This is a genomic window from Bacillus sp. AY18-3 (genome assembly GCF_008042305.1).
Classification (GTDB): Bacteria; Bacillota; Bacilli; order Bacillales; family Bacillaceae_G; genus Bacillus_A; species Bacillus_A wiedmannii.
Genome location: NZ_QKQR01000015.1, coordinates 287696 through 337265 on the forward strand (window position 1 = coordinate 287696; position 49570 = coordinate 337265).

The 49570-nt window shown below is 34.1% G+C and carries 51 protein-coding genes and 2 pseudogenes (1 of these 53 only partly in view); 41 read left to right on the top strand and 12 right to left on the bottom strand.

The window, feature by feature from the left end; genetic code table 11:
• The 10 genes from DM800_RS15860 to DM800_RS15905 form a co-directional block, all read left to right on the top strand.
• Positions 1-1429: the 3' portion of a methyl-accepting chemotaxis protein gene (locus DM800_RS15860; protein WP_088064264.1), read on the top strand. The gene continues 287 nt to the left of window position 1, outside the view; the window shows 1429 of its 1716 coding nt (coding positions 288-1716); its start codon lies off the left edge, out of view; its stop codon occupies positions 1427-1429.
• Positions 1430-1660: 231 nt separating this feature from the next.
• Entirely contained in the window at positions 1661-3070 is a 1410-nt protein-coding gene (locus DM800_RS15865) for a GH1 family beta-glucosidase (RefSeq protein WP_088064263.1), read from the top strand.
• Positions 3071-3100: 30 nt separating this feature from the next.
• Positions 3101-3808 carry a GntR family transcriptional regulator gene (locus DM800_RS15870; protein ID WP_088122945.1) on the top strand — a complete coding sequence of 236 codons (708 nt, stop codon included), beginning with the start codon at positions 3101-3103 and terminating at the stop codon, positions 3806-3808.
• A gap of 215 nt (positions 3809-4023) precedes the next feature.
• On the top strand, positions 4024-4215 hold the full coding sequence (locus tag DM800_RS15875; protein WP_000575326.1) for a hypothetical protein: 192 nt from the start codon (positions 4024-4026) through the stop codon (positions 4213-4215).
• A gap of 53 nt (positions 4216-4268) precedes the next feature.
• Positions 4269-4949, top strand: a complete 681-nt coding sequence (bshB2, locus tag DM800_RS15880) for a bacillithiol biosynthesis deacetylase BshB2 (RefSeq protein WP_088609511.1) — start codon at positions 4269-4271, stop codon at positions 4947-4949.
• Positions 4950-4972: 23 nt separating this feature from the next.
• On the top strand, positions 4973-5746 hold the full coding sequence (locus DM800_RS15885; RefSeq protein ID WP_088122944.1) for an alpha/beta fold hydrolase: 774 nt from the start codon (positions 4973-4975) through the stop codon (positions 5744-5746).
• Positions 5747-5814: 68 nt separating this feature from the next.
• Positions 5815-7248, top strand: coding sequence for a MocR-like pyridoxine biosynthesis transcription factor PdxR (gene pdxR / locus DM800_RS15890; RefSeq protein WP_048545917.1), 1434 nt, complete (start codon positions 5815-5817; stop codon positions 7246-7248).
• A gap of 33 nt (positions 7249-7281) precedes the next feature.
• Positions 7282-7638, top strand: a complete 357-nt coding sequence (locus tag DM800_RS15895; protein ID WP_060487518.1) for a CidA/LrgA family holin-like protein — start codon at positions 7282-7284, stop codon at positions 7636-7638.
• Between the two features lie 23 nt (positions 7639-7661).
• On the top strand, positions 7662-8333 hold the full coding sequence (locus DM800_RS15900; protein WP_060487517.1) for an LrgB family protein: 672 nt from the start codon (positions 7662-7664) through the stop codon (positions 8331-8333).
• A 20-nt stretch (positions 8334-8353) separates the two neighbouring features.
• A complete protein-coding gene (locus DM800_RS15905) occupies positions 8354-8779 on the top strand; it encodes a YfmQ family protein (protein WP_097908320.1) in 426 nt (141 codons plus the stop codon).
• A gap of 22 nt (positions 8780-8801) precedes the next feature.
• On the opposite strand, the gene DM800_RS15910 is transcribed toward DM800_RS15905, so the two are convergent.
• Positions 8802-9215 carry a CBO0543 family protein gene (locus DM800_RS15910; protein ID WP_137035405.1) on the bottom strand — a complete coding sequence of 138 codons (414 nt, stop codon included), beginning with the start codon at positions 9213-9215 and terminating at the stop codon, positions 8802-8804.
• On the bottom strand, positions 9178-10356 hold the full coding sequence (locus DM800_RS15915; protein ID WP_087985011.1) for a DUF2515 domain-containing protein: 1179 nt from the start codon (positions 10354-10356) through the stop codon (positions 9178-9180). The genes DM800_RS15910 and DM800_RS15915 overlap by 38 nt, the downstream gene beginning before the upstream one ends.
• Positions 10357-10665: 309 nt before the next feature.
• Here DM800_RS15915 and DM800_RS15920 point away from each other — a divergent pair, with 309 nt between their 5' ends.
• The 4 genes from DM800_RS15920 to DM800_RS15935 are packed head-to-tail and all read left to right on the top strand — an operon-like array spanning position 10666 to position 14022.
• Positions 10666-11652 (top strand): UDP-N-acetylglucosamine 4,6-dehydratase family protein, encoded by a 987-nt coding sequence (locus DM800_RS15920; RefSeq protein ID WP_060487514.1) that lies wholly within the window; start codon positions 10666-10668, stop codon positions 11650-11652.
• On the top strand, positions 11649-12560 hold the full coding sequence (locus DM800_RS15925; RefSeq protein ID WP_147787180.1) for an SDR family oxidoreductase: 912 nt from the start codon (positions 11649-11651) through the stop codon (positions 12558-12560). The genes DM800_RS15920 and DM800_RS15925 overlap by 4 nt, the downstream gene beginning before the upstream one ends.
• A gap of 25 nt (positions 12561-12585) precedes the next feature.
• Positions 12586-12906 (top strand): DUF6572 domain-containing protein, encoded by a 321-nt coding sequence (locus DM800_RS15930; protein WP_060487512.1) that lies wholly within the window; start codon positions 12586-12588, stop codon positions 12904-12906.
• A 48-nt stretch (positions 12907-12954) separates the two neighbouring features.
• Positions 12955-14022 carry an undecaprenyldiphospho-muramoylpentapeptide beta-N-acetylglucosaminyltransferase gene (locus tag DM800_RS15935; protein WP_087985008.1) on the top strand — a complete coding sequence of 356 codons (1068 nt, stop codon included), beginning with the start codon at positions 12955-12957 and terminating at the stop codon, positions 14020-14022.
• A 96-nt stretch (positions 14023-14118) separates the two neighbouring features.
• On the opposite strand, the gene DM800_RS15940 is transcribed toward DM800_RS15935, so the two are convergent.
• Positions 14119-16839, bottom strand: a complete 2721-nt coding sequence (locus DM800_RS15940; RefSeq protein WP_137014260.1) for a sensor domain-containing phosphodiesterase — start codon at positions 16837-16839, stop codon at positions 14119-14121.
• A gap of 438 nt (positions 16840-17277) precedes the next feature.
• On the opposite strand from DM800_RS15940, the pseudogene DM800_RS15945 reads away from it, so the two are divergent.
• The 3 genes and pseudogenes from DM800_RS15945 to DM800_RS15955 all read left to right on the top strand — a co-directional run bounded on the left by DM800_RS15945 (position 17278) and on the right by DM800_RS15955 (position 19333).
• Positions 17278-18092, top strand: a pseudogene (locus DM800_RS15945) (alpha/beta fold hydrolase).
• A gap of 30 nt (positions 18093-18122) precedes the next feature.
• On the top strand, positions 18123-18698 hold the full coding sequence (locus DM800_RS15950; RefSeq protein WP_147787181.1) for a histidine phosphatase family protein: 576 nt from the start codon (positions 18123-18125) through the stop codon (positions 18696-18698).
• Between the two features lie 317 nt (positions 18699-19015).
• A complete protein-coding gene (locus DM800_RS15955) occupies positions 19016-19333 on the top strand; it encodes a hypothetical protein (RefSeq protein ID WP_060487508.1) in 318 nt (105 codons plus the stop codon).
• A gap of 91 nt (positions 19334-19424) precedes the next feature.
• On the opposite strand, the gene DM800_RS15960 is transcribed toward DM800_RS15955, so the two are convergent.
• Positions 19425-20063: a YczE/YyaS/YitT family protein gene (locus DM800_RS15960; RefSeq protein ID WP_097889693.1), complete on the bottom strand. Its 639-nt coding sequence runs from the start codon at positions 20061-20063 to the stop codon at positions 19425-19427.
• Between the two features lie 193 nt (positions 20064-20256).
• Here DM800_RS15960 and pepT point away from each other — a divergent pair, with 193 nt between their 5' ends.
• Positions 20257-21489, top strand: a complete 1233-nt coding sequence (gene pepT, locus DM800_RS15965) for a peptidase T (protein ID WP_147787182.1) — start codon at positions 20257-20259, stop codon at positions 21487-21489.
• A gap of 36 nt (positions 21490-21525) precedes the next feature.
• On the opposite strand, the gene DM800_RS15970 is transcribed toward pepT, so the two are convergent.
• The 3 genes from DM800_RS15970 to DM800_RS15980 are packed head-to-tail and all read right to left on the bottom strand — an operon-like array spanning position 21526 to position 23541.
• Positions 21526-22437 carry a DNA-3-methyladenine glycosylase family protein gene (locus tag DM800_RS15970; protein WP_087985002.1) on the bottom strand — a complete coding sequence of 304 codons (912 nt, stop codon included), beginning with the start codon at positions 22435-22437 and terminating at the stop codon, positions 21526-21528.
• Positions 22434-22964, bottom strand: a complete 531-nt coding sequence (locus DM800_RS15975; RefSeq protein ID WP_147787183.1) for a methylated-DNA--[protein]-cysteine S-methyltransferase — start codon at positions 22962-22964, stop codon at positions 22434-22436. The genes DM800_RS15970 and DM800_RS15975 overlap by 4 nt, the downstream gene beginning before the upstream one ends.
• A 4-nt stretch (positions 22965-22968) precedes the next feature.
• Positions 22969-23541 (bottom strand): bifunctional transcriptional activator/DNA repair enzyme AdaA, encoded by a 573-nt coding sequence (locus tag DM800_RS15980; protein ID WP_060487504.1) that lies wholly within the window; start codon positions 23539-23541, stop codon positions 22969-22971.
• A gap of 154 nt (positions 23542-23695) precedes the next feature.
• On the opposite strand from DM800_RS15980, the gene DM800_RS15985 reads away from it, so the two are divergent.
• From DM800_RS15985 to DM800_RS16035, 11 genes are all read left to right on the top strand, one after another.
• Positions 23696-24454, top strand: coding sequence for an exodeoxyribonuclease III (locus DM800_RS15985; RefSeq protein WP_048545879.1), 759 nt, complete (start codon positions 23696-23698; stop codon positions 24452-24454).
• A 298-nt stretch (positions 24455-24752) separates the two neighbouring features.
• Positions 24753-25718, top strand: a complete 966-nt coding sequence (locus DM800_RS15990; RefSeq protein WP_060487502.1) for an iron-hydroxamate ABC transporter substrate-binding protein — start codon at positions 24753-24755, stop codon at positions 25716-25718.
• A 27-nt stretch (positions 25719-25745) separates the two neighbouring features.
• Positions 25746-26753 carry a FecCD family ABC transporter permease gene (locus DM800_RS15995; protein ID WP_088122939.1) on the top strand — a complete coding sequence of 336 codons (1008 nt, stop codon included), beginning with the start codon at positions 25746-25748 and terminating at the stop codon, positions 26751-26753.
• A complete protein-coding gene (locus DM800_RS16000) occupies positions 26746-27768 on the top strand; it encodes a FecCD family ABC transporter permease (RefSeq protein WP_087984997.1) in 1023 nt (340 codons plus the stop codon). Before DM800_RS15995 ends, DM800_RS16000 begins: the two co-directional genes overlap by 8 nt.
• Positions 27769-27782: 14 nt before the next feature.
• Positions 27783-28604: an ABC transporter ATP-binding protein gene (locus DM800_RS16005; RefSeq protein ID WP_046956533.1), complete on the top strand. Its 822-nt coding sequence runs from the start codon at positions 27783-27785 to the stop codon at positions 28602-28604.
• A gap of 17 nt (positions 28605-28621) precedes the next feature.
• Entirely contained in the window at positions 28622-29440 is an 819-nt protein-coding gene (locus DM800_RS16010; protein WP_147787184.1) for an alpha/beta hydrolase, read from the top strand.
• Between the two features lie 276 nt (positions 29441-29716).
• Positions 29717-29944 carry a hypothetical protein gene (locus tag DM800_RS16015; RefSeq protein WP_000849106.1) on the top strand — a complete coding sequence of 76 codons (228 nt, stop codon included), beginning with the start codon at positions 29717-29719 and terminating at the stop codon, positions 29942-29944.
• A gap of 293 nt (positions 29945-30237) precedes the next feature.
• Positions 30238-30540 (top strand): metal-sensing transcriptional repressor, encoded by a 303-nt coding sequence (locus tag DM800_RS16020; RefSeq protein ID WP_000349636.1) that lies wholly within the window; start codon positions 30238-30240, stop codon positions 30538-30540.
• Positions 30541-30742: 202 nt separating this feature from the next.
• Positions 30743-30949 (top strand): copper chaperone CopZ, encoded by a 207-nt coding sequence (copZ, locus tag DM800_RS16025; protein ID WP_002014669.1) that lies wholly within the window; start codon positions 30743-30745, stop codon positions 30947-30949.
• Between the two features lie 95 nt (positions 30950-31044).
• Positions 31045-33465 (top strand): heavy metal translocating P-type ATPase, encoded by a 2421-nt coding sequence (locus tag DM800_RS16030; RefSeq protein ID WP_097889696.1) that lies wholly within the window; start codon positions 31045-31047, stop codon positions 33463-33465.
• A gap of 161 nt (positions 33466-33626) precedes the next feature.
• Positions 33627-34106, top strand: coding sequence for a GNAT family N-acetyltransferase (locus DM800_RS16035; RefSeq protein WP_147787185.1), 480 nt, complete (start codon positions 33627-33629; stop codon positions 34104-34106).
• A 20-nt stretch (positions 34107-34126) separates the two neighbouring features.
• Here DM800_RS16035 and DM800_RS16040 read toward each other — a convergent pair whose 3' ends face one another.
• Both DM800_RS16040 and DM800_RS16045 read right to left on the bottom strand, forming a co-directional pair.
• Positions 34127-34399 (bottom strand): HU family DNA-binding protein, encoded by a 273-nt coding sequence (locus DM800_RS16040; RefSeq protein ID WP_001043904.1) that lies wholly within the window; start codon positions 34397-34399, stop codon positions 34127-34129.
• Between the two features lie 141 nt (positions 34400-34540).
• Positions 34541-35356 carry a formate/nitrite transporter family protein gene (locus tag DM800_RS16045; protein WP_088122935.1) on the bottom strand — a complete coding sequence of 272 codons (816 nt, stop codon included), beginning with the start codon at positions 35354-35356 and terminating at the stop codon, positions 34541-34543.
• 196 nt (positions 35357-35552) lie between these two features.
• On the opposite strand from DM800_RS16045, the gene DM800_RS16050 reads away from it, so the two are divergent.
• Complete coding sequence (locus DM800_RS16050) at positions 35553-36446, top strand: metallophosphoesterase (RefSeq protein WP_088064245.1); 894 nt, start codon at positions 35553-35555, stop codon at positions 36444-36446.
• 168 nt (positions 36447-36614) lie between these two features.
• Positions 36615-36694, top strand: a pseudogene (locus DM800_RS29930) (N-acyl-L-amino acid amidohydrolase); the annotation flags it as partial.
• 96 nt (positions 36695-36790) lie between these two features.
• Here the strand turns inward: DM800_RS29930 and DM800_RS16055 are convergent.
• A complete protein-coding gene (locus tag DM800_RS16055) occupies positions 36791-37873 on the bottom strand; it encodes a chitinase (RefSeq protein WP_060487497.1) in 1083 nt (360 codons plus the stop codon).
• A 421-nt stretch (positions 37874-38294) separates the two neighbouring features.
• On the opposite strand from DM800_RS16055, the gene gabP reads away from it, so the two are divergent.
• From gabP to entD, 8 genes are all read left to right on the top strand, one after another.
• Positions 38295-39689 carry a GABA permease gene (gene gabP / locus DM800_RS16060; RefSeq protein WP_000360103.1) on the top strand — a complete coding sequence of 465 codons (1395 nt, stop codon included), beginning with the start codon at positions 38295-38297 and terminating at the stop codon, positions 39687-39689.
• Positions 39690-39822: 133 nt separating this feature from the next.
• Positions 39823-40161, top strand: coding sequence for a hypothetical protein (locus tag DM800_RS16065; protein ID WP_113732328.1), 339 nt, complete (start codon positions 39823-39825; stop codon positions 40159-40161).
• A gap of 317 nt (positions 40162-40478) precedes the next feature.
• Complete coding sequence (locus tag DM800_RS16070; RefSeq protein WP_000228316.1) at positions 40479-41021, top strand: DUF420 domain-containing protein; 543 nt, start codon at positions 40479-40481, stop codon at positions 41019-41021.
• 116 nt (positions 41022-41137) lie between these two features.
• A complete protein-coding gene (locus DM800_RS16075; RefSeq protein WP_046956536.1) occupies positions 41138-42301 on the top strand; it encodes an iron-containing alcohol dehydrogenase in 1164 nt (387 codons plus the stop codon).
• A 158-nt stretch (positions 42302-42459) separates the two neighbouring features.
• On the top strand, positions 42460-43212 hold the full coding sequence (locus DM800_RS16080) for a DeoR/GlpR family DNA-binding transcription regulator (RefSeq protein ID WP_000957278.1): 753 nt from the start codon (positions 42460-42462) through the stop codon (positions 43210-43212).
• Complete coding sequence (pfkB, locus tag DM800_RS16085; protein WP_060487493.1) at positions 43209-44120, top strand: 1-phosphofructokinase; 912 nt, start codon at positions 43209-43211, stop codon at positions 44118-44120. The genes DM800_RS16080 and pfkB overlap by 4 nt, the downstream gene beginning before the upstream one ends.
• Positions 44121-44133: 13 nt before the next feature.
• Complete coding sequence (locus DM800_RS16090; RefSeq protein WP_087984988.1) at positions 44134-45993, top strand: PTS fructose transporter subunit IIABC; 1860 nt, start codon at positions 44134-44136, stop codon at positions 45991-45993.
• 347 nt (positions 45994-46340) lie between these two features.
• The gene (entD, locus tag DM800_RS16095) at positions 46341-47273 is read left to right on the top strand and encodes a cell wall-binding protein EntD (protein WP_147787186.1); all 933 of its coding nucleotides are present in this window, start codon (positions 46341-46343) and stop codon (positions 47271-47273) included.
• 62 nt (positions 47274-47335) lie between these two features.
• On the opposite strand, the gene DM800_RS16100 is transcribed toward entD, so the two are convergent.
• Entirely contained in the window at positions 47336-47581 is a 246-nt protein-coding gene (locus DM800_RS16100; RefSeq protein ID WP_000814419.1) for a hypothetical protein, read from the bottom strand.
• A gap of 181 nt (positions 47582-47762) precedes the next feature.
• On the opposite strand from DM800_RS16100, the gene miaA reads away from it, so the two are divergent.
• Entirely contained in the window at positions 47763-48716 is a 954-nt protein-coding gene (gene miaA / locus DM800_RS16105; protein WP_000504945.1) for a tRNA (adenosine(37)-N6)-dimethylallyltransferase MiaA, read from the top strand.
• A gap of 21 nt (positions 48717-48737) precedes the next feature.
• The gene (hfq, locus tag DM800_RS16110) at positions 48738-48962 is read left to right on the top strand and encodes an RNA chaperone Hfq (RefSeq protein WP_000813896.1); all 225 of its coding nucleotides are present in this window, start codon (positions 48738-48740) and stop codon (positions 48960-48962) included.
• An 80-nt stretch (positions 48963-49042) separates the two neighbouring features.
• Here the strand turns inward: hfq and DM800_RS16115 are convergent.
• A partial coding sequence (locus DM800_RS16115; protein ID WP_147787187.1) for a Gly-Xaa-Xaa repeat protein occupies positions 49043-49570 on the bottom strand: 528 nt, incomplete at its 5' end.

Genomic DNA, 49570 nt, shown 5'->3' on the forward strand with positions numbered 1-49570 from the left:
TGATGAGTTATTAAAACAATTTGAAACTAGAATTAGTTCTCATAAAGAAAAGGGCTTGTATAATGCATTTCAAAGTCAATTCAAAGATTTAAGAATACAAATGAAGAAAGCACAGGATTTGGGACTGACTAATAATGAAGAAGCTTATAGCTATTATTTAAAAGAAATTGAGCCTAATATGGGAAAAACAATCCAGTCTATCCGTGAACTTATTTTATATAATAATACCGCGGCTGAACAACTACAAAAAGAGAATATCAATAGTGTGAAAAATACAATAATAACATTTGTAATTATTTCATGTGTTGGAATCATAATAATTATTTTTATTGGTTTTATAATAAAAAATACTATAAAAAAACCAATTGTATTATTACAAAAAGATATGGAACGAGTATCTGCTGGAGATTTAACAATTCGAACTTCTTATAAATCCGAGAACGAATTAGGCCATATTGTACAATCCTTTAATAGTATGTTAGATAACTTGCAACAATTAGTCGGTCAGGTGAAGGTTACAGCAAAAGAAGTGATTATTTCAACTGAAAATATGTTACAAGAGACAAAAACGGCAGCACATATATCAAACGAGGTTGTTCGAACTACTTCTGAAATAAATAAAGAAATAGAGGGACAGGTGACTAGTATTCAAGAAAGTTCAACTGCGATGGAAGAAATTGCAACTGGAGTTCAAACAGTAGCTGAATCTTCAGCGATGGTTGCTGAAGTTGCTGTTGCAACAATAGACCAAGCAAATTCTGGTAGTGAAGTTATAAAACAATCTATTCGTCAAATGAATAGTGTGAATGAAGTTGTCGAAGAAACTTCTAAGGTCATTGATAGACTTGTTACACGTACACAACAAATTGAAGAAGCGCTAGATATTATTACTAATATTGCAGAACAAACGAATTTACTGGCCTTAAATGCTGCAATTGAGGCGGCACGCGCCGGAGAAAATGGAAAAGGATTTGCAGTAGTTGCAGCTGAAGTAAGAGGTCTGGCTGAGAAATCTAAAACGTCTGTAAATGATATAAATAATTTATTACATTTTATACATCAAGATACACAGGATACAGTTCATGTAATGAAAAAAGGTCAACAACAGGCTAGTGGTGGTAAAGAAGCAGCATATAAGGCAGAACTCGCATTTTCATCTATTATGCAAGATATTAATAGAATAACGTCCCAAATTCAAGAAGTGTCTGCTGCCACAGAAGAAATGTCTGCTGGGACAGAAGAAGTGAATGCCTCTTTATCAATAGTCTCTGAAACTGCAACACAAGTCTCGCAAGAAACGAATCGAACGGTACAATCAATTCAAGCACAAGCCACATTGATTCAAGAAATAACGACGAAATCTAATGAAATGAAAAAGAAAGTCGAAAATTTAGAAATGCTAATTTCACAATTCATTATTGAAGAATAAGTTTGTTAACATTTATCAGTAGTATAAACTTTAAGATACTCAATATAGTGCTGCGTTGCACAATTTGAAAAAGGACCTTTATAGGTTCTTTTTTTGTAAATGGTGTGAATGCTATGTTTAATTATAGTGAAAAATAGAAATTTATTATATAATAATCATTTAAATTTGTACCTACAAATTTTATATGTAATAATGAATTTAATTTATTCTAATGAAATGGAGGTATATACTATGAAGTTTCCACATGATTTTTTATTCGGAGCTGCTTCAGCTTCTTATCAAGTAGAAGGTGCATGGAATGAGGATGGAAAAGGTGTTACGAATTGGGATGAGTTTTCAAAAATTCCTGGCAAAACATACAATGGAACAAATGGTGATGTAGCGGTTGATCATTATCATCGATATAAGGAAGATGTTCGTTTAATGGCTGAGATGGGATTGGAATCGTATCGTTTTTCGATTTCTTGGGCGAGAATATTGCCGAATGGAGATGGAGAGGTAAATGAAAAAGGCATTAAATTTTATAACAATTTAATTGATGAATGTTTAAAGTACGGGATTGTACCGTTTGTCACTTTATATCATTGGGATCTACCATTACCGTTAGAAAAGGATGGTGGGTGGACGAATAAACGAACAGCAGATGCTTTTGTAAAGTATGCCGAAATTTGCTTTAAAGCATTTGGTGATAGAGTGAAACATTGGATTACTTTTAATGAAACAGTAATGTTTTGTGGATTAGGCTATTTAAAAGGTGCACATCCACCAGGAATAAAAAATGATGTTCCAAAGTATTTTCAAGCGACTCATTATGTATTTTATGCACATGCGAAAACAGTTGCGGTGTACAAGCAGCTGAAACAATATGGGGAGATTGGGATTACACATGTTTTCTTACCTGCTTATAGTGTGGATGATGAAAAAGAAAATATACTAGCAGCAAATCATGCGAATGAATATGAAACGTATTGGTATTATGATCCAGTTTTAAAAGGTGAGTATCCACCTTATGTTGTTCAACAATTAAAGGAAAAAGGGTGGACTCCTAATTGGACAGTTGAAGAATTAGAAATCATTAAACAAAATGCCGAAAAGAATGATTTTATTGGCTTGAATTATTATCAACCAATACGAGTAGAAAGATACGATATGGATATAAAGAGCGATGAGCATTCTCGAGAAAACTCAACACTTGCTCCAGGTAATCCTTCTTTTGATGGTTTTTATCGCACAGTAAAAATGGATGATAAAACATATACAAAATGGGGATGGGAAATATCTCCCGAAGGTTTCTTAGATGGATTGCATATGTTGAAAGAGCGTTACGGTGACATAAAGATGTATGTAACGGAAAATGGACTTGGTGATGAAGATCCAATCATTGAAGGAGAAGTTGTAGATGTTCCGAGAATTAAATTTATTGAAGAGCATTTAAAAGTAATAAAGCGTGCAATTGAAGAGGGAATCAATTTAAAAGGTTATTATGCATGGTCAGTGATTGATTTATTAAGTTGGTTAAATGGGTATAAAAAGCAATATGGCTTTATTTTTGTCGATCATAATGATAACTTAAAACGTAAGAAAAAACTTTCGTTTCATTGGTATAAACATGTGATCGAAACGAGAGGAGAAGAGTTATAACAGATAAAAGAGTATTTTAGGAGAAAGTGTATGAGTGCAAAGTATAAACAAATTGCAGATGTGTTAGAGCAAAACATTAGAGATGGGCTTTTTAATGAAACGAAAAAACTACCTACAGAAGAAGCTTTGATGAATCGGTTTGAAGTAAGCCGTAATACGATACGTAAAGTAATTAGTCAGCTTGTAAATAGAGGTTATATTTTTCAAGTGCAAGGTAGTGGTATGTTTTTACGTGAAACTTCTGTAACAGATTACATTAATTTAGGAAGTTTACGTGGATTAACGAAAAATCTCGTTTCGCAAAATATTGAAACGAAAGTGTTAGAGCTTGAAGTAATAGATGCGGACGAAGATATAGCAAAGCGGATGCAATGCGAAGCTGGAACTAGGATATATTTTTTGAAGCGTTTAAGAATTGTAGATGGTAAACCATTCTCTATTGAAGTAAGTTATTTCAAAAAGGATATTATTCCATATTTGAATAAAGAAATAGCATTAAGCTCTGTATACAGTTATTTCATTGAAGATTTACGATTAAATATTGGCTTTGCCGATAAATTTATTAGTTGTGAAAAAGTAAATAAAGAAAACGCGCAGCTGTTAGAATTAAATGAAGGTGATCCGGCGCTTCTTATTGAAAATACAGTATGTCTTGTAAACGGGACAATTTTCGAGTTATCTCAATCGATGTTTCATTATGAAAAGACTAAACTTTTAAATCGAATTAATTTTAAATAAAAATAGAAAATAATTTATCGTGTGAAAAGCAACTGAGTCCAAAGTGATCAGTTGCTTTTTATTTTTTAAAGTGGATGAGCAAAAAAACACAAAAGTGGTTGGTCCGTTTTTTGTAAACATCTATTATGATAAGAGAAGAAAGGTAGTATGTTATTAAAGTTTTAAAGAGGAAGTTCTTTATTAAAATAGATTGTCTTTAGAGAGGTGAAAATACAATGATTTTTGCAATTTCACTAGTGGTTATTATTGTAATTGGATCCCTGTTTGGGACCGTGTTAGTTGCACGAAATGTGGAGGAGAATTACGGCAAGTCTACAAAGAGAAATGTGAAAAACTTATCAACTATTTATATTCTTCTTCTTTTCGTACTACTTGTTGGGGTAACGTGGTATGCGGTAGTGATTTAATAGTTTTGAAAGAAAAAAGTTAATATTGTATATGATGGAGGAGTATGATTTTGATAAAAAATGAACGCCACGTTTTAATTGTTTTTCCGCATCCAGATGATGAGTCATATTGCGTGGCAGGTACAATTTTAGCTTATGCGCAGCGAAATGTTCCTCTTACTTATGTTTGCTTAACGTTAGGTGAAATGGGGAGAACGATGGGGAATCCTCCTTTTGCAACACGTGAATCATTAAATGTTATAAGAGAGACGGAACTAAAGAGGGCTACAAATATTTTAGGGATTAAAGATTTACGTATGATGGGATATCGTGATAAAACTCTTGAATTTGAAACTCCCGGAGAGTTAAGACGTGTATTACAAAAATGTGTAGAAGAAGTGAATCCTTCGTTAGTTATTTCTTTTTATCCGGGATATGCGGTTCATCCAGATCATGATGCAACAGGAGAAGCGGTAGCAGAGGCGTTAGCTAATATTCCGGAATATAAAAGGCCAACATTTTATGCGGTAGCTTTTTCGAAGAATCATGAAGCAGAAATAGGTCCTCCGCATTTTAAAAACGAAGTGAAAGAATATGTTCCCAAAAAATTAGAGGCATTGCAAGCACATGCATCACAATTTGCGACGAAAGTAACGGAACTAAAAAGAGAGTATGAAGAAGGTGTACCGGAAACAGTAGAGTGGTTAGAAAAGGAACCATTTTGGATATATTCATTCAAAGATAAGAGTAAGTGACGTTATAGCTGAAGGTGATGAATATGTATTTTGAATATAAGAATCGGAAAATTTCTTACAATATAGAAGGATCGGGCCCTGTTATATTGTTATTACACGGTCTTGGTGGGAACGCAAACAATTGGCTATATCAAAGGCAATATTTCAAAGAGAATTGGACGGTGATTTCTCTTGATTTACCGGGGCATGGGAAATCGGAAGGGCTGGAAATTCTTTTTAAAGAATATGCAAATGTATTGTATGAGTTATGCAGTTATTTAAAGCTACAAAAAGTAGTTATGTGTGGTCTTTCAAAAGGAGCTAGAGTCGGTATCGATTTTGCTATTCAATATCCAGGCTTTGTTTCTAGTTTAATTGTTGTAAATGCATTTCCCTATTTGGAGCCTGAAGATCGAAAAGAACGAATTGAAGTATATGATTTACTTAGCTTACACGATAATGGAAAAACATGGGCGGATACATTATTGAAGGCAATGGGAGTAGCAGATAATGAAGTAATTGTTAGGGGATTTTATCAATCTTTACAGTCTATTAATTCGGTGCATATTCAAAGATTATTTGCTGAATTAGTAGATTATGATCAAAGACCGTTTCTTTCAAATATTTCATGTCCTACTTTAATTATAAGAGGGGAAAATGATGATTTCGTTCCCGAGAAATATGTAAGAGAGTTTGAAAGACGTTTGAAAAATACAACTTTTATTGAGTTTAAAAATAGTGGACACTTACCTTATTTAGAACAGCCGACTAGCTTTAATATGACGGTAGAAAGATTTTTAAATCATGTAATTAATTAATACTATTATTAAAGTTAATACTGTTATTAGGGAATCAAGGATAGTTCGTTTTGAGAGGGGGCAACAAGGTGGAATGGAAACCAAATCGTGCAGATAAGACGCCTGTATATAAACAAATAGCGGATTATATGGAAAGGGGTATTTCTTCAGGTGAGTTTCCTTCTGACAGCAAGTTACCTTCTGAGCGTACTTTAGCGAAAGAATTACAGGTGAACCGGAGTACAATAGTAGCTGCGTATGAAGAATTAAAATCACTTGGAGTAGTAGAACGGCAAAAGGGAAGCGGAACAAGGGTCAATACAGATATATGGGGTGTGTCACATAAACGAATACCGAACTGGGGTAGGTACGTGGAGGATGGATCGTTCTTACCTAACGTACCACTCGTTCAACAAATTAGAACGGAAACACAAAAAGACGACTTAATTAATTTAGCGAGTGGTGAATTGTCACCAGAATTGATTCCGAGCGATAGATTCCGAACGATTTTGTCGGAGAAAACATTTATGGAAAACCTCGGTTATGACCATCCGCTTGGAAATGAAATGTTGAGAAAAACAATTGCAGCACATGTTCAGCAATATAAACAAATTGAAGCAGATTCGAATTCTATCCTTATTACATCTGGCGCACAACAGGCACTTAACCTTATCGTGCAATGCTTATTAAAACCAGGAGACGCGATTGCAATTGAAGATCCGTCGTATTGTTTTTCATTGCCGATGTTTAAATCTGCTGGCTTAAAAATATTCCATCTACCTGTTGATCAGCATGGAATGAATCCAGATGACTTAATTGATTTGCATAAAAAGCATCGTATTCGCATGGTATTTTTGAATCCAGATTATCAAAATCCAACGGGAACTGTGTTGTCATTAGCAAGGCGTAAAAAGGTTTTAGAGCTGTCTTCTGAATTTGGTATACCGATTGTAGAAGATGATCCGTATAGTTTAACTTCATTTAATGGAGAAGTGAATCCTACATTAAAGTCAATGGATCAAAACGGGAATGTTCTTTATATAAGTTCATTATCAAAAATTGTTGCATCAGGATTACGTATTGGCTGGGTAATTGGCCCTACGCGTGTAATAGAACGTTTAGCGGATGCAAAACAGCAAGTTGATTTTGGCCATAGTGTATTTACGCAGTGGGTGGCAAATCAATTTTTAGAATCAGAAGATTTTCATGCACATATTACAATGCTTCGTGAGCAATTGAAAGACAGAAGAGATGTGTTAATTAGAAAGCTTGAAGAAATATTAGGGGACCAGGTTGAATTTTTTGTTCCAGAGGGTGGAATACATTTATGGTGCAAAGTGCAAGGAACATTTGATGAATATCATTTATTAGGCGAATCTATACGAAATGGTGTAGCGTTTGTCCCGGGAAGTGTTTTAGGTACTAAAAATGAATATATTCGTTTTACTTTTGGGAGAGTAGATGTCGAACAAATTCAACTGGGAATTACGAGGTTTGCGGAAACGTTAAATGAGATCTCATAATAGTGATGCGTAATATTGAAATGAGGGAAAGAAATGAAGTACGTGGCGCTTTTACTGCAAGTAGGCGTGCTATATGTATTTAGCTTAGTTGGTACGTGGATTCAGGAAGTATTCCATTTATCAATGCCAGGAAGTTTAATTGGGATGTTAATGCTGTTTCTGCTCCTTTCTACTCGTATTTTACCATTAAAGTGGTTTGAGGAAGGTGCGGAAAAGTTACTCGTATTTTTACCGTTATTTCTAATTCCTTCGACAACAGGGCTGATGGAATTCGGGTCTTTTCTTTTCGGTAAGGGGAGTATTATATTCCTGTTAGTAGTTGCAAGTACGGTAGTAACTTTAATTGTTTCAGGATATATAAGTCAATTATTAGTAACATCAAAAAAATAAAATCGACAAGGTGCACGATGCAAATGGTCTTAATTATTATTACTGTAGTAATGTATGTATTGGCGACAAAGTTATATAAAAAAATTCCGTTTCCATTTACGTTACCGGTGTTAACAGTTACAGCGAGTATGATTTGCTTATTTTTAATTTTTGATATTTCTCATCATGAATATAGGGAAAATGGGGGAGATATTCTTTCCGGCTTATTAAGTCCTGCAATTGTAGCGTTAGCGATACCTTTATTTAAAGAGCGAAACATACTTATGAAAAACTTTTTGTCGATACTTATCGGTGTAGCGGTAGGTATAGTGGTTTTAACGAGTATGAATGTAGTGATTGGCGGGATGTTAAATATAGATAAGGAACTCATATTAACAACACTGCCGCAATTAGCGACGATGCCTATTGCTATTTCATTAGCGGATCAAATTGGCGGTATTCCATCTATGACTTCTAGTTTTGTAGTTGTTGCAGGGATAACAGGTGCTATTATCGGACCAACAGTACTTAAGTTTTTCCGAATAACAAGTACGATTGGAAAAGGAGTGGGGATGGGCTGCGCATCACATATTATCGGTGTGAGCCGTCTCGTGAAGGAAGGCGAAAAAGAAGCGACAATCGGTTCGGTAACGATGATTGTAACGGGAATACTCATTAGTATATTCATACCGTATGGAACGAAATTTATATTTTAAAATGTAATGGAGATGAGAAAATGACAACATGGTTTATAGTTACTTTATTTATTTTTGGCGCTCTTAAAGTGCTAGTTTCTAGTATGCCAACTTCTGTTGTAGAATCAATTATTAGTAGATTTGAATTGCATCAAAAACTTGAGGAAGAGAATACCTCTATATCGATAGATGGAAAGAATATAGAGGGAGAAATGAAACGACAAGTTATTCATGAATTTAATGAAGCTTTATTTTTAGATAAACATTATTTCCCGCCACATGGAGAAGGAACACCACTTGTTATTGATACGAAGAAAGGGAATAAAGAGATTAGATTTTCTCTATATAGCCATGAGGAACATGTTGATGTAATCAAGCAATATAAGAAGAAAATCGTTGCTTATCGTTTACGTTCAAAAAGTCTTCAAACTCTTGCACCATTAGCAATAACCGAAGATTATGCTTAAGAAGAGATCGATTATGGTCTCTTTATTTTTGTATGAAATGATATACTTTCCAAATAAAAGAAAAGAAAATCATATAGCCAAATAAAGAATATGTATGATTCCAATCCAAGCTATGAATAAAGAAACCGAATCTTTCAGCAACTTGTTCAAAAATGCTGGCAAAAATACCTATTGAAATAATAAGTAGAATTCTAGAAATTGTAGATAATGTTTTGGAAATTTGTATAAAAACAGCTGTTAAAATCGGTAGTACAAACAAAGTAAAGCCAATGTTAACTGAAAATATGGATGAGAATGGTCTAACGGGAAAGGAATAGATTTGGTTCGCAACAAAGAAAGCATCTAAGCAAGTTCCGATAATAGAAGAGAGTAAGATTGTAACTGCTAATGCTAGAAAATCATTCTTCTTCTCGAAGGAGGACGTTTTTCTTTGCAAGAATTGCCAACTCAATTGTTTCGAGTGTTTTACAGTAGTCTTCTGTAATTTGTCCATTTATATTTTCCTCCTTATCTACTAAGTAATTTACAACTTGCCAGTCCGTAAACCAATCTTCATTGTCAACTTCTTCATGCTTCATATCTCGCCATGCATAGATGAGTGCAGGACTGTATATACGATAAGCGCCACTACGCAACTGGCATTTCTTTATTCGACGCTTATAAAACTCACGGGAAAAAGATTCATTGACACTTGAAAATAAATGAGGCCAGTAATCTTTCCTTGATCCTGTATGCGGATGGTGCTGGGCCCAGCTTATTATTTGAGATAAAACATGTGTGTCTCGAAATAATAATGAATACAACCTTTTTCCAATTAAGATTCGTTCGTGTAAGGAAGTGAAATGTTTCATTGTATCACCAAATAGTAATACTTTGAGTTTCTTATCATTTTCGTAGAATGGGAAAAGAATATGATTAAATTGAAAGAAATCAAAGAGTTTAAATCCAATACTATTAAGTACAGTCTTTTTAAATTGTATATTTTGAATCACTCTTTTTTCTAAGTAGTGTTGCTCATTAATAATAGTTGCAATGGCTAATGTTTTTTTGTTACCTGTTTTCCAAAAATCGTTCCACATCGTTTCCATAAATGTAGAAACATTTAGGTGAGGGAGAAGGTGAAATAGCTTTTGTGCTCTTTTCACACTTTGTTCATAAAGCAGAAATTGAGGATATACATCTTGGAAAATAAGCCAATTCCCTCTTTCTAAAAAAGAAAAAAATGTGATTTGATCTTTCTCTGATAAAATTTTCGTATATAAATCGCCCTTTAAATCAGTCATATTCCAACCGCCGTTACGTGATACCATATGCCCAAGTAGTGCCCAATGTATTTCTGGATATTGAGTGTAAAATTGGTAGTATGCGCGTGTTCTTGTCACATTATTTTTATTTAGCTGTTCAGTTTGTATTTTTATGTTGTTGATGATGAGTTGCTCTTCTTTCGTTAATTTATACATCGAGCCAGAATGTATGAGTTTGCTTTTTTGTTTTAATTCATTTTTTACATCAAATAGGGAGAGAGGCAGTGCTTTGGAAGGTCCGTTATATGTATGATTTGAATTGCTTCGGTACATTCCGTTACCTCCATTTTTCATAAATTTAAACATGATTATTGGCTATGAATCGTTCTATTTATTTTATTACGAGTATAAGAAATAAATGAGCGGTGTTTGTTATAAGGGTTTAGTTATTATGCAAAAAGTATAAAAAATCTTACTGTTGTGAGGTGAAATAAAAAACAGAAACTATTTTTAATAGTTTCTGTTTTTTTATTTTGTCAATTAAATGTAACAAACGACAATTATGATTTAAATCAATTGAAAATAATTTAATAAATTTTATAAATACAATTTTAATTGAAATGTGTGGTAGGAGGAAAAGAAATGCTAAATAAAATAATTTTAATTACTGGTGGTACAGGTTCGTGGGGACAGGAACTTATAAAACAATTATTAGAAAAATCACCGAAAGAAATTAGAGTTTTTTCAAGAAATGAAACGGTTCAGTTTGAAATGCAGCAACAGTTTATAAATGATGATAGATTAAAATTTATTATTGGAGATATTCGTGATAAAGAACAACTAGTCTATGCATGCCAAGGTGTCCATTATGTATTCCATCTTGCAGCTTTAAAACATGTTCCAGTATGTGAGTATTATCCTTATGAAGCTATAAAAACAAATATACATGGTACACAAAATGTAATTGAAGCATCTATACAGATGCAAGTTGAGAAAGTTATATATGTTTCAACGGATAAAGCAGCCGATCCATCAAATACGTATGGGATGACAAAAGCAATTGGTGAGAAGTTAATGGTGCATGCGAATATGCAAACGAAGAAAACAAAATTCATTTGTGTTCGTGGTGGAAATGTTTTGGGGACGAGCGGAAGTGTGGTACCACTCTTTAAAAAACAAATTAAAAAATCTTTACAAGTAGGGATTACCGATGCAAGTATGACTAGATTTTTCTTAACGATTGAAGATGCTGTTGGATTGTTATTTAAAGCCGTATATCAAGGTAGAGGTGGGGAAATCTTTGTTATGAAAATGCCGGCATGTAAAATAACAGATTTAGCAGAAGTGTTAATTGAAGATTCGAAAAAGGAAAACGTGAAGGTAAAAGAAGTAGGGATAAGACCGGGTGAAAAATTAAGTGAAATGCTTTTATCTGAGGTAGAGAGTAAAACAAGTATAAGTTTTGATCAAAATTATTTTGTGGTACTACCGACTATTCCTATAGAAGGACTGCAAGAATATTATGCTAGCTATCCGCTTGTGGATGTGAAGAGTTTTAGTTCTCAACAAGACTTACTTACAAAACACGAGGTGAAACAAATGTTATTAAAAGGAGGGTTTTTACGATGAAAAAAAATGCGAGTCTTTTAATAACTGGTGCAAATGGTTTCACAGGACGCCATGCTTGCCAATATTTTTTAGAGCAGGACTTTCATGTAATTCCTATGTTTCAAAATCGTGCACATAGAGAAATAATTGGGAATGGTATTACTTGTAATTTAACTAATAAGAGCGAAGTAATGAAGGTAATGAAACAAATAAAGCCAGATTATGTATTGCATTTAGCAGGAAAGAATTCGGTCATAGAGTCTTGGACAGCTGCTCTTGAATATGTAGAGGTTAATGTAATAGGGACGTTATATTTATTAGAAGCAATTAAGCAAGAAGTACCTCACTGTAGAACATTGGTTATAGGATCTGCTTTGCAAGCAGATAGTATGAGCAATATAAAAATTTCAAATCCATATAGTTTAAGTAAAACGATGCAAGTCATTATTGCAGAGGCGTGGAGTGAATTAATGAATTCAAATATTATCATTGCAAAGCCCTCGAATTTAATTGGTCCAGGAGTATCGAATGGTATTTGTTCTATTCTTGCAAAAAAAATGATAACTATAGAGTCGAATAAAAGTGAAGCAATTATTGAAGTAAACAGTTTGAAAGATAGTAGGGATTTTCTAGATGTACGTGATGCGGTTAAAGCGTATCATGTGTTATTGCGCGATGGAATAAATGGAAAACAATATAATATTGGATCAGGGATAAAACGGTCTTTATTAGATGTAATAGAACAATACAAAGAATTAACACAGCTGAGTTTTTCCATAAAAGAAGCAGAGCATAGTGGAAGCGAATCAAATGAGAGTTTAGTAATAGAGGATATAAAAAGGTTAGGTTGGGTCCCAGAAATTCAATTCCATCAATCATTAAAAGATGTACTCGAGTATGCGAAGTGTAGTGAAATCTGCATTCAATGAAAAATGAAAAGGGTGTAAGAAATATATGAATGGCTATAAAACAATGGATAATCAAAATACGCTATTTCTTTTAATTGTTGATACGCTGGACTGGAAAGATGAGGAAGAGCATGTTTTGTGTATCTATGAGGCGATAAATAAATGTCAAGCCTATGTGGAAGGTAAAAAGGGTGATAGGAAAAATCCAGTAATAGGTACAGGAACTAGGCCTGTAATTCAAGTCTTTGCTCAGTATGAATGTAGTGAGTATGGAAATGATTTTTATGATCTTATTAAAGATTTTTTGCAAGATATAGGGTTTGAGCTAAATGTTTATATAAATAATAGTAAGTTTACTTACATTTAATAGATTAGTATAAAACAAGATTTTTAATGATAAAGGTGGATATAAATTATGAATAAAAAGATTCTCTTTACTGGGGGCGGTACAGCCGGACACGTAATGATTAATATGGTATTGATTCCTAAATTTATGGAAAAAGGATGGGGAATTGAGTATATTGGATCTCAAAATGGAATTGAAAAACTATTAGTTCAAAATGTGAAATACAATAGTATTTCAACGGGGAAGCTTAGGAGATATTGGGATTGGGAGAACTTTAAAGATCCTTTTAAAATAATAAAAGGTTGCATACAAAGTTATAAATTGATGAAACGAATAAAACCAGATGTTGTTTTTTCGGCAGGAGGATTTGTGTCCGTTCCTGTAGTAATAGGAGCGTGGATGAATAAAGTACCTGTAATAATACGTGAACCAGATAGTACGTTAGGATTAGCAAATAAAATAGCATTACCTTTTACTACAAAACTATGCACAACATTTCCTCAGACAGGAGAAAATGTAAGTAATGAGAAGAAGGTTTATGTAGGACCAATTGTAAGGGAAGAAATTGAGAGGGGCAATGTATTGCGGGGAAGAAGCTATTGTAAATTTCAGCAAGATAAACCAGTATTGTTAATTATGGGTGGGAGTCAAGGTGCTCAATGGATAAATGATATGGTAAGGGGAAGTTTGGAAAAATTACTATTAAATTTTAATATTGTTCATATGTGCGGTAAAGGGAAGGTGGATTCATCTATTGGTATGGAAGGTTATATGCAATTTGAGTATATAGGGGACGAGTTGCCGCATATACTAAATATGGCGAGTGTTGTAGTTTCTAGAGCAGGTTCTACTGCTATTTCTGAATTGCTATTTTTGAAGAAACCGATGTTGCTTATCCCGTTAACTAACAGTTCTAGTAGGGGAGATCAAGTTTTAAATGCTGAATATTTTTCTCGGCAAGGATATGCGGAAGTTATAATCCAGGACAGAATAAGTACGAATGTATTCATACATGCAGTAAATAAGTTGTATACAAATAAGGAGAGATATATTCAAAACATGAATGGATATAAGAAAACAAATGATGAGGGGATTCATCAATTAATAGATATAATAAATGAAGTGGTGAAGGAATAGAAATTTAAATAAAAAAACAAAAGGAAAGAAGATATCTTCTTTCCTTTTTACTATAGTTGTTCAAATTCATTATTACTTATCCATATTAGCAATATACTATAGGTGAATACCGATTTCTAATAGCTCAGTAAATGCATGAGTATGGATAGGTTTACTATAATAGTAACCTTGAATAAACTGACATTTATTTTTTTGAAGGAAATTCACATGTTCTTTCGTTTCTACACCTTCTGCAATGACAGACATTTCTAATGTATGTGCTAATGTGATAATCGTTTTAATAATTTCCATTCCATCTTCACACGTTTCAGACATTGTAATAAATTCTCTTGGGATTTTTAACGTATCTATTGGATATAAAGGTAAATACGCTAGTGAAGAATAACCTGTACCAAAGTCGTCGATTGAAATGTGAACTCCTAAACCCTTTAGTGTGCGGAGCTTTATCAATGTTTCTCGCTCATCCATCATTGCAATGCGCTCTGTTAATTCAAGGTCGAGAGAACTTGCCGGTAAGCCTGTAGTTGCTAATGTAGAAGAAATAGACTTTACAAAATCTTCTTGTTCAAATTCTTTAGCAGATAAGTTTACACCAATTTTTAAATGAGAATATCCGAGTGTGTGCCAACGTTTCATTTGCTCACAAGCCTGCTGCAATGTCCATTTTCCTATTGGAATAATTTGTAGTGTTTCTTCAGCAATCGGAATAAATTCATATGGAGAAATAACGCCTAATTCAGGATGATTCCACCTGATTAGAGCTTCTGCACCGATAATTTTATTAGATTCACTATCAACTTGAGGTTGATACAAAAGGAACAATTCTTCATTTTGTATTGCGTTTGGTAAATCTTTTTCTAATCGTAATCGTCTTTCAATTTTTTTAGCGATTACATCGTCATAAATAGAGACAGAGTTAAGCTCTTTTGCCTTTGCATCATACATTGCAACATTAGCGTTTTTCAAAAGTGTAGCGGTATCGATTCCGGAATGTGGATAAATAGCGATGCCGATACTAAGTGATAAAGTTAATGTATGCTCATGTATGACAAACGGTTTTTCCATGCATTCAAATAACTGGTTGCATAAATCGAATAAGGAATCTTCGTCAGTATAGTTTTCAATTAAGATTGTAAATTCATCGCCACCGATTCTTGACAGATGAGTATGTGATGGAAGACATGATTGGAATCGCTTCGCTACTTCTTCTAATATGTGATCTCCTGCCGAATGTCCAAGTGTATCGTTAATTGCTTTAAAGCGATCTAAATCTAAGTATAATAATGCGAACTCACTGTCTGTTGTTTTAGCATTTTTTATAACTCTTTTTAATTTCTTATGGAAAAAGGCACGGTTCCCAATTTTCGTTACCGTATCATGGAATGCTAAATACTTTATTTCTTCTTGTTGCTTTTTTAGTGCGGTAATATCTTTTACCATAATATAACTTCCTGAAATTTGTCCGTCTATTATAATAGGGACGATGGTAACGTATAAAAAATAAGTAAAACCATCTTTATATTTAGAACTTAGTTGTAAGTATGCCGATTCTTGTTGTTTCACCTTTTCTAATGCAGATGTTAGTTTATGTTTGTCTTCATCTAAAATAATCGAAAAACAAGTTTCACCGAGTAACTCATCTGTTGGTGCTCCAAGTAGTATACTTCCGGCTTGATTTACATTTAAGAATACGCCATGTAAATCAATTGTAAAAATAGGATCAGGGTGATATTCATATAACGATTTAAACTTTTGTTGTTTTTGAGATAGAGCCTCTGATTTATGAACTAAATCAGAAGTCCGTAAAGTCACCTTTTCTTCTAGTTGTGCATTGAATGCCTGTAAACGTTTTGTTAGGGAATTGTTTTGCATACGTACAATAGAATGACGAATGAGTACGAAAATAAAAGTAATACAATTTCCTGTAATGAGAGTTGAGGATGATGTTTGTTCTTTTAATGTAAACCCGATTAGTATTGCAACAGCAAGATAGGGAAATACAACTAAAGCCTTTTTTCCTATTATAGGGTTAACAATGAAATAATTTTTATGGCTATTACGATCTGCTGAAATAGATCCAGCTATTGCAATAAATAATATAGGTATTCTATATAAAAGACGTAATAATGTTATCGTTTCAGTTGCTAAATGGTTATTTAAGTAAAAATAAATATAGTTAAAAGTTGCAGAACTTATCAATACAAAAATAAAGATATAAATCTTCCGTTTAGAATTAAAAATTGTCGGACGGAAAAAGAGACTAACGCCTAGTAGAAGAAACAATAAATCTGCAATTGGATATAGAAATGAAAGGAAAACATCGCCTAGTGAAAGAGAGAATATATTTAAATTTGGTTGATTAAATAAATACCACTCTAATGTGAATATGGAAGTAAGTACTATACATATATCACAAATAAAGAACGTTTTTTCCCATTTATCGCATTCTTTTAAAATTTTATAACTGAAAGCGATAAGACAAAAGAGTAGAAAAAACATGTAAAATACATCAGAAATAGTAAAACGATGTATTGGAATTTCGAAGAAGCTATCTTGATATGTATATACTATTTTACCTAATAAAAAACTCCCAATTGCTATCGTGATACATATCCAAAACGGATTTGAACTGACTTTTTTAGAATATATAGAATAAATTAGTGATACAAATGTAATGGCTTCAACAATAAGTGAAGCGAAGCGTACATCCGAATTTGAAAAATGAGTAGGGAACAGATAAAAAAATATAAAATAGATTGAATAGCATATTAATGTTCCGATTAATATACATAGTTGTAAATTTTTATTTAATTTCAATAAAATCACCTTCTTTAATTATGCACTATATTCGTAATATCTATACATAATAATATTACTTAAAAATTGTATCAGATTTCCTTGTAAAAATCTTGTTTATAAGGAAAGTATTGAAGAGTTTAATATTTCTTAAAATTAAAAAACATTGCGTTTGATAGTATGTATTGCATCAAGATTTTAAATAGGAATTGTATATTTAGTCATCCTTTGAATTGTAAAGGTTTTTTAGTGATTTGCAAGCGGAGATGCAAAATTGCATATAAAATGATGAGAATCCTCTTTCTAGCTGATCTTTTGATTGTTATAGGCTATTTTAAGTAAGATTTTCATTTTTAATCTGAAAATTAACATTTGTAAAAATGTTACAAAAGGATATAAAATAAGAACGTGTATTCTTACAGAGTGGATAGTATTTTCACTAAATAGGGAGGACTTTTTATGTTATGGCGAATGAAAGATGCGGAAATATACTATGAAATTGTTGGAGAGGGTAAGCCAGTCATTATTACACATGGCTGTGCGCCGGATCATAGGTTAATGATGAAATGTATGGAATCAGTATTTCAAAAATATGAAGGTTATCAACGAATATATATTGATTTACCTGGAATGGGAAAGTCGAACGCTCCAGATTGGATAAATAGTTCAGATCATATATTAGAAGTGTTAACTATATTTATTGAAGAAATCATTCCAAAGAAAGATTTTTTACTAGTAGGAGAGTCTTTCGGCGGATATTTAGCTAGAGGGATACTTTCAAAAATGTTTGAGAGAGTCAATGGATTATTATTAATATGTCCTGTGGTTGTTGCACTGCAAAAAGAAAGACGTTTACCGGATAAACAGATAATTGTACAAGATAAGGAGTTTTTAAATACGTTAACTTCTACCGAAAGAAAAGAATTTAGCGAGTTAGCAGTGGTAGCAAATGAATATACATATAAGCGATTTAAAGAAGAAATTAAGCCGGGGTTAGATGTTGCTAATTATGAATTTATTGAAAGATTGCAAAAAATTATTCTCTTACTATGGAGTTTCACCGAAAGAAATATGAGAAACCCGTTCTTTTATTAGCAGGAAGACAAGATATATCGGTAGGTTATCGAGATATTATAGAAATTATTGAAGATTATCCAAGAGCAACATTAGCGGTGCTTGATATGGCGGGACATAATTTGCAAATTGAACAGCCTGAACTATTCGAGAGTTTAGTAGGAGAATGGATTACACGAACAAAACAACAAAATTTATAAAAAACGAATGAATATTTTCAAGGAGGAAGTATGAATACATATATTTATATGGTTAGGCACGGTGAATCATCAAAATTAGAAGGGAGTGAAAGAACACGTGGTTTAACTGAAAAGGGAAGTTTAGACGCTCATAGAATAACAGACATATTAAAAACAGAGGGAATCGATACTTTCATTTCAAGTCCATATAAGAGGGCTGTGTTAACGATAGAAAAAACAGCCAATTTCTATGAAAAAGAAATATTAATATATGAAAACCTTAAAGAGTGTATGTTTTCCAGTGGGGATCAAGTTATATCAGATAAAGAGGTATATCCGCTTGTAAAGAAGGTGTTCTCTGATCCGGATTTTGCACTAACAGAAGGAGAGTCATATAAGGATTGTCAGAGACGGGTAGTGAAAGTGTTAAAGGAAATATTAATGGATTTTCAAGGACAAAAAATTGTAATTGGCACACATGGGCTTGTAATGACACTCATGATGAATTATTTTGATAAGCAATACGGGTTTGAATTTCTAATACATACATCAAAGCCTGACATATATAAGCTGGAATTTAATGATGAACAATTATTGAATGTAAAAAAATTATGGATAGGAGAATGAAACTGAATATATGGAGTGTGTTTTAATTCGTACTTATAAAATATACTTTTTTTATAGAAAGCATTTTTATCAACTATTTTTAGAATCTTAAATCAATAAGTAATTATTCAATTTCTGAATAATATAAATGGAAGTTGGGTTAAGGAAACAATTTAAAATGTGACAAAACTCCAAACGTTGGATTTCTATTCAATTGGAAAAAAAGATGTAGAATTTTGTCTTACGGTCCCCGTTTACTTTTCATTTCATTACATATAGGCTTTGTGGTGTAAAGGGGAAAATCACCTTTATACAAAATTTATAAGGAGGACAATGTGATGAAAAAGATTAAAAAGTTTGCGGGAGTAGCTTTAGCAGGTACGGTTGGATTAAGTGGACTACTGTTTTTAGAACCAAGTGTAAGCGCTGCGGAAACAAAGCAGGTGAAAGAGGGAAATTTCAATGCGATTGATGTAACGATGAATCAAAGTGAATTTTATGTATTGAGTGGTAGAAGTATTGATATTCTTTCTGGAGATAAAGAAGCAATTCAGTTAAATAATTACACAATTCGTTTTAGTAAACCAGGGAAGTATGTAATTAAAGTAAATGGCTGTATTTATGACGATGTATATACTTTTATTGTAAATGAGTAGTATATATTCTGAAATTGTGAGATGAAAACAGAAACACCCTATTTGCGGTGAGAATCGTAAATAGGGTGAATACTTTGTATTAAGTTGTAGTTTAAATATGTTCATTAACTTTCTCTTTGTTATGTAAAGTATGTAAGAGGGTTTGAAACATCTTAAATGATTGCTGAAAGATTGGACTTTGAATAAAGGTGTAAAGAAAAGTTACGATGAAAACAGGACCTCCTAGCATAAATCCAATAACTAGTACAACACATTCTACTATGATTCTAGCACGGCTAATAGATAGCCCTGTTTTGTCGGAAATAGTAAGCATGAATCCATCTCGAGGGCCAGCACCAATCCCAGCCGCAACATACATCCCTCCCCCAATACCTGTAATTGCAATCCCAGCAAATAAAATGAGTAAGTTTATCCATAAATAATCACTAGCGTTTGGAAGAATGTTTGATTGTAAGAAAAAGTCCATAATGGGACCGATAAGTAGTGCATTTAAAAATGTGCCCACATTTATATATTTTCGATCTACTAATAAAGAAATGAGAACGAGACATAATCCACATATGACACTCCACGTACCAATGGTCCATCCAAATCTTTGGTAGAGAGCCATATTTAAAACTTCCCAAGGATGTAAACCGAGAAATTTCACTTTGACTGCAAGAGCATTTCCAAGGCCAAAAAAAATTAACCCTAAGAAAAAAAGAAAATAGCGAAAGAGAGTTAGCCTCATCTTTAATACCTCCTATATTTTATAATTATGTATATTACATGTAAGATTTTTAATGTACAAATATTAAGACTTTTTAGTTGTTATTTAAAATTGCTAAAATACAAATGAAATATATATTCGCAGTCAAAAAAGTTAAAATATTGCGTTTTAAGGATTATAATAGAGAGAGAAACATAAAAGGGAGTGAATGAGTTTGAAACAAGAACTTATTGAAAGATTTACGAGATATGTAAAGATTGATACACAATCGAATGAAGAAAGTCATACAGTACCAACAACATCTGGACAAATTGAGTTTGGTAAGTTATTAGTGGAAGAGTTAAAAGAGATTGGCTTAACAGAAGTAACAATGGATGATAATGGGTATGTAATGGCAACACTTCCTGCTAATACGGATAAGGATGTTCCAGTAATCGGCTTTTTAGCACATTTAGATACGGCAACAGACTTTACAGGGAAAAACGTAAAACCACAAATTCATGAAAATTTTGATGGCAATGCAATTACGTTAAATGAAGAGCTAAATGTTGTGTTAACGCCAGAACAGTTTCCAGAATTACCATCATATAAAGGACATACGATTATTACAACGGATGGTACGACACTTCTAGGAGCAGATGATAAAGCTGGTCTAACTGAAATTATGGTTGCAATGAACTATTTAATACATAATCCGCAAATTAAACATGGGAAAATAAGAGTAGCATTTACGCCGGATGAAGAAATTGGTCGTGGGCCAGCGCATTTTGATGTAGAAGCATTTGGTGCATCATGTGCTTATACGATGGATGGAGGTCCATTAGGTGGTTTAGAGTATGAAAGCTTTAATGCTGCAGGTGCTAAGTTAACGTTTAACGGAACGAATACACATCCCGGAACAGCGAAAAATAAAATGCGTAATGCAACTAAACTTGCTATGGAGTTTAATGAGCACTTACCAGTAGAAGAGGCACCAGAATATACAGAAGGCTATGAAGGATTCTATCATTTACTTTCATTAAATGGTGATGTTGAGCAAAGTAAAGCGTATTATATTATTCGAGATTTTGATCGTGAAAATTTTGAGGCGCGTAAACATAACGTTGAAAATATTGTGAAGCAAATGCAAGAGAAGTATGGACAAAATGCAGTCGTTTTAGAAATGAATGATCAATACTATAACATGCTTGAAAAAATCGAACCAGTGAGAGAAATTGTTGATATTGCATATGAAGCGATGAAAAGTTTAAATATCGAACCAAACATTCACCCGATTCGTGGTGGAACAGATGGATCACAATTATCGTATATGGGATTACCAACGCCGAATATTTTCACAGGTGGTGAAAACTATCACGGTAAATTTGAATATGTTTCGGTGGATACGATGGAAAAAGCTGTTCAAGTTATTGTGGAAATCGCAAGACGCTTCGAAGAACAAGCTTAAAAAAAACCAAGTAGTGCGGATGCGCTACTTGGTTTTTTAGTATAATACTCGCCACAAATAAAAAGTTGCGTAAGACTCCCAGTTGGTCCAATTTGCCGCAAAATCTTTTATTTCCTGTTTAGTCGGTTTACTTTCAGAACCTGTTATATATTTAATTGCATTGTGCAAGCCAACATCGTCAATGGGAAAAGCGGAAGGAAATCGTAAGCAGCGCATTAAAACATAGTTGGCAGTCCACGGTCCTATACCATGTATAGCAGTTAATTGTTTTTCAGCTTGTTGCACATCTTGTATTTGCAGTAAAGATTCTTTTGATAATTTTCCTTCTGTAATAAGCTTTGCAATACCTATTACATATTCGCATTTTCTAGTCGTCATTTTTAAGTTTTTGAGATCCTCTACATGTAAATTGGCAATCGTTTCAGGAGAAGGGAATATCCAATGTTTACTATCGTTCCATTCTACATAATTTCCAAAGTGTTCGACTAATCTTCTTTTTAGTGTATAAGCATATGTGAGATTAATTTGCTGACCGATAATTCCCCAGGAAAGTGCTTCAAATAAGTCTGGAATACCTAAAGTACGAAGCCCATAATATTGTTCAATTGGTCCTTGAAGGAGTACATCATGTTTAGCTAATGTATAAAAGGGAGCTAAATCAGTAGTTAAATCAAACCACTCTTTTACATAGTGAGCTACAGCTTCGCATATCGATTCTTCAGACGTATATGATTCTTCTAAAAAACGTATTTGAATATTATCATCCGAGTTCATACTAATTTCAACTAAAGGATGTACATCCTGAACAGGGATAACTTTATAAATTTTGTTATCTTCAATGTGGAACATACATTCATTGTTAGAACGTGATAGATAGCGTAAATTTTCTTGGAAACTAAATTCTGTTGGAACTGCTAAAGTTAATGTGCTAGTATATTTTGCTGTCATATGCATTCTACCTGAGACTTTTCTAATGTAAGCAACACTTTCTTCATTTCTAATCCACCTCTAAAACCGGTTAGTTTACCATTCTTTCCAATAACACGATGGCAAGGAATTGTAATGAGAAGAGGGTTGGCAGCAATAGCAGTAGCAACGGCACGCACAGCAGTAGGTTTTTGCATTCTTTCGGCAATTTCTGAATAAGAATATGTCTCCCCATAAGGAATTTCACGTACCGTATTCCAAACAGATAATTGAAAATCAGTTCCGTAAACATCGATAGGGAATGTAAAAGTTTCTCGTTTACTTTCTAAATACTCGATAACTTCTTTCGTATATGATTGTAGGTAATCTGGATTACATGCCAATATATGTTGTGGCAATTTCTTTCTAGCCCATATATTTAGTTCTTCAAATTTTTCATCTTGTGATCCAATGAAGCATAGTCCATTTTCAGTTGCAGCAATATGAAACTGCCAATTTTCATGTGTAAGTAGTGTCCAATATATAAATTTATTTTTGGAGGAATTCATTATTTTATCCTTCTTTCATTTCGTTCTTTTTTCGATATTCAGTAGGAGTGAATCCGGTTTTCTTTTTAAATAAAGTTGCGAAATACTCTGGGTTTTCTATCCCGACAGCAGTACTAATTTCTTTAATGGATTGATTTGTGTGTAAAAGGTGTTCTGCCGCTTTAACAATCCTAAACTGCTGTATATATTCTATTGGACTTATTCCTGTTACTTTTTTGAAAGTGCGTTGCAAATGAAATGGGCTACCATGACATATTTCAGCAAGTATGTTGAGAGTTAATAATTCGTCAAAGTGCTTTTTGATATAATCTTTAATTTGTTCTACCCACTCTTCATTAGGTAAAGTGAGCCCATTTGGTTTACAACGTTTGCAAGGGCGGAATTTTTCGCTTAATGCTTGCTCTGCATGATGAAAAATTCGTACATTGTTTCTATTCGGTATTCTTGATTTGCATGACGGTCGGCAAAAGATTCCGGTTGATTTCACAGCATAAAAGAATTTACTATCATAGGAAGAATCATTATGAATAATTGCTTGCCAATGCTCATTTGTTAACGTAATCCCTTCATTGTGCAAATAACATCACCTCTGAAATTAGTATAACCTGAATAAAGTGCGTATGTATGTATTCACAAATGTAAGAGCAAGATTACAAAGGTGAAAATATGATTGTTTTTCTATTTTGTGATAGCATGAAATTTGAAAGTGAACATCAAGAGGAGGACTATAGGTGAAGTTAATTTCGTGGAATGTAAATGGTTTGCGAGCAGTTATCGCAAAAGGTGGATTTTTAGAATATCTTGAGGAATCAAATGCTGATATATTTTGTTTACAAGAGATTAAATTACAAGATGGTCAAATTGATTTGAATCCAGAGGGATATTATACATATTGGAATTATGCTGTGAAAAAAGGTTATTCAGGAACGGCTATTTTTTCGAAAAAAGAACCGTTATCTGTAACATACGGTTTAGGAATTGAAGAGCATGATCAAGAAGGACGAGTTATTACTTTAGAATTCGAAGATTTTTACATGATAACGTTATATACACCAAACTCAAAACGAGGATTAGAACGATTAGATTACAGAATGAAATGGGAAGATGATTTCAGGGCTTATATTAAGCAATTAGATGAAAAAAAGCCCGTTGTTTTTTGCGGTGATTTAAACGTTGCTCATAAAGAAATCGATTTAAAAAATCCAAAAAGTAATCGTAAAAACCCTGGATTCTCTGATGAGGAACGAGAGAAATTCACATGTATTTTAGAAGAAGGATTTATTGATACGTATCGTTATCTGTATCCTGATCAGGAAGGTGCATATTCGTGGTGGTCGTATCGTATGGGAGCGAGAGCAAAAAATATTGGATGGCGTTTAGATTATTTTGTTGTTTCGGAAAGAATGAAAGACAAAATAACAGAGGCGAAAATTAATAGTGAAGTGATGGGATCAGACCATTGCCCAGTTGAATTACATATAAATTTCTAAAAAAAGAAGTATCTTCCTAAGATTAGGCGGATACTTCTTTTTTATTCAGTTTGTTAAAATTTTTCAAATCTTTCTTGAAATAATTGCATATTAAATATATACTTAGTAACGATAATCATTATCAATGAAAAGCGTTATCAATAGATGAGGTGTAAAAGAATTATAATTTAGGGGAAGTGAACGAGAATGAGTTCTGGATAGAATTATTAATCTAATGAAATATATATGTGAGACAAGTTTCATATAGTTAAATTTTATTGAGAATATAGTTTGAGAATTCGAGAGGAGTTATATAAAGATGAACAAGAAGTTATTTACTTTAGGGATGGTTACAGTTTTAAGTGTAGGACTAGCAGCATGCAATAGTACGGATAAAACTTCAGGAGAACAAAAGCAACAGACAAAAGCTACGGAAACGAAAAAAGACGAAAAAAGAAAAATTACATATTTAGGTAAAGAATATACAGTACCAGCAAAAGTAGATAAAATTGCGACAGCTAGTTTAGAGTCAATGGAAGATGCAGCGGTACTTGGTATTAAGCCAGTAGGTGCCATTACTGTTGGTGGTAAATTACCGAAGTATCTTGAGAAAGATTTAGAGGGTGCGAAATCTGTTGGCGAGAAAATGCAACCAAATTTTGAAACATTACTACAATTAAAGCCAGACGTTATTACATCAAGTACGAAATTCCCAGCAGAAACAGCTGAAAAGTTTACGAAAGTAGCTCCTACATTCCCGGTATCACACGTTTCAACAAATTGGGAAGATAACTTAAAGTTAATGGGAGAATTAACTGGTAAAAAAGATAAAGCAGAAAAAATTATTAAAGATTACAATTCAGACGCTGAAAAGGCAAAAGCAAAACTAGGAGATAAGTTAAAAGACAAAAAAGTACTTGTCATTAGACTAAGAGCAAACGAATTATTCCTATATCCAGAAGGAGTATACTTCAACCCTGTCATTTATAAAGATCTTGGATTAACTGCTCCAGAACAATTGAAAACTGTAAAAGCACAAGAGAAAATTTCATTTGAAAAACTTGCTGAACTTAATCCGGATTATATTTTCTTACAATATGAGACAACTGAAAATAAAAATCCAAAAGTGCTAGAAGAAATTGAAAGTAATCCAATTTGGCAAAGTATGAATGCTGCGAAGGAAAAGAAAGTATTTGTAAACGTTGTAGACCCAATGGCACAAGGTGGTACTGCTTGGAGTAAAACAGCATTCTTAAAAGAAGCAGTGAAAAATTTATCTAAATAATACAATAAGTAAGGTGCGTTGAATGATATGCAGAAAACAAATGCAGTACCAGTGACTATATTATGTATAGCACCCATACTCATCTTATTTACAGTTATATTTTCTATTTTGTATGGGGCGAAGAGTATTGATGCTGAAATAGTGTGGAACGCATTATTTCATTTTGATTCAAGCGATGTAAATCATAATATTATTATTACTTCACGTTTACCAAGGGTAGTTGCAGCTCTTTTAGTTGGAGCATTTCTAGCCATATCAGGAGCACTTATGCAGGGGATGACAAGAAACTATCTTGCATCCCCTTCTATTATGGGTGTGACGGATGGGGCAGCCTTTGTTATTACACTTTGTATGATTTTTCTTCCGGGAATGTCATCAATTGGTATGGTTTTATGTTCAATGATTGGTTCTGCACTAGGAGCCGGTATCGTGTTTGGTTTTGGCTCGCTCCTTCAAAATGGCTTATCACCAGTTAGGTTAGCGATTATCGGAACAGTTATTGGAACATTTTTAAGTAGTGTATCGGCCGCGATGGCATCATATTTCCAAATCTCTCAAAATGTTAGTTTTTGGTTTAATGCAAAGTTAGACCAAGTGGATCCTAATATCATTAAAATCACGATACCGTTTGGGATAATTGGAATAATTTTAGCGTTGTTAATATCAAAATCTATTACCATTCTTTCTTTAGGAGAAGAAGTTTCTATTAATCTAGGGCAGCGTACAAAACTAGTTAAAGCGATGGCAATTTTATCAGTTATCTTTTTAACAGGAACCGCAGTTGCTTTAGTAGGAAAAGTTGGTTTTGTAGGTTTAATTATTCCGCACATTACTCGCTTTATAATTGGGGTAGATTATAAGTGGATTTTGCCATGTGCAGGCGTTATTGGTGGAGTTTTCTTAGCGTTATGTGATGTTTTAAGTAGATTTGTAAACTATCCATTTGAAACACCTATTGGGGTCGTTACCTCCTTAATTGGAATTCCTTTCTTCCTTTATTTAATTCGTACAAGAGGAGGAGAGAGACATGCTTAAAAGTTCAAGTCAACGTTTCGGAATGACGATGGGGATTAGTGTATTTTTAATACTATGTGCTATTTATATTAGTTTAACGAATGGTACGTTTGATATTACGATTACAGATGTATTTAAAACACTCTTTAGAATAGATCCAGTACCAGACCATGATTTAGTTATTTTTGAGTTTCGTCTTCCTCGTATCGTAATTGCTGGGCTAGTAGGATTAGGCCTAGGCGTTGCAGGTGCTGTTATTCAAGGGATTACGAGAAATGGATTGGCAGACCCAGGTATTTTAGGAGTGAATGCTGGGGCCGGCACAGCAATCGTTATTTTTATGTTTTTCTTTCAAGGGCAATTAAAGAGCACAGACTGGATGTCTATTATGATGATGCCAATGTTTGGTTTAGTCGGCGGATTAGGTGCAGCTATCATCATTTATCTGTTTTCATGGAAAAACGGTAAGCTAGACTCCCAACGTCTTTTATTAACAGGGATTGCGATTGGGTCAGGATTTGGAGCATTTTCTATGTACTTATCACTCAAAATGAAGTCAACTGATTTCGAGATGGCTGCAGTTTGGGTGTCAGGAAGTATATATAGTGCAAACTGGAAGTATATTATTGCTATGTTGCCGTGGCTTATCATATTAATTCCGCTTATACAAAAGAAAGCTTATTTATTAGATTTATTTCAATTGGAAGAAACGAGTATTACAAGTTTAGGTGTTTCAGTAGAAAGAGAGAAATCTATTTTACTATTAAGTAGTATCGGACTTGTAAGTGCATGTGTTGCAGTTTCAGGAAGTATTGGTTTCATTGGATTAATGGCACCGCATATAGCAAAAAGGCTTGTCGGTATTCAGCATAAGCATATCATTCCTACGTGCGGAGTAATCGGAATGTTCCTTGTAATAGCTTCAGACTTTATTGCAAAAACAGTTTTCACCCCTGTAGAGTTACCTGTTGGAATCGTTATTTCTATTGTCGGTGTACCGTATTTCTTATATTTACTTTATAAGGCGAAAGCGTAAGAGGAGGAATAAAAGTGAGTATTTTAAGTGCAAAAAATTTAGAAACGAGTTATGAAAAGCTTACAGTGTTTCGCGATTTAAATGTGGAAATACAAGAAGGAAAAGTAACGACAATTATAGGGCCAAACGGGTGCGGGAAATCAACACTGTTAAAAACAATGGGAAGAATTTTAAAGCAAAAGAGCGGTAAAGTATATTTGCAAGGACAGGATTTAAATACGATTCCAACAAAAGAAATTGCGAAGCAGTTAGCTTTACTCCCGCAAACTCCAATTGCACCAGGAGAACTTAAAGTGGAAGAATTAATTTCCTATGGACGCTATCCACATCGAAATAATGTAAATAAGTTAACTTCAAAAGATAAAGAGATGATTGATTGGGCATTAGATATAACGAAAACTTCTGAATTTCGAACGAGACAAATTGCAAATTTATCAGGCGGTCAAAGACAAAAGGTATGGCTAGCGATGGCTTTAGCACAAGAGACAGAAGTGTTACTACTAGATGAACCAACTACATATCTCGATATGTCTCATCAATTAGATGTATTACAAATTGTGGAGAAGTTAAATAAAGAACATAATTGTACGGTTGTTATGGTACTACATGATATTAACCATGCAGCAAGGTTTTCAGATGAAATTATTGCGATGAAGGAAGGGGAAATCGTTACAACTGGTAGCCCAGAAGAAATCATTACAAATGAAGTGTTAAAAGAAGTATTTCATATTGATGCGCGTGTCATGATTGATCCGTATAATGGGTCTCCTGTTTGTTTTGGATACGATAGCGTCGCACTTCAAGAAGAGAAAGTAGAGATATATGTAACGAGTTAAGAAGGGGGGAATATAAGATGAATACTACTATTGAAAAACAGCAGATTATTACATCTAATACAGAACAGTGGAAACTGTATTCAAAATTAGACTGTAAGGAATATCAAATTCATATTTCAAAGCCGAGGCGGCCAGCACCAGAGTCAGGATATCCTGTTATATACGTATTAGATGGCAATGCCTTTTTTCAAACATTCCATGAAGCGGTTAAAATACAATCAGTTAGAGCGGAAAAAACAGGTGTTTCACCAGCCATTATAATAGGTATTGGTTATCCAATTGAAGAGGCATTTTCAAGAGAAGAAAGATGTTATGATTTTACGCCAAGTGTAATTTCAAAAGATGCGCCTTTAAAACCAGATGGCAAACCGTGGCCTAAAACAGGAGGAGCACATAACTTCTTTACTTTTATGGAAGAAGAACTGAAACCTCAAATTGAAAATAATTATAAGATTGATAAAGGAAAGCAAACATTATTTGGGCATTCGTTAGGTGGCTTATTTGCTTTACATATATTATTTACAAACGTAAATGCCTTTCAAAATTATTTTATTAGTAGTCCATCAATCTGGTGGAATAACCAATCTGTGCTTGAAAAAGAAGCGAATCTTATAAATGAATTAAACAGTGCCAAGTTTCAAACGGGAGTGTTCCTTACAGTTGGGTCACTAGAACGGGAGCATATGGTTATAGGGGCAAATGAATTATCAGAGCGCCTTCTCCGAGTAGAACACGATCAGTTTCGATTTACGTTTTATGAAGCTGAAGGGGAGAATCACGCATCTGTTGTGCCGACTTCTTTAAGTAAAGGGTTAAGGTTTATTAGTTACGTATAAATTGAAATGAATATCTAATAAAATGCAAACAAAAGGCTATGGTAAATTTTCCATAGCCTTTTGTTTGTGCAAGTAGAATTGTCCTTTTTGAACGTTTTGTTTCAACTTTTCGTCTAAAGAGACAAAAAGTTGTCACAATTCGGTCACAATTAGCATAAACATAAAATAGACGAAATGAACTTATTTCCAAAAAGGCTTGATTCATTCCATTCATGATTAGAAGAGCTGAAACAGCATGGATTAAAAGTTCACTATATTCTCAAGGAGGTAGATCGTATGAAAACTATTCTTGCTATCGCTGGGCTTATTTGGGTTTTATCACATGGCATTCCAATTTATGAAGGAGAACAAATTCGCAGTGCTCTGAATAAAAATTTTAATGAATATCACGTTATTGATCGGCAAGATAATGTCGTGACAGTTCGTGTAAATGATTGTTTTCATACGGTAACCGTTGAAGGAACTTCAGTAGTGAATGATACAAAAGTATGTGATCAGCAATAATTATATATAGGAAGAAAAAAGTCTCAATTTACACGTGTGAAAATTGAGACTTTTATATTTGTGGATGAATAATAAGCGGGGATGGATAATCCCTGCTTATTATTGTTTTTTGAAAAAAAGGCAAGGGTATCATAATAATTGAGTCTGAGAAGCTAATAAGTTGTTAAGAATAAGCATAGAGCGGAAATATACTCATATGGGGTATCATACGTAGATAATTAATGCTATAATTGGTATACTCGTAAAAGTAATTGTTTTATTGGATGAAGAGAAACTTTAAGAAGGTGATAATTATGGATCATAAAGAGCATGAAGCGGTAACACATAGATCAGAAAAAGAAAAAGAGCAGATTATAAATAGATTAAAGAGAATTGAAGGACAGGTCCGCGGTATTCAAAATATGATTGAAAATGATCGTTATTGCGTGGATATTTTAGTGCAAATTTCAGCGATTAATGCAGCGATGAAAAAAGTAGGAATGGGTGTATTAAAAAACCATACAAGTCATTGTGTTTCAGGTGCTATTAAAGATGGCAATGGTGACGAAGCAATTGAAGAATTAATGACTGTATTTGAACGTTTTTCAAAAGCGTAAAAACAAGCTAGTATGTAACTGGCTTGTTTTTTGTTTACCTTCATATAAGATTTCGGGGTATTGATGTGAAAAAGTGTATGTAAAATAAACTTTTAGAAAATAATTGAAAAATCATGATACAAAACCATTGATTACCTTAGGGGGGTATGGTAAGATGTAATTGTGATTAACAAACAATGAAGAAACAAGAGGAGGATTTTAAATGGAACAGTTAACATTAAAAGTTGAAGGTATGTCTTGTGGACATTGTGTAAATTCTATTGAAAGCAGTGTGAAAGAACTAAACGGTGTTGAACAAGTGAAGGTTCAATTAGCAGAAGGAACTGTTGAAGTTACTATCGACTCGTCTGCTGTAACACTAAAAGATATCGTTGCTGTAATTGAAGATCAAGGATACGATGTTCAATAATTATTTTTAGATATGGAAATAAATCGTACTTTATAGGAAGTACGATTTATTTTGTTAATAATTATACCTTATGAGGGTATATAGAGGTGAGAGACATGAATGAACAGAAAGAGGCTAATCTTCAAATATCAGGAATGACATGTGCGGCATGTGCGAATAGAATTGAAAAAGGTCTGAAAAAAGTAGAAGGTGTTCATGATGCAAATGTAAATTTTGCACTTGAAAAAACAAAAATAATGTATGATCCCCAAAAAACAAATCCGCAACAGTTTAAGGAAAAAGTTGAATCGTTAGGATATGGAATTGTAAGTGATAAAGCTGAGTTTACTGTTTCAGGGATGACATGCGCAGCATGTGCGAATAGAGTAGAAAAGCGTTTAAATAAGTTAGAAGGTGTGAACGGAGCGACAGTAAATTTCGCTTTGGAATCGGCTACAGTAGATTTTAACCCTGATGAAATTAATGTAAATGAAATGAAGAGTGCAATTACGAAATTAGGATATAAATTGGAAGTGAAATCAGATGAGCAAGATGGATCAACTGACCATCGCTTACAAGAAATTGAGCGACAAAAGAAGAAATTTATCATTTCATTTATTTTATCATTCCCGTTACTGTGGGCAATGGTAAGTCATTTCTCATTTACATCGTTTATTTATTTACCTGATATGCTTATGAACCCTTGGGTGCAGCTAGCTCTTGCAACTCCAGTTCAGTTTATCATTGGTGGGCAGTTTTATGTTGGAGCTTATAAAGCGTTACGAAATAAAAGTGCCAATATGGATGTTCTCGTGGCACTTGGAACGTCGGCAGCGTATTTTTACAGTGTGTATTTAAGTATTAGGTCGATTGGTTCTTCGGAACATATGACAGACTTGTATTTTGAAACGAGTGCAGTACTTATTACATTAATTATTTTAGGTAAATTATTTGAAGCAAAGGCAAAGGGACGCTCGTCAGAAGCAATTAAAAAATTAATGGGATTACAGGCGAAAACCGCTACTGTTCTACGAGACGGAACAGAAATGAAAATTTTAATCGAAGAAGTAGTAGCTGGTGATATCGTTTATGTAAAACCTGGTGAAAAAATCCCGGTAGATGGAGAAATTGTAGAAGGAAAATCAGCAATAGATGAATCGATGTTAACAGGTGAGAGTATTCCAGTTGATAAAACAATTGGGGATGTAGTAATCGGTTCTACAATGAATAAAAATGGATTTTTAAAAGTGAAAGCAACTAAGGTAGGAAGAGATACTGCATTAGCTCAAATTATTAAAGTAGTAGAAGAGGCGCAAGGGTCAAAAGCTCCTATTCAAAGAGTAGCTGATCAAATTTCAGGTATTTTCGTACCCGTTGTAGTTGTGATTGCTATTATCACATTTGCAGTGTGGATGCTATTTGTTACACCTGGTGATTTTGGCGGAGCACTTGAGAAAATGATAGCCGTACTTGTTATCGCTTGTCCATGTGCATTAGGTCTTGCGACACCTACATCTATTATGGCTGGATCAGGAAGATCAGCTGAGTATGGTATTTTATTTAAAGGTGGAGAGCATTTAGAAGCAACGCACCGATTAGATACAGTTATTCTAGATAAAACAGGTACTGTGACAAACGGAAAGCCTGTTTTAACAGATGTAATTGTAGCAGATGGATTCCATGAAGAAGAAATACTACGTTTAGTCGCTGCGGCAGAAAAAAATTCTGAACATCCACTTGCAGAAGCGATTGTAGAAGGAATTAAAGAAAAGAAAATTGATATCCCAAGTTCAGAAACGTTTGAAGCGATTCCAGGATTCGGTATCGAATCAGTTGTAGAAGGGAAACAATTATTAATTGGTACACGTCGATTAATGAAGAAATTCGATATTGATATTGAAGAAGTTTCTAAATCGATGGAAGAGCTAGAACGAGAAGGAAAAACAGCAATGCTTATTGCGATCAATAAAGAATATGCTGGTATAGTGGCCGTTGCAGATACTGTAAAAGATACTTCAAAAGCAGCTATCGCAAGACTTAAAAAAATGGGTCTAGACGTTGTTATGATTACAGGAGATAACACACAAACTGCTCAGGCAATCGCTAAGCAAGTTGGTATTGATCACGTAATTGCAGAAGTATTACCAGAAGGAAAAGCAGAAGAAGTGAAAAAACTCCAAGCACAAGGTAAGAAAGTAGCAATGGTTGGAGATGGAATAAATGATGCTCCTGCTCTTGCTACGGCGGATATCGGTATGGCAATTGGAACAGGAACGGATGTAGCGATGGAAGCGGCAGATATTACGTTAATCCGTGGGGATTTAAATAGTATTGCTGATGCAATCTTTATGAGTAAGATGACGATAAGAAATATTAAGCAAAATTTATTCTGGGCACTAGCTTATAACGGATTAGGAATCCCGATTGCGGCGTTCGGTTTCTTAGCACCTTGGGTTGCAGGAGCGGCTATGGCATTTAGTTCTGTATCCGTTGTATTAAATGCATTACGATTACAAAGAGTGAAATTAAAAAAATAAAAATCTAGAGAGTAATTGCATATGCTTTTAAACGAAAAACAATACTTTGAAATAAGTATTGTTTTTTGTTTATATAGAAAGAAAAAAGATATAATAAAGCAGAAATATTGAATACTAGATGGTAGACAAGTTAAATGATAGTTTAGTAAGGAGGTTCATATATGTTAAAAGATACAATCATTAGAATATTCCATAAGGAGGATTTAGAACAAGTATTACAGTTGTTCTATGAAACAGTTCATACAATTAATGCAAAAGATTATAACGTGTTACAGCTACAGGCATGGGCACCAGATCAACTAAATAGGGAAAGTTGGTTACAGTCTTTAGAGAAGAATATTAGTTATGTAGCGGATCATAACGGTATGATAGTGGGATTTGGGGATTATAATGATGATCATTACGTAGATCGCTTATTTACGCATAAAGATTATCAAGGGAAAAGGATAGCCTCATACATACTAAAGAAGCTAGAAAAAGAAGCAGTGAACTTGGGGCATAGGGAGATTTATACAGAAGCAAGTATTACAGCAAAACCTTTCTTTGAAAGTAAAGGCTTTATTTGCATAAAGGAACAAAAGAAACAGCATAATGGTCAGATTTTTATTAATTATGTAATGAAAAAAATAGCCCTCTCGTAAACGAGAAGGCTATTTTTTCATTATTTTACAGCTTCTTTAAGTTCTTTACCAGCTTTGAAAGCAGGTACTTTAGAAGCTGCGATTTGCATTTCTTCACCAGTTTGTGGGTTACGGCCTGTACGAGCAGCTCTTTCGCGTACTTCGAATGTACCGAATCCGATAAGTTGTACTTTTTCACCAGCAGCTAAAGTGTTAGTGATTGATTCTACTACAGTTTGTACAACTACAGTAGCTTCTTTTTGAGAAATCTCAGCATTTTGTGCTACGTTTTTAATTAATTCTGTTTTGTTCATGTTTTTCACCTCATATGTAAATAATGCTATTTAAGTTGTTATTATAACGTATAAAACATTCGAGAACAAGTGTACGCACATATATTCGTAAAAAAAATGAAATTTGTAATATTTTTTAGAGCCACTGTATAGACTTTCAATTTAAGCGGATACAGATTTTTTCTTTAATGCAGTTTGCTCTTTATTGGAAGGGAGTTTCTTATTATAGGATATGAAATAAGGTAATGCTACAAATAACATACCTCCTACTAAGTTTCCGAAGAAAACAAAAATGAAGTTTGGAAAATATTCAATCCAAGTTAAATGACCGGCAAAAATTGCAGCTGGGATGACAAACATATTGGCTACAACGTGTTGAAATCCAATCGCAACAAAAGTCATAACTGGGAACCAAATACCGATAATCTTCCCGATAAATTCTTTACTTCCCATACTGAGCCAAACAGCTAAACAAACGAGCCAATTACATCCGATTGCAGAAATGAAGGCTTGTAGTGGTGTATCTTGTAGTTTAGCTTGCGCAATAGAAACTGTTTTCGCTAAAAAAGCTCCCTCTGTTAATCCGACGATATGACCGAAAAAATAAGCAACGAATACAGCACCTATGAAGTTGCTAAACGTAACAATAACTAAATTTCGAATGAAGTGAAATAATTCGATTTTTTTGTGAAGCCACGCCATTGAAACGGTCATCATATTGCCAGTTACTAACTCACCGCCTGCAAGAATAACGAGTATAAGACCGATAGGGAATACAGCGGCACCTAGAAAACTAGTAAATGATCCCCAAGACTTTGGCATTGTTCCAATAACATGAATATCGAGTAAATACCCTAATGCTATGAAAGCACCACCAAAAAAACCGAGAATTAGCATAGGGAGTAATGATAAATGAGCTTTTTTTCTTCCGGAATTCGCAGCAAGTTCCGTAATTTCTTCTGGTGTAAATACAGACATGAATAATCTCTCCTTAATAAAATGATAGAATGAATAGAAGGAACATTTTTAAGAATCTATGTATTATAAAAATATGTTATGACTTCTGTATAAATTTGTCAAAGTGAATGAGGATAGAATTGGATATAGCTAACATTGTTCATGTTGTCACATTAATGTAACAATAAGGCTTTAAAGTACTTCTAGAGGTGAGAACATGAATACGAATCATGTAAAAAAAGAACAAAAAAAATCAATCGTCAAGATATGTATAATCAGTTTCATAAGTATAGTAATGATTTCAATAAGTTTGTATTTCTATGCGACAGAAATAGAACGAAAACTAGTAACAGTTACGTGGAATGAAATAGAAGCTTCTACAATTCCTAAAGAGTTTAATAACAAAAAGATATTACAATTCTCAGATGTGCATTTAGGGCCAGAATTTACATTGAAACAACTAGAAAATTTGGTAGAGAAGATGAATACGTTACATCCAGATATAGTAGTTTTTACAGGGGATTTAATAGATAAGTTTGGATCGTATAAGGCAGAAAGAGAAGAAGCGCAAAGCATTTTGCAGAAAATACATGCGCCCTTAGGGAAATATGCAGTGTTTGGGAATCATGATAGGGGCGGGGGAGGTAGTTTATTTTATAAAAAGTATATGGAGGAAGCTGGTTTCTCTGTGTTAGTAAATGAAGTGCATAAAATTAATGCGGAAAATGGCAAATATATTACAATATCAGGTTTGGATGATTTTTTATTAGGGAAGCCGCAAATAGACGCGACTTTAAAACAAGTAAGGCAACAAGATTTTAATATGCTCTTAGTACATGAGCCGGATGTTGTAGACAAAGTAGCTCGTTACCCAGTTGATTTTCAAATGTCAGGACATAGTCACGGGGGACAAGTTCAAATTCCTTTTATAGGTCCATTAATTACTACAAAATTAGCTGAGAGTCATGTTGAAGGTATGTATGAATTAGAAGGGAAGAATAAGCCGTTACATTTATACGTAAATCGTGGTATTGGGACAACCCGAATGCCTGTTAGATTTTGGAGTGTACCTGAACTTTCAGTATTTGTGTTAAAGCAAAATAGCAACTAGACTATTTTAGAGTAGTAACAGGACTTTCAGAGAAAGTTCTCTTTTTTTATTGGGTAAATACAGAATGTTATGTGATTTTTATTTAAAGTGTTAAAAAGGAAAGGGGAATTTCTATGGTAGAAACATGGCATAAAGAATTGGAAAGTTTATATAACGAAATGGTTTCGTGGCAAATTACTTTTAAGTATTGTAAATAGTTATGTAGAGATGGAAAAGAATCTTTTCATCATGTAGAAGTGAAAAAGTAATTTACATAAATAAAAAACAACAATAGGTGTAAGTGAAAAATTATTTTACATAAATAAAAAACAACAATAGGTTACATAACCTATTGTTGTTTTTTATTATTTTTGCAAGGGAATAGCATCAAAATATGTTCTATAGTTATTAGAAAATTCAAAGTTGTTTTTTGCATCCCAATTAATAGACCAAGACATTAGGCCCCGGAATGCAGGGTAGCCACTCTGATTTGAAAGTTTATACTTTCCTCCGAAAGGAATTCCTTTAATGATATAATCTAAAGCTTTTTTCATTTCAGTTGGAGAAATATATCCGCCACTTGGAGCGGCCGCTGGTGCTGCAGGAAGTCCAATCATGACTTGATCCGAACGAAGAGCTGGGAAAATGTTAGTTGCATTACCACCTACAGGAAAACCATGTAAGAGCATATCTGCCATAGCGACTTCGTAGTCTGCAGTGCCTTGATTGTAGTTATTACCGTCCATTCCAATCCCGCTACCAGCGTTGTAGTGTTGAACGTGAATGTATGTTAGTTTGTCTTTTACTCCGTAAATAATCGGTAAATAAGCACCCCAGATGCTTCCGTATGCGCTATAACCACCTTGAACATAAGCTGTTTCAGGAGCCATGCTTAATAGAAAATCTGGACCGTAATGATCTGAGATTGTTCGAATAGCTGAGATAAGATTTACGATTTGAGGAGTAGTTGGGTTTTTAAAATTAGTGTCATTTCCGTTTAAGTAAATACCTGATTCAAGGTCAATATCTATTCCATCAAAACCGTATTTATCGATCAGAGATTGTAGGGAATTAATAAAACGTTGCTTAGCCGCATTGTCAGGAAGTAAAACGACCCCATTTTGTCCACCTATTGAAAGAACTATTTTCTTACCTTTACTTTTTAAATAAGAAATATCTGATTTAAACTCTGCATCTGTACCATACACAGGAGAAAATTCAACAGTGGAACGATCACCACCAGTTTCACCGAAAGATACATTGATTACATCCCATTTTGGTGAAACGTCCCTTAATTTAATAATACCAGTACCGTTATCGAAGTTATGCCAGTATCCAACGAGTAATTTGGATCCTAAATTGTTTGCAGCTTGTGCTTGGAAGGGAGCTAGCGGTAGCAGTAAGAAAATTACTAAAGTACAACAAATAAATTTGAACTTGTTTAACATATCAACACTCCTATACAAAAAGTTGTCTAGATGTATAATCTTGTTTATTTCATAATATCTGAAAATTTGAACTTTTGTAAGGTGACTATAATTTTCTCAACAATTGTGTATGGAAAATTATTAAACCTAATGTAATAATTTTTGGAGGAGGTCGAATTACGATTGTTAAATTCAGAATATTTTGATATATTTTAAAGTATAGGACAAGATTTTTCGCATAATACTCTTACATAAAGTGAAACTTTAATCAGTGGGGCTTTGTTCATCCCCCGCTGATTATCAGCCCTCACCAATCGGGCTTTTACGGGCAGTAGATTCCCACCTAACTTCTTTGCTTCCGCTGAATTTTGAGGTGGGGGTCTTACTGTCCGTTAATGCGGGGTAAATTTCAAAATTAAGTTTGGAAGGGGATGTACAAGAGTTGGATAAAAATCTTAAGAAAGACCTCAAAATACGCCACATTACAATGATTTCCATTGGTGGCGTAATAGGAGCTGGTTTGTTTGTTGGAAGCGGTGCGGTTGTGCATTCAGCAGGGCCAGGTTCTATCGTTTCATATGCATTAGCAGGACTTCTAGTCATTTTCGTTATGAGAATGCTAGGGGAAATGGCAGCTATTAACCCGACAAGTGGTTCATTTGCAACATATGCAAGAGAAGCAATTGGTCCATGGGCGGGTTATACAATTGGGTGGCTATATTGGTTTTTCTGGGTAATTGTTATTGCGATAGAAGCTACAGCAGGTGCTGGTATTATTCAATATTGGATTCCAGAAATCCCGCTCTGGTTATTGAGCTTAATATTAACGATTTTATTAACATTGACGAATGTTTTTTCGGTGAAATCATTTGGAGAGTTTGAATATTGGTTTTCATTTATTAAAGTAATAAGTATCGTTTTGTTCCTTTGTCTTGGACTCGCTGTTATTTTAGGATTTGTACCAGGAACGGAAGCACCTGGCACTTCGAATTTAGTAGGGCAAGGAGGATTTATGCCAAATGGTATAAGTTCGGTGCTACTTGGAATTACCGTCGTTATATTTTCATTTATGGGATCAGAGATTGTCGCAGTAGCCGCTGGAGAGTCTGCCGAACCTGTAAAAGCAGTAAAAACAGCAACAAATAGTGTAATTTGGCGTATTCTCGTATTTTTCATTGGATCGATTGCTGTAGTTGTTACACTCCTTCCGTGGAATTCAGCGAACATACTAAAAAGCCCGTTTGTGGCGGTGCTGGAACATATAGGGATACCAGCGGCAGCACAAATTATGAACTTTATCGTTTTAACAGCTGTACTTTCTTGTTTAAATTCGGGTTTATATACGAACTCAAGAATGCTTTTTTCAATGGCAGAAAGAGGAGACGCGCCAAAGGCATTTTTGAAATTGAATAGTAGTGGTGTTCCAGTTCGGGCGGTTTTATTTGGAACTTTCTTTGCTTACATTGGAGTTGTTTTTAGTTACATATCTCCAGATAAAGTATTTTTATTTTTAGTGAATGCATCTGGCGGGATTGCGTTACTCGTTTATCTCGTTATAGCAGTTTCACATTTCAAGATACGTAAAAAAATGGGGAAAGCGGAACAACAAAATTTGAAAGTCAAAATGTGGCTTTTTCCATATGTAACATATGTTACAATTACTGCGATTATAGCAGTTTTAGTTGCCATGCTCGCAATTGAATCTTTACGTTCACAAGCGCTTTTAACAATGCTTGTTACTGTTCTTATAATAATTTCTTATTTTATTTTTAATAGAAATAAAAATAGTACATTGTTGAATCCTAAAAGCAAGAATGAGGAATCTGTTCGATTCTAATTTCTTGTTTTAGAAGAGAGTTACACCCAATCATTGCTATAAAAGAATCATATATAATCATAGAAACAAGTAATTACTATTGTCATAGTGAATATAAACTTTTTTCTTGACTTTTTATATGAAGGCGAGCAAAATGGTAAAAAAGGAAGGGGGGATGACGATGGAAGAGTACGTACTAGAGCTGTATAACTTGTTATATACGACAGAATGGCAAGATATTGTTTCATTTCTAGGAATAATGTTTTGTATGAAAATTGTAATTGTATATATGGAAGAGCAAGGTATGTTCTATTCCTTCTCATCTCCGTTCGATGTGCAGCGCGAGCCGTTGCCAAACTATGCCAAGGTAAATTACGAACAGTTTCCTTTTGTGATTTTCTTTATGATTCGATTTATAACAGCAATTGTAAAGAAAAAGGAAAGTGACGATGAAGAGTGCCATTCAACTTGTAATATAGCGACTGCTTTTTAAGCTAAATACAAGGAGGAGATTTATATGTGGTTTCGATTTCTTATGATTGGTTTCTTTTCATTAACAGCAATTTCTTTAATGGGATATCAAGTGTCTGAAATTTATCAAGCATATAGCAATACGTTTTTTAACAAAAACTAATTACATTGCTATTTAAATAATAAAGCGATAAAATCCTTCTTAAGAAGTTTTATTAAGAAGGATTTTTTTCTTTGCGCTGTCTTACTGTGTCAAACTATTGTCACATTTACACTGTGAATAATATGTTAAAATAGTGAGGTTACGTATACATATTTGAAGGAAGAGGAGTGACCATTTTGGTGGATCAATCAACTAATCAGAAAAGCTATGCTCCTATTGTGATAACGCTTTCTGTAATTGTAAATGCGATTATTTTATTTTTGTTCTTTGGACCTGTTGGCTATGAAGGAGAAGTACATTTTGATGTAACAATTTTACCAATGTTAAATGCAATTTTTAATAGCTTTACGTTCGTATTCTTATTAGCAGCTTTATACTCTATTATTAAGAAGAATGTGAAAATGCACCGTGGTTTCATCTTAGCAGCATTTACAACGACGTTGCTATTTTGTGTTTCTTATTTATCGTATCATTACTTGGCGCCAGCAACACATTTTGGCGGAGAAGGATTCATTAAATATGTGTATTTCATCATTTTAATTACACATATTATCCTGGCAGCAATTATTGTACCACTTGCATTGTTTGCACTTGTATTTGGTTTTACAAATCAATTAACACGTCATCGTAAAATTGTACGTTGGACGATGCCAATTTGGTTATATGTAAGTTTATCTGGTGTTATTGTTTACTTAATGATCTCACCTTATTATCAATAAAAAATCTCAGCCTTTAGGCTGGGATTTTTTTGTTAGGCAAATATTTTTGTGAAATGAAAAAAATATGGTATACAAAAGTATAGTTGCTTTTCATATAGAAGGGATGGTAAAGGGATATGCAAAATTTTGTATTTCGTAATCCAACGAAACTTATTTTCGGTAAAGGTCAATTGGAACAGTTAAAAACTGAAATTCCACAGTTCGGTAAAAAAGTTCTTCTCGTATACGGGGGAGGCAGCATTAAAAGAAACGGTATTTATGATAATGTAATTTCTATTTTAAAAGATATAAATGCGGAAATATTTGAATTGACAGGTGTTGAACCGAATCCTCGTGTATCAACTGTAAAGAAAGGGATTCAAATTTGTAAAGATAATGGTGTCGAATTCATATTAGCGGTTGGCGGAGGAAGTGTAATCGACTGTACGAAAGCAATTGCTGCTGGTAGCAAATATGATGGAGATGTATGGGATATTGTAACGAAAAAAGCATTTGCTAGTGAGGCGTTACCATTTGGTACGGTACTTACGCTTGCGGCAACAGGATCTGAAATGAATGCTGGTTCTGTAATTACAAACTGGGAAACGAATGAAAAATATGGCTGGGGTAGCCCAGTTACTTTCCCGCAGTTTTCGATTTTAGATCCAGTTCATACTGCGTCTGTGCCGAGGGATCAAACAATTTACGGTATGGTAGATATTATGTCACATGTATTAGAGCAATATTTCCATCATGGAACAAATACAGAATTACAAGATCGTTATTGTGAATCTGTTTTAAAAACAGTAATTGAAACTGCTCCTAAGCTTTTAAGTGATTTAGAAAATTATGAGCATAGAGAAACTATTTTATATTGCGGTACTATGGCGTTAAACGGTATTTTAGCGATGGGAGTAAAAGGAGATTGGGCGACTCATAATATTGAACATGCAGTTTCTGCGGTTCATGATATACCACACGGGGGTGGCCTTGCGATTTTATTCCCGAACTGGATGAAGCGTGTTGTAGATGAAAATGTAAGTCGTTTTAAACAGTTCGCTATTCGCGTATTCGATGTAGAAACAGATGAAAAGACTGATCGAGAAATTGCGTTAGAAGGAATTGAGGCGTTACGTCAATTTTGGACTTCAATTGAGGCACCAGTAACGTTAGCGGATTACGGTATTGGGGAAAATGAAATTGATTTAATGGCTGATAAAGCGATGGCTTATGGTGAATTTGGTAACTTTAAAAAATTAAATAAAGACGATGTTTTAAGTATATATAAAGCTTCTTTATAAGTGAATCGAAAAAAGAAACCCATTTGATATAACAATCAAATGGGTTTCTTTTTTGTTGTTTATAACTGCTTGTGACTGTTTCTGGTTATTTGTGAATGTTTATGGTTGATTTTTGTGATCGTTTTCATTATACTGTAATCAAAGAAGAGGTGAATAAAATGTTAACTCCTGAACGTCATCAAATGATATTGCAACTTGTAAAAGAGCAGAAGGTTGTTAAATTACAGCAATTAGTGGAAAGAACAGAAAGCTCTGAATCAACAATTCGTCGTGATTTAGCGCAATTGGAAAAGCAAAGGTTATTAAAAAGAGTTCATGGTGGTGCTGCTGTTTTAACAGGAAAAGGACAAGAGCCAACGATGGTTGAAAAATCATCCAAAAACATTCAAATAAAACAACAAATTGCGAAGTATGCGGCTAGCATTGTTGAACAAGGTGATTGCATTTATTTAGATGCAGGAAGTACAACATTTGAAATGATTCCATTTTTAATAAATAAAGATGTTACTGTCGTTACGAATGGACTTATGCATATTGAAGCTTTAGTTGAAAATAATATTCGTGCGTATTTACTAGGCGGAATGATGAAAAGCAGGACGAAAGCTTTAATTGGTGCTATGGCACAGGAAAGCATGCAGAAGTACCGTTTTGATAAATGTTTCTTAGGAGCGAATGGTGTGCATGAACAGCTTGGTTTTACAACTCCAGATCCAGAAGAGGCACTTTTAAAACAAATGGCATTAACATTAGCAAACGAAGGATATTTCTTAATTGATGAAAGTAAGTTTTCAGAAGTTGCGTTTGCGAAAATTGCCAATGTTGAAGAAGCAAATATTATTACAAACTATTTAGAAATTGATTTAGAAAAATATAAAAGACAAACCAATGTAATTGAGGCTGATAAACAATGATCTATACAGTTACTTTAAACCCATCTATTGATTATGTAGTACAAGTTAATTCCTTCGATTTAGGAGCAGTAAATCGAGCAGAGAAAGATATGAAATTTCCTGGAGGGAAAGGCATTAACGTTTCTCGTGTTCTTCATCGTTTAGGTGTTGAAAATGTAGCGCTTGGATTTACTGGTGGATTTACCGGTCGATTTATTAAAGATGTATTACAGGCGGAAGGTGTAACAACAAACTTCGTCCAAGTAGACGGTGATTCCCGAATTAATGTGAAAATAAAAGGGCAAGAAGAGACAGAATTAAATGGGCAAGGTCCTAATGTGACAAATGAACAATTTGAACAATTAATGAAACAAATTGAAAGTATGAGGCAGGGAGATTGTGTTGTACTAGCTGGAAGTGTACCGGCGTCTATCTCAACTACTTTTTATGAATCAATCGCAGCGCTCGGAGCTGAGAAAGGTATTCGCGTAGTAGTCGATGCAAGTGGAAGTGCGCTGCAGCATGTAATTAAAAATAAACCATTTTTACTAAAGCCTAATCATCATGAACTTGGTGAGTTATTCGGAGTAGAGATTTCAACAGTAGAAGATGTTTTACCGTTTGGAAGAAAATTAGTTGAACAAGGTGTAGAGCACGTTATCGTATCAATGGCTGGAGATGGGGCTTTATTATTTACGGCAGAAGGTATATATGAAGCAACTGTTCCAAAAGGTGTTGTAATTAATTCGGTCGGGGCCGGAGATTCTCTCGTTGCAGGATTTGTAGGTAAATATGAACAGACAAAAGATATTGAAAAGGCATTTCAATATGGCGTTGCAACAGGGAGTGCAACAGCATTTTCAGCTGATTTATGTGAAAAAGAAAAAGTAGAAGAATTATTGTCGCAAGTAATTGTAACTAAGCGATAGGGGGAAGTAACATATGAAAATTACAGAACTATTAAAAAGGGATACAGTTATTATGAACTTGACAGCTTCAAATAAAGAAGCTGTCATAGATGAATTAGTTGAGAAATTAGACGGAGCAAATCGTTTAAATAGTAAAGCTGAATTTAAAGAAGCTATTTTAAAGCGAGAGTCACAAAGTACAACTGGAATAGGGGAAGGGATTGCAATACCTCATGCGAAAACAAAAGCTGTTAAGCAACCAGCGATTTGTTTTGGTAGAAGTGTAAGCGGTATCAACTATGAATCGCTTGATGGGCAGCCTGCACATTTATTCTTTATGATTGCTGCGAGCGAAGGGGCGAATAATACTCATTTAGAAACGTTATCGCGCCTATCTACATTATTAATGGATGAAGGATTTCGTAAGCAATTGTTAGAAGCGAAGGATGAAGAGGAACTTCTTCGTTTATTTGATGAAAAAGAGAATGAAAAAGAAGAAGAAGACATTGAAGTTGCAAAACCAGAAGGAAATGAACCATACGTACTAGCAGTTACGGCTTGCCCAACTGGAATCGCTCACACCTATATGGCAGCGGATAGCTTGAAAGCAAAAGCAGCAGAGCTAGGAATAGCGATTAAAGTTGAAACGAATGGATCAACAGGTATAAAAAACGCTTTAACGAAAGAGGACATTGAACGAGCAACAGCTATTATTGTTGCCGCAGATAAACAAGTAGAAATGAACCGTTTTGCTGGGAAGCATGTTATTCAAGTGCCAGTCGCTGATGGGATTAGAAAAACGGAAACACTTCTTAATCGAGCTGTAAAACAAGACGCGCCAATCTTTAATGGAATAAAGGAAGATGGGAAGACAGAAAGTACAGAGAAAGAAAAAGGGTTAGGAATTTATAAGCACTTAATGAACGGTGTAAGTAATATGCTTCCATTCGTTGTGGGTGGAGGAATTTTAATTGCACTAGCATTTTGGATTGGTGGTATAAAAGCAGAAGGACCATTGGCTGAATTGTTAATGTCTATTGGTGGAGGCAAAACAGGTGCGTTTTTATTCCTCGTACCAATTTTAGCTGGATTTATTGCGAGTTCTATTGCTGATCGTCCAGGATTTATGCCTGGTGTTGTCGGTGGATTTTTAGCAGCACATGCGAATGCTGGATTTTTAGGGGGATTAATTGCTGGTTTCTTAGCTGGGTATGTTGTTTTAGGATTGAAAAGATTATTTTCAGGATTACCAGCACAGTTAGAAGGAATTAAACCTGTATTGTTATATCCGGTCTTTGGATTGTTGATTACAGGAGTTGTTATGCAAAAAGTAGTAATTCCGCCTGTAGTAGCATTGAATGAAATGTTAACAGGATGGTTAAATGGTTTGAACGGTACAAATGCTATATTACTAGGTCTTATATTAGGTGGTATGATGGCAATTGATATGGGTGGTCCAATTAATAAAGCTGCATTTACATTTGGTATTGCTGCAATAGAAGCGCAGAACTTTGGCGTACACTCTGCTGTTATGGCCGGTGGTATGGTGCCACCATTAGCGATTGCATTCGCAACTACTTTCTTTAAATCAAAATTTACTGAAGCAGAGCGTAAATCTGGTTTAACAAATTATATTATGGGAGCATCGTTTATTACAGAAGGTGCGATTCCATTTGCAGCTGCAGATCCGATTCGAGTAATAGTAAGTTGTGTTGTTGGTTCAAGTATTGCGGGTGCATTATCTATGTTATTCCAAATTACATTACCAGCACCGCATGGTGGATTGTTTGTTATCGCATTAGTAAATAAACCGGTGCTATATATTTTCTCGATATTCATAGGGACAGTTATTTCAGCTCTTATGATGGGGATTTGGAAAAAGAAAGTTAAATAACACATGAAAAAGGAGTAGCTTTTATTAGCTGCTCTTTTTTATTACAAAAAAGGAGATTAATAATTGGAGAATGATGAATTTTGGTAAAAGATGTAATGAAATATGGTTTTTTTGTAACAAAAAAGTAATACTGTAATTTTTTTTGGAAAAAAATTCTGGGCTAGTATGTGGAAAATATATGAAAACTATTGGGGATTCTATTAGAAATGGAATTCATTAATATGGAAATTTATGTTACAACTCATTAATCGTGTATTACGAATGGTTTGTAATTGTGTGATTTCTAAAAATCCTAAAAATCTGTTGCTATAATGAAAATACGAAAACAAAGCAAATGGAGGCTATTCATGAAAAAATTATTAGGTATAGCAACGGCGGCAGTTTTTGGTCTTGGGATTTTTGCAGGTTCTGCGAAAGCAGAAACGATTGTAACAACAGACGTATTAAATGTTAGAGAAAACCCAACTGTAGAGTCAAAGCTTGTAGGTAAAATGTTAAGTGGAAATAAATTAGATGTTATAAATACAGAAAACGGATGGGCAAAAATTAAATTAAATGGTAAAGAAGCGTTTGTAAGTGCTGAATTTACAAAAAGTACATATTATGTAACGCCGGGCGTGTTAAATGTTCGTGCTGGAGCGAATACTGACTCTGAAATTCTTGGTAAACTGAATAAAGATGATGTAATTGAAACGACAAATCAAGTTCAAAATGAATGGTTACAATTTGACTATAATGGAAAAACAGGATATGTTCACATGCCATTTTTAACAGGGACGGCACCTGTAATTGAAAAGAAAGAAGTTGTAACGCAAGAAGAGGCGCCAGTAAGAGTAAATACGCCGGTTAAAAATAATAAAGTAGTTAAGAGCAAAGAGTCTGTTAAAAATGTAGAATCAAGTAAACCTGTGGCAAAACAGCAGTCAACTACGAAACAAGTTACGAAATCTACTGAAACAAGTGCACCTGCTGGTGGACGTGAAATAACAGTAGAAGCGACAGCGTATACAGCGCATCCAAGTGAGAATGGTACGTATGGTGGTCGTGTATTAACTGCAATGGGGCATGATTTAACAGTAAATCCGAATATGAAAGTAATTGCTGTTGATCCTAAAGTAATTCCGCTTGGATCAAAAGTATGGGTAGAAGGATATGGAGAAGCGATTGCTGGAGATACTGGTGGTGCGATTAAAGGAAATCGTATTGATGTATTAGTCGGTTCAGATGGTAGTGCCGATAGCTGGGGGCGCAAATCTGTAAAAGTGAAAGTAATCAAATAGTGTATATGTATTAATATAAAAGGCGGTTGCTTGAAAGTATGTAGGCAACCGCTTTTTATGGATTATTGAAAAGGATAAATAGTTTTACCTGTAATAATTTTATATGCACTGCAAAATTGATTTTGTATATACTCTGTATTTTTATTTTCTGGATGTAATGTTGTTTCTTGGAGAGTAGAATGAAAAGAACGTAGCAAACAATTTAAGGCGAAATATAATTCTTCTTGTGAACAATTTTGTTCTTTTGTAGCAGTAGCTAAAATAAGGTCTTTTGTTAAAGATGAAAAATTGATGGTGGATTGTTTCATAGTCAACTCATCCTCTCGAAGGTATTTTTAATCATGTATATGCGGAATTGGACAAACTATGTTCTTTTTTATTTGTAATTTCATGTACCGGAATGAAAGAACTTGCAATCATGCCGTTAAAATTGGTAAGATTGGATATAATCAATAGATGGAGTACATTACATAAAGAGAGTTGAATGATATGGGAGAAGTGCAACGTGAAAAAGTTGCTGTCATCATTGGACCAACTGCTGTTGGAAAGACGAAGTTAAGTATTGATCTTGCCAAAGCGTTGAATGGTGAAATTATAAGTGGAGATTCCATGCAGATTTATCGTACGATGGATATTGGAACTGCAAAGGTGACAAAAGAAGAGATGGATGGAATTCCGCATTATATGGTCGATATAAAAAATCCGGAAGAATCATTTTCTGTTGCCGAATTTCAAGAACGTGTTCGTAAGCATATTCGAGAGATTACAGAGCGTGGTAAATTGCCAATTATCGTTGGTGGAACTGGTCTGTATATACAATCTGTTTTATTCGATTATCAGTTTACGGATGATGCTGGCGATACTATATACCGAGAACAAATGGAAAAGTTAGCATTAGAACGTGGTGTGGAATATGTACATAAGAAATTACAAGAAGTAGACCCAGAAAGTGCTGAGCGTATTCATGCAAATAATGTACGTCGTGTCATTAGAGCGTTAGAAATTTTCCACACGACGGGTGAAAAAATGAGTGATCAACTTGAAAAACAAGAAAACGAGTTATTATACGATGTTTCCTTGATTGGCTTGACAATGGATCGAGAAATGCTATACGATCGCATTAACTTACGAGTTGATATAATGATGGACCAAGGGTTATTAGAAGAAGTAGAAGGATTGTATAATAGAGGGATACGAGATTGTCAATCTATTCAAGCGATTGGGTATAAAGAGATATATGATTATTTTGAGGATCGTGTCTCTTTAGAAGAAGCGGTATCACAATTAAAGACGAATTCACGTCGTTATGCAAAGCGTCAATTAACGTGGTTCCGTAATAAGATGGATGTCACGTGGTTTGATGTTACAGGCGGTGAAAAAACGTCAGAAATTTTACGATACATAGAAGGAAAGTTACAACTAAAGTCGAATAATAGTAAGTAGAGAAAAAGAGGAGGATTCGACATGAAGCAATCAATCAATATTCAAGATCAGTTTTTAAATCAACTCCGTAAAGAAAATACGTTTGTTACGCTGTACTTATTAAATGGTTTCCAGCTTCGTGGATTAATTAAAGGATTTGATAATTTTACAGTCCTACTGGAAACAGAAGGTAAGCAACAGCTTATTTATAAACATGCAATTTCTACATTTGTACCACAAAAAAATGTTTCAATTGAATTAGAGTAGTAATGAATTATTGTACATAACAAAAAAAGAGCGAATTTCTCGCTCTTTTTTTATTTGCCATAAACGATACATAGTGAAATTTAAGCGATTCTAAATACAGTAAGGCGAATGTTAGTGTTTCCTGTTTCAGGAATTGTAATTTCGCTAAGGGTAGGTTTGACGGAAATGTTTGCGCCGACAGCTAATGTTTCGATCGTAGTGAATGAAAGTGAGTCGCCTATTAGATTTGAAGAGAAGTTGTCAGTTGCGACTGCTCCATTTATTGAAATTCCTACTCCAAGTGGGGCGCATCCTGGTGCAGTTGTAGAGATGGATACGCTAATGACATAAATACCAGCGTTGATAACAGTAACTGTATCTGTGCCATTGAAGATAATGTTGTTTACGTTGATTGCAGTATTAAAAATGAAGTTGTTAAATTGGAGTACTGTTTGTTGAATGTTGTTTGTAACAACAATTGTTGCTACAGGGAAGCTAGGTCCAGTAGGCCCGGTTGGTCCAGTAGGTCCACCAGAAGGTCCAGTAGGTCCAGTAGCTCCTATACCAGTGGCGCCAGTAGCACCTGTTGGTCCTTGAATGCCTTGAGGTCCAGTGGCACCGGTAGCGCC

Bases quoted from the DNA above. Each gene is read 5' to 3' on its own strand.
- DM800_RS15960 (WP_097889693.1), bottom strand. From the start codon at position 20,063: ATGAGGCTAACTCTCTTTCGCTATTTTCTTTTTTTCTTAGGGTTAATT.
- DM800_RS16010 (WP_147787184.1), top strand. From the start codon at position 28,622: ATGAATACTACTATTGAAAAACAGCAGATTATTACATCTAATACAGAA.
- DM800_RS16030 (WP_097889696.1), top strand. From the start codon at position 31,045: ATGAATGAACAGAAAGAGGCTAATCTTCAAATATCAGGAATGACATGT.
- DM800_RS15990 (WP_060487502.1), top strand. From the start codon at position 24,753: ATGAACAAGAAGTTATTTACTTTAGGGATGGTTACAGTTTTAAGTGTA.
- DM800_RS16090 (WP_087984988.1), top strand. From the start codon at position 44,134: ATGAAAATTACAGAACTATTAAAAAGGGATACAGTTATTATGAACTTG.
- DM800_RS15925 (WP_147787180.1), top strand. From the start codon at position 11,649: ATGAAAAAAAATGCGAGTCTTTTAATAACTGGTGCAAATGGTTTCACA.
- DM800_RS16100 (WP_000814419.1), bottom strand. From the start codon at position 47,581: ATGAAACAATCCACCATCAATTTTTCATCTTTAACAAAAGACCTTATT.
- copZ (WP_002014669.1), top strand. From the start codon at position 30,743: ATGGAACAGTTAACATTAAAAGTTGAAGGTATGTCTTGTGGACATTGT.
- DM800_RS16075 (WP_046956536.1), top strand. From the start codon at position 41,138: ATGCAAAATTTTGTATTTCGTAATCCAACGAAACTTATTTTCGGTAAA.
- DM800_RS15935 (WP_087985008.1), top strand. From the start codon at position 12,955: ATGAATAAAAAGATTCTCTTTACTGGGGGCGGTACAGCCGGACACGTA.
- DM800_RS15950 (WP_147787181.1), top strand. From the start codon at position 18,123: ATGAATACATATATTTATATGGTTAGGCACGGTGAATCATCAAAATTA.
- DM800_RS15885 (WP_088122944.1), top strand. From the start codon at position 4,973: ATGTATTTTGAATATAAGAATCGGAAAATTTCTTACAATATAGAAGGA.
- DM800_RS15975 (WP_147787183.1), bottom strand. From the start codon at position 22,964: ATGAATTCCTCCAAAAATAAATTTATATATTGGACACTACTTACACAT.
- DM800_RS16040 (WP_001043904.1), bottom strand. From the start codon at position 34,399: ATGAACAAAACAGAATTAATTAAAAACGTAGCACAAAATGCTGAGATT.
- hfq (WP_000813896.1), top strand. From the start codon at position 48,738: ATGAAGCAATCAATCAATATTCAAGATCAGTTTTTAAATCAACTCCGT.
- DM800_RS15875 (WP_000575326.1), top strand. From the start codon at position 4,024: ATGATTTTTGCAATTTCACTAGTGGTTATTATTGTAATTGGATCCCTG.
- DM800_RS15905 (WP_097908320.1), top strand. From the start codon at position 8,354: ATGACAACATGGTTTATAGTTACTTTATTTATTTTTGGCGCTCTTAAA.
- DM800_RS15870 (WP_088122945.1), top strand. From the start codon at position 3,101: ATGAGTGCAAAGTATAAACAAATTGCAGATGTGTTAGAGCAAAACATT.
- entD (WP_147787186.1), top strand. From the start codon at position 46,341: ATGAAAAAATTATTAGGTATAGCAACGGCGGCAGTTTTTGGTCTTGGG.
- DM800_RS16000 (WP_087984997.1), top strand. From the start codon at position 26,746: ATGCTTAAAAGTTCAAGTCAACGTTTCGGAATGACGATGGGGATTAGT.
- DM800_RS15930 (WP_060487512.1), top strand. From the start codon at position 12,586: ATGAATGGCTATAAAACAATGGATAATCAAAATACGCTATTTCTTTTA.
- DM800_RS15970 (WP_087985002.1), bottom strand. From the start codon at position 22,437: ATGACAGCAAAATATACTAGCACATTAACTTTAGCAGTTCCAACAGAA.
- DM800_RS15915 (WP_087985011.1), bottom strand. From the start codon at position 10,356: ATGTACCGAAGCAATTCAAATCATACATATAACGGACCTTCCAAAGCA.
- DM800_RS15865 (WP_088064263.1), top strand. From the start codon at position 1,661: ATGAAGTTTCCACATGATTTTTTATTCGGAGCTGCTTCAGCTTCTTAT.
- miaA (WP_000504945.1), top strand. From the start codon at position 47,763: ATGGGAGAAGTGCAACGTGAAAAAGTTGCTGTCATCATTGGACCAACT.
- DM800_RS15995 (WP_088122939.1), top strand. From the start codon at position 25,746: ATGCAGAAAACAAATGCAGTACCAGTGACTATATTATGTATAGCACCC.
- DM800_RS16020 (WP_000349636.1), top strand. From the start codon at position 30,238: ATGGATCATAAAGAGCATGAAGCGGTAACACATAGATCAGAAAAAGAA.
- DM800_RS15900 (WP_060487517.1), top strand. From the start codon at position 7,662: ATGGTCTTAATTATTATTACTGTAGTAATGTATGTATTGGCGACAAAG.
- DM800_RS16035 (WP_147787185.1), top strand. From the start codon at position 33,627: ATGTTAAAAGATACAATCATTAGAATATTCCATAAGGAGGATTTAGAA.
- DM800_RS16015 (WP_000849106.1), top strand. From the start codon at position 29,717: ATGAAAACTATTCTTGCTATCGCTGGGCTTATTTGGGTTTTATCACAT.
- DM800_RS15895 (WP_060487518.1), top strand. From the start codon at position 7,282: ATGAAGTACGTGGCGCTTTTACTGCAAGTAGGCGTGCTATATGTATTT.
- DM800_RS15955 (WP_060487508.1), top strand. From the start codon at position 19,016: ATGAAAAAGATTAAAAAGTTTGCGGGAGTAGCTTTAGCAGGTACGGTT.
- DM800_RS16050 (WP_088064245.1), top strand. From the start codon at position 35,553: ATGAATACGAATCATGTAAAAAAAGAACAAAAAAAATCAATCGTCAAG.
- pfkB (WP_060487493.1), top strand. From the start codon at position 43,209: ATGATCTATACAGTTACTTTAAACCCATCTATTGATTATGTAGTACAA.
- DM800_RS16065 (WP_113732328.1), top strand. From the start codon at position 39,823: ATGGTAAAAAAGGAAGGGGGGATGACGATGGAAGAGTACGTACTAGAG.
- DM800_RS16080 (WP_000957278.1), top strand. From the start codon at position 42,460: ATGTTAACTCCTGAACGTCATCAAATGATATTGCAACTTGTAAAAGAG.
- DM800_RS15920 (WP_060487514.1), top strand. From the start codon at position 10,666: ATGCTAAATAAAATAATTTTAATTACTGGTGGTACAGGTTCGTGGGGA.
- DM800_RS16055 (WP_060487497.1), bottom strand. From the start codon at position 37,873: ATGTTAAACAAGTTCAAATTTATTTGTTGTACTTTAGTAATTTTCTTA.
- DM800_RS16045 (WP_088122935.1), bottom strand. From the start codon at position 35,356: ATGTCTGTATTTACACCAGAAGAAATTACGGAACTTGCTGCGAATTCC.